The sequence below is a fragment of the Aciduricibacillus chroicocephali genome (genome assembly GCF_030762805.1).
Taxonomy (GTDB): Bacteria; Bacillota; Bacilli; order Bacillales; family Amphibacillaceae; genus Aciduricibacillus; species Aciduricibacillus chroicocephali.
Window position 1 is genome coordinate 1,797,827 of the sequence record NZ_CP129113.1, and the last position, 56,375, is coordinate 1,854,201.

The window sequence follows — 56,375 nt, forward strand, 5'->3', positions numbered from 1 at the left end:
GCAACAGTCCATTTAACTGATCACCGGCTATTCCTTGAAGTTCATCAAATGCTGCACCTTGATGTTCAAATAAATATTCCGTAACGAGTTCAAGGGGTGTTCCACACTTTTTCCGTTCCAGCATTGCGATTGTCTGCTCACCGAATTTATACCGTTCTCCCGCTGGATCAATAACGATACCTCCTCCGATTGTTTCTGCTGGTGAAGGGCGACGCAAAATAAAGCGGTCACCCTTTTGGACTGCAATCGGATTCTTTAGTCTGATCTGGCAAAGTGCTGCAGATCCTGGCTTTGCTTCATTACGGTCGAAAAATACGACCTGTCCATCCACAACTGCTGTTCCTATATAAATACGGATCGGAGAGCGCTGTTTGACCGACCGCTCTTGTGAGCTGATAAGATTCAATGCTACATCGATTACTTTACTAGGAGAAAAACGCTTCTCATTCACGACAAGAATATCTCCACGCTGAAGCTCATTCTTTTCGATCCCAGCAATGTTCAATGCTGCTCGCTGTCCGGCCTGAGCCTGATCAGCTCGCTCATAATGCACTTGCAACTGCCGAACTTTCACCTTTTTCCCGGATGGCAACACGGTCAATTCATCTTCTGTATGGACTGCTCCTCCCTGAACTGTCCCGCGTGCAATGACACCATGCCCTTTCATTGTAAAAACTTGATCAATTGGCATTCGGAAAGGTCCACTAATTTTACGAGCAGGCAATGTCGATACCATTTGAGCAATCTCTATTTTTAACTCATTAATGCCATCGCCAGTTATACTATCAACTCTTATGATTGGGCTCTTTTCAAAGACCTTACCTATTAAAAAACCTAGAATTTCCTCTTCTGCAAGGGCAAGAAGTTCTTCATCCAACTCCGCCGTTTTTGTTAGGACGATGATTCCATGCTGGATACCGAGCAATTCAATAATGTCCAGGTGTTCTTTTGTCTGGGGCATGATTCCTTCGTCTGCGGCAACAATAAGCAGAACGAGATCAATACCCGCTACACCTGCAATCATCTGGCGAATGAGCCGATTATGACCAGGAACATCAACAATTGAAACTGTCTTTCCACCAGGCAGATGCAATGCCGCAAAGCCGGGTTCAATAGAAAGGCCCCTCTCTTTTTCTTCCTTTAATCTATCCGTATCAATTCCTGTCAGTGCCTTTGTAAGAGTCGTTTTGCCATGATCAATATGTCCAGCCATTCCGATCGTATGGTGTTCCTCCAACTTGTTCACCAGCCTTGTTCAATCATTCTCTCTATATTATATACTTATTCTGTCCTGCTTACATTTCAAGACCACCTGTTTAAGCATCTATGGAACGCGCCCCTGCAATCATATATAATAGATTTATGGGGCTGGAAGGCAGACTGGTGTCTCCCCGAGTCTTCAAAACTCTGTGGGGCCTGCGTGTCAGGCTCGGTGGGTTCGATTCCCATACAGTCCCGCCAATACCATAATGACGGAATGAGACTACATATGAAGATCCTTCTAGCTGCACCTCATTTGCATGAACAGAGAGGCAATGCCGTTACCGTGAAAAGAATCGGTTCTGCGTTAACTAAAATTGGAGCGAATGTGGTGATATTGGATATCACTCTGCCGGAAACCTCCAGACTGCCTAACACTGATATAATCCACGCTTTTCACGCCAGACGCTTTCAAGAGTTTTGTGACAAAACAGGATTTGAGCCCGGAGCTTACATAATTACAATGACCGGTACAGACCTCAATCACGATCTTTTTGACCCACATGGACGTAAACTTGTAATTAAATGTCTCTCCAAGGCACGGCTAATCCATGTTTTCAATAAAGAGTCAGCCAGTATTCTCACTAATGCAGATAATGCTTTTGGGAAAAAGACTGTTGTCATTCATCAGGGTGCCGATGAGTTTCTGATGAAATTGAACATAAAAAAATCAGGTCCTTTCACTTTTTTTCTTCCTGCTGCAATCCGTAAGGTGAAAAACATCCCTGCAGCAATTGAAATGCTGGAACTTCTAAGAAAACAAGAATATACGTTCAGACTGCTTCTCGCCGGTCCAATACTCGAGAAAGTCGAGGGAGAAAAGGTAATGGCTCTAGTTGAAAAACATGCCGATTGGATTGATTATGCGGGTGTCGTTCCCCATGCGGAAATGGGTAAACTATATGAACAGGCAGATGCTGTATTGAATACTTCGATTACAGAAGGTCAACCAGCTGCCATTTTGGAAGCGATGCAAGCTCGGCTTCCAGTTCTTGTTTCTGGCAATAACGGCAACAGAAGCATCATCACGCATAATGACAACGGACTGATTTATGAAACTGATGAGCAGTTCGCAGCATATGCAGCACAGTTGCTTCTTGATGCTTCACTCAGACAGAGGCTTGGCGAAGCAGCACATGCGCATGTAGAAGCCGTTCATTCAAGTGAGTATGAAGCAAGGACACTGCTTGATTTATATAAAAAAATCTTGCAAGCTTAAATATGAGGGAGTGAGTAACTTGTCAAAGAAAGAAGAAATTTTCAAATTGACTTCTCTGTCGACAAAAGGCGGCTGAGGATGCAAAATCGGTCCCGAGGACCTGGCGCAGGTTCTGCGTCATTTACCAAAAACAACAAAAGATCCGAACCTTCTCGTCGGCCTTGAAACTGCTGATGATGCAGGTGTATACAAAATAAATGAAGAGACAGCTCTCGTCCAGACACTCGATTTCTTTACGCCGATTGTCGACGATCCGTACATGTTCGGCCAAATTGCTGCGGCAAATTCATTAAGTGATGTGTACGCTATGGGTGGACGGCCGATTACGGTAATGAACATTGTCGCATTCCCGATTAATACAATTGATGCTGATATACTTGCCAAGATTCTCGCTGGTGCGTCAGATAAAGTTACTGAATCAGGAGCCGTACTTGTCGGCGGCCATTCAATTGATGATCCGGAGCCAAAGTTTGGCCTTTCCGTAACAGGAACTGTCCATCCGGCAAAAATCAGGGCAAATGCTGGTGCAAAACCGGGTGACAAGCTGATTCTTACAAAACCGATTGGCGTCGGTATCCAGACAACAGCGCTCAAGCGTGATCTGCTTGCGGCCGATCAGATTGACCGCGTATCTGAAGTAATGGCGACATTGAATAAATATGCCGCTGAAGCGATGGAAGTATTTGATGTTCATGCATGTACAGACATTACCGGGTTTGGTCTGCTTGGACACGCTCTGGAAGTCGCTGAAGGCAGTGGCCATGGTCTTATAATCGACAGCAAGTCTGTACCAGTTCTCCCAGGAACGAAAGAGCTCGCTGAGCAAAATGTCATTCCTGGCGGGACAAGAAAAAATCATAAATGGATTGCAGATAGAATCGAATATGCTGACCATTTAAAAGATATTGACCAGCTTATTCTCTGTGATGCTGTCACTTCAGGTGGACTGCTTATTGCTGTTGATGGCGATGATGCTGATGGCTTGTATGCAGAACTGCATAAAAAAGGTGTTGAAGCGTCGGTCATTGGTGAAGTTGTCGAAGAGCACTCGGGTAAAATCATCGTAAAATAATTGTTTAAATTAAAATAACCATTCCTTCCAGATTATCAGGAAAGAATGGTTATTTTTCATATTTTCGACAAAAAGTATAACCGAAATGGGAATATACGTTCGCTTTCTGTTATAATAGGTTTTAGCAGCAGATTGGCTTTGCATGAGGGAAAGGGCATTCTTTCTCCTTCCAGGTTTCTCGCCTGAGAAGGGAGGTGATGCTTATGGATATGAAAGACGCTCTAATGTTAATGGTTTCATTTGGAACACTCGTTGCTGTCATCATGTCCGAAAACAATAAATAATCCCTCATGCGTTTGACTGGCCATTGAGGGATTATATTCCTATGGTGCCTCCCCCTCTTGCTGGGGTTGGTCTGTTGCAAACGTCCGATGTTGGAGCATCGGGCGTCTTCAATTTTATACAGTATATGTTCTTGTCTCTATTATACCATATCATTATGCCTACAACACGAGAAGCTGCCCTCTTTGAAAGAGAAAATCCGCCCTGCATATTATGTACAGGAACGGATTTTACCGATCAAGGGAAACGCGGGAACTGCTTGAAGTCCGGATCGCGTTTTTCTTTGAACGCATCGCGGCCTTCCTTCGCTTCGTCTGTAGTATAGTATAGCAATGTTGCGTCGCCGCCGAATTGCTGAAGACCAGCAAGACCATCTGTTGCAGCGTTGAATGATGCTTTTAGGAAGCGCAATGCTGTCGGTGACTTGGAAAGGATCTCACTGCACCACTGGATAGTTTCCGCTTCAAGCTCTTCAAGAGGTACAACTTTATTAACTAGACCCATCTCGTACGCTTCTTCAGCATTATACTGGCGGCACAAGTACCAGATTTCACGAGCACGCTTCTGGCCAACCATTTCAGCAAGTAGGCCTGCACCATAACCAGCATCAAAGCTTCCTACTTTCGGACCTGTCTGGCCGAAGATCGCGTTGTCAGCAGCAATTGTCAAGTCACAGACTACATGCAAGACATGACCGCCGCCGATTGCATAGCCAGAAACCATAGCGATAACTGGTTTTGGAATTGTACGGATCAAGCGCTGCAAGTCCAGGACGTTCAAGCGCGGAATCTGGTCTTCACCTACATAACCGCCATGACCGCGGACTTTCTGGTCGCCTCCGGAACAGAAAGCTTTATCGCCTGCACCAGCAAGAATGATAACGCCGATTTCTGAATCATCACGTGCATCTGCGAACGCATCGATCATTTCATTAACTGTAAGTGGTGTAAAGGCATTGTGGCGTTCAGGACGATTCATCGTCACCTTCGCAATACCATTGTATTTTTCATAAATAATTTCTTGATAATCTCTTACTTTTTCCCATTGGACCATCTTGTTGTTCCTCCTTAGATTCAGCTCTTATGTACAAGCTGTCACGAACTCCAATACTACTTTATCAAATTTTGACGGATTCTCCACGTGAATTGCATGGCCGACGTCCGGAATGATGATCATTTTACTGTTGAGGAGCCGTTTTTCCATCTGTTGCGCTATATGAACAAACTTCTCATCAAGCTCACCAGCAAGCAAAAGAACTGGCATAGGCAGCTTATTCAGTTCTTCCCATAACGACCTTTGAGTACCGGTACCCATACCACGCAGCGATGCGGCCAGCCCTTCTTTTGTTTGGTTTAACCGCTCATTTCGTATTGTTTCACGTATCTTTTCAGACAACATTTTCTGCGACTTAAACAACGGGATGTTCTCCCAATCGTCTACAAACGCTTTTACACCTCTTGTAAGTATACGTTCAGCAAGCTGTTCATCACTTGCAATCCGTGCTGCACGCTCTTTTTCAACAGCAATTCCTGGTGAAGACGATTCAAGTGTCAGTGACTGAATGGATTCGGGATGGGCGCAAGTATGGAAAAGCGCTGTCCGCCCTCCCATTGAATAACCGACCAAATGATAGAGATCAATACCTTGTTCATATAACAAAGATTGCAGATCATCGGAAAATTGCTCCATTGTTACAGCAGATTTACTGACCGTCTTTCCATGACCCGGCAAATCAATTGTAATTACCCTTCTATCAATTGCACTATTTATAAAATGTTCCCATGTCCCACTCGTTCCTGTAAACCCATGAAACAGGACAATTGGTAAGCCCTTGCCCTTGTTATCGTAATATTCATAATCTGCATATTTGCCCGAAAATCGCATCTCCATCACTCTCCAAACAACTTTTTGGAGATTCTTTCATTCACCTTGCTCCATTTATCTCTATGCCATTGTTCATTTTCTTGACGATCCGTCTGCACCTCGATAATTGAAAGCCCTTCTCTATCATAAGAAGATGCAAGTGCTTGTGAAAACTCTTCTCCATTCCGCGCCAATACATAGTCTGCTCCATATAATTCCGCAGCCTTCCCAAAATCCAAATCTACAGGCGTACCAAATAATGCCTCAAAATGTCTTTTGTCATTAGCTTGCGGAAGGAAAGAAAAGATTCCGCCACCACTATTGTTAACGAGTACAATCGTGAGAGGCAATTTATAATGCTTCGCTGCAAAGAGACCGTTCATATCATGGTAGAAGCTTAAATCACCAATGAGTAACGTAGTCCGCTTACCAGAAGCAGCCGCTCCGCATGCGGAAGAAATGACACCATCAATTCCGTTTGCTCCTCTATTCGCCATGACAGAGAGATCCCGTTTTGCCGCAAACATGAATGTATCCAAATCACGGATTGCCATACTGTTCCCGCTGAACAAGATAGAATTACTTGGCAACTGTTCAGCAAGTTCCAGCACCGCAGTCCCTTCCATGAATTCATTCGCACTTGAAGAAAGGACTTCTCTTGCTAATGAATTAACCTCGAACCACTTCTCTATCCATCCTGATTCTGCAACGAGATTTTTTAGTTTCCCTGCTTCTTCAGCAAATGTAATGCAGTCAGAATGGATAAAGCTTGTTCGGTTCCCGGTTGGCTCACGAAAATGGGTTTCATCCGATACGATGAACTGAGGGATGTCCGCATGCTGTTCCAAGTAAAAGCGATACGTTTTGGAAACTGGCATTGCCCCGAAACGAATCACATAATCCGGACGCAAGCTTGTCCGCACTTCCTCTGTTTTGAATAGAGCATCGTATGAGTCAATTATATATTTTCCTGATTCCTCGTCCCCTAGCTGCCTAAGTTGTGAAAGCGGATCGGCAAGGATAGGCATCGCCCAATTACGAGCAAGCTTCAACAGAGCTTTTGAAGCTTCCAAATCAATACCCAGCCCAGCAACGAGTAAGCCTTTTCTTTTGCCTTTCAGACAATCTTCCATAGCGAAAAATTGTCCAGGATTTAGAGTTCTATTTCCACTCATCAATGGATAAAAACCGTTACCAAGGCGTTCTCCCCAAACATTTTCAAGTGAAAAATCAAGAACGAGCGGCTCTCGGAACGGGAAATTAAGATGGACGGGACCGGATTGAATTTCTGCTTCATGCAAGGAACGAGCTGCCTTGCTTCTTGCGTAGGAAAGCATACGCGGTGAGCTTTCCGGCAAAGCCATTTCATGAAACCATTTAGCATATTGGCCATACAAATGAATTTGATCTATCGCTTGCGGGGCATCTACGTCACGCAGTTCATGCGGCCGATCTGCGGTAAGGACGACTAGCGGAACATGACTATAAAAAGCTTCCACAATTGCCGGGTAATAATTCGCAGCTGCCGTGCCTGATGTGCAGATAAGAACGACAGGCTTTCTAGACGCTTTTGCAATTCCAAGGGCAAAAAAAGCAGCAGATCGTTCATCTACAATGACCCATTCACGAATTTCCTTATGCTCAGCAAATGCTAGTGCAAGCGGAGTCGAGCGGGAACCGGGCGAGATGACTGCGTGTGCAAGTCCGCCGGCAGCCAGTTCATCTACAAAGTTACATACATATCTTGTCAAATCTTCTGTCCAGCTCACTTCTTCACCCCCAGAGCATTCAACATCGGACTAAATTTCATTTTCGTTTCTTCATACTCCATCTCAGGATCGGAATCTGCCACAATTCCGCAACCGGCAAAGAGCGAAACTTTTTCCTTGTTAATGAGTCCAGAGCGGATAGCAACTGCAAGTTCTCCATTTCCTCTGTCATCCAACCAGCCTACAGGGGCGCCATACCAGCCACGATCAAGCAATTCATTTTCACGGATGAACTCAACCGCTGCTTTCTTAGGTGTGCCTCCAAGTGCCGGCGTAGGATGCAGCTCACCTGCAATATCCAGAAGATGTCCATGCTCATTCAATCTTGCTGTGACCGGAGTATACAAATGCTGTAAATTTTTTAGCCGCTGCACAGCTGGTTCAGCAGGTATATCAATAAATGAGCAATATTTATCCAATACATCACGGATCATGTTCACAACGAATTGATGTTCACTGCGGTTTTTTGTATCTTCAAGAAGGTCCTTAGCTATAAGCTCGTCTTCTATTTTATTTTTACCACGTGGGGCAGTTCCAGCCAGACAAGTGGAAAGGACTTCTCCTTCCTTCACTTTTACAAGTCTTTCCGGTGTCGCACCTACAAAACATGAGCCTGCGATTTCGAAGGCAAAAATATAACTGTCACGCTGTTGTTCCTGCAACCTTCTCACAACTTGTCCAGTGTCTGCAGCTTTATCAAGACAAATTAAAAGCTCCCGGGCCAGAACGATTTTTTCAGCTTGACCATTCTGAATCTCCTGCTTAGCTTTACCAACTGTTTCAATCCATTGGGCAGTTTCCTGCTCTTCCATCGCCAAGATACTAATCCTACTGCCTTTACCGTCCAATTCGTATTCTTGCAAAAGCTTGTGAAGACTATTCCATTTATCTTGGATTGTTTCTCTGTCATCATTCTTTTTTACGAGAATATTCATTGTCGCATAGTAAGCTTCCCCATGGCGGGCAATCAGAAAAGCTGGCAGGACGAACATGCCAGCAGGGAAATGCTTCCACTTTTCAGTTGTTTTCTTCTCCGGGTCAAAAGCGAAGCCACCAAATGCTGCAAGTCCCGTTCCGGCTTCAGTAAATGGGTTATCAATCCATGCTTCTTCAGCCATTTTCGTCCAAGAGAATTTAATCGTCTCAAAACGATCGTCATCCGCAACGAGTTTCTTGCAACAGCCGAGGGCGGCAAATTCTGTCTCTTTGTCATGGTTCAGCCAATACGCCTTGTTTCCATTTTCTTCATGATGTCTTTCATATATGTTAAAAACATCTACGGTTTCAATTTCTCTAGTAATGCTAAGAATCTGTTCACGGTTTTGTGTCCGGGCAGCTTCAATTGCCTGCCTCGTTTTCTCACCAGCTGCAAGATCCTCCACCTTCGTACCAATCATAGCTCCTGACCTCCGTTGTTTTCCTTTCAAGAAAACATGCTATCCTTATTCTAACACATCAAAGCCCTCTACTACCCTTTCACTGCCTGCCATTTTGTGAAAAAATGAGCAGAACCTTTAAAGCCAGGCCTGGTCTGGGGAAAGAGCCATTGACAGTTGTCCCTGCTTTCCCTACTATTAATGAGGTAATATGATCAATCAGGGGGAACCTCAATGGAAACGACAACAAGTGTCAAAGACGCTTTGAAGGAAAGAGACGGCCTGCATATATGGTGGCGTATGTTGCGGCCACATACATTAACAGCCTCGTTCGTGCCTGTTTTTGTAGGATCCATGGCTGCATGGACAGAAGGCAAATTGCATGTTTTCCTATTCATCGCCATGCTGCTCGCATCCATACTTATACAAGCTGCTACAAATATGTTCAATGAGTATTATGATTTCGTTCGCGGACTGGATACAGACGAATCCGTCGGCATTAGCGGTACGATTGTCCGTGATGGACTCGCACCAAAAACCGTTCTTCGCACAGCACTTATTTTTTATAGCATTTCCATTCTGCTCGGTGTTTTCATCTGCGTCGAATCTAGCTGGTGGATTGCTGTTGTCGGTTTAGTATGCATGCTGTTCGGCTATTTATATACAGGTGGCCCATATCCAATCGCGTACACACCCTTCGGTGAATTGTTCGCGGGCTTCTTCATGGGTACGGTCATTATCGGAATCAGCTATTTCATACAGACTTCGGAAGTGAATGCCCGTATTGTGCTCATTTCCATTCCAGTCGCCTTCTTAATCGGTTCCATCTTGCTCGCGAATAATATACGTGATCTGGATGGTGATCGCGAGAACGGGAGGAAGACGATTGCTATTTTGCTCGGACGCAAAAATGCAATTGGATTCCTTGGCCTTCTGTTTGCTGCAGCTTACTTATGGACAATCGTCCTTGTCATTGTTCACATTTTGCCGCTCTGGTCGCTAATTGTAATTTTCAGCGCTCCCAAGGCATATAAAGCTTACAGCAATTTTCGCGGTAAAACGAAACCACTGGAAATGTTCCCTGCAATGATTGCTACTGGTAAAACGAATTCCATGTTCGGTATACTGCTAGGACTCTCATTGCTCATTGATCATTTCATCGGTTAAATTCGTACCTGTTAAAGGAGAACTAGATAATGGAATGGACTTTTGAAAACACGCTTATGGAAACACTTGGCATTGAAATGAAGACTTGCGAAAAAGATCTCGTCGTCATGACAATGCCTGTCGACGACCGGACTAGGCAACCAGCAGGATATTTGCACGGCGGTGCAAGTGTCGTCCTTGCTGAGACAGCAGCCAGCTTCGGAGCTCATGTAAATGTGGATACAGATAAATATGCCGTATTCGGTATGGAGATCAACGCCAACCATATCCGCTCCAAGCAAGACGGCATAGTGACAGCAACTGCGACCCCTTTCCACAAAGGAAGGACAACAATGGTTTGGGATATTCGCATAACAGATGAGGATGACCGGCTAATCTGTATTTCACGTTGCACAGTCGGCGTTGTAGAAAAGCGCACCGGGCAATAATCTTCCGAAGTTTTTCAGGAGGATGCCATATGACGAAACTGACAGAAGAACAGCTTAAACATTTTAAAGAAAAACTGCTTGATATGCGTAATACAATGGAAAGAGAAGATAAGGATTTCAATACACTGGATCATGATTTAGACCATGAGTTATTATCGCCTCATACGAATCACCCGGCAGATGCCGCGACTTCAGAGACTGAAAATGAATTCAATCTCGGCATGGAGCGCTTCAGCGAAGAGCAGCTTAGGGATATCGATGATGCACTTGCCAAAATAGAGGATGGTACTTATGGTCTTAGTGAAAAATCCGGCAAACCCATTCCATTAGAGCGGCTTGAAGCATTACCTACCGCCAGAAATCTTGTAGAAGAAGAGACAGAATAAAAAACTCCAGCTTAAAGCTGGGGTTTTTTATTCTTAGTGGGCTTCTGTTGTTTTTTGTCTTATACTTCTATATTCTGGATGTAAGGCATCTATTTATGATAGCGCAAGACAAGCTGAGTACTTGATAATTCATACGGGTCAGCGAGATGCTAATCTTAGCAGGGGGCTGAACTTATGGTACAAATGAGATTTAATGAATTTGATCTTATCCAAAAGAATGAATTCATTAGTAACGCAATAGATAGAGCTGGCGTAGGTGTAGTCATTACTGATCCATCACAAGATGATAACCCAATTATTTATGTGAATAAAGGTTTTGAAGAACTTACCGGATATGAGGCTTCTGAGATATTGGGACTGAATTGCCGCTTTCTTCAACATGGTGAGGAAACCTTTGATAAACGACGTAAAATTCGAGAAGCTATAAACTCGGAAAAACTAATCAATCTTCCATTAAAAAACTATAAAAAAGACGGAACACCGTTTTGGAATGATTTGAATATCTACCCGGTTCGTTTAAAAGAAATGGACAAACTTTACTTCATCGGCATTCAAAAAGATGTAACGAAGCAAGTTGAAGCAGAACATGAAGTGAAACGTAATCTTGCTTCGATTCGCAAACTTTCTACACCAATCATACCGATTTCCGTAGAGGTTGCTGTCCTCCCGCTCATTGGGGAAATGAGTGAACAACGGCAACAGCAACTGATGGAAGACATCGGAACATATACAGAGCAGGAACAGAAGGATTTTATTATCCTCGACCTCTCCGGTATCAGCAAATTCGATGAACGCATTCACTGGACCATCCATTCGATCAGGAGCATGCTTAATCTTATGGGATGTGAGCTTATTTTGACGGGGATTACACCAAATCTCGCAATCGCGGGCAAAGATGGATTGCATGACTTAGGCATCATCTCCTCATTTTCAACAGTAGAGCGTGCCATCAAATTCCTGAACAGCAAAAAATAGATAAAAAGAGGGTCATCTCAGAAATTGAGATGACCCTCTTTTGCTAATTAAGATGCGAAGCCAGAACGTTTCTTATCAATCCAACTGCGCATTTTCACATAGAGTGGGACAAATAGAATACCGACGACAATACCTTTAAGAATGTTAAATGGCAACACACCTTTAAGTGCGAACGCCATTTTTTCGCTAGTCCCCATATTCCCCCAGCCCATGAAAATGGAATAAAGCGGCAGCATGACGAAATAATTCAATACTGTCATGCCAATCGCCATAACAACTGTTCCAACTACAAGACCGGATACAATCGTTTTGACACCTTTTTTGTACTTATGATAAACGATGGCAACCGGAACAGTAAACATGACTCCAGCAAGGAAGTTGGCAGCAACACCAATCGGATCGCTCGCTCCGGAAACCGCGAAATAAAGCAAGTTTTTAATACCGACAACAATAACACCAGCTAAAGGTGAAAACATGAATGCCGCAAGAACTGCAGGCACATCACTGAAGTCGATTTTTAGAAATGGCGGAAGCATCGGCAGCGGGAAGTTCAAGAAGAACAACAGCAGCGACACAGTGCCAAGCAATGCAAGAATAATAAGTTTTACCAGTTTTGATGTTGATTGTGTTCTATTCACAATCAATCCCTCCTTCATCTACATATCGATTGCATCCGTGATGAAGGAAATTACGGCCTGTTCCATATAAAAAGCCCCTGAAACTAAAATAGTTCCGGGGCTGGAATATCCATAGGAAATAAAGGCGCAAAAACGCACCCAGGCTTTCACATCTTCTCCCATCCAGACTATACTGTCGGTCCTGGAATCTCACCAGGTCAGCCACATGACATAAGCCAATGCAGCTCACGGACTCAAGAGCCTAAACGCTCTTTTACCGTCGGTCGGGAATTACACCCTGCCCCGAAGATGAATCGATATGTTGTTGTTATACCCATTATACATCGTTTTCCGATAATTGCAAATGGGCTGTTTGACTAGGATGGAATTAATCTTCCAGAGGATTGAGGCTCTCTGTGCCGTCAAGCGATTCAATCATTTTCACAAGAAGTACAATCTCTTCCTCAATGTCTTTAAAACTTGCTGTCTCAACAGGAGCATGCATGTAACGAAGCGGCAGTGAAACGAGTGCAATCGGTACCCCGCGTCCAGTAAGACGCATCCGGTCCGCATCTGTACCTGTCATCCGTGGAGTCAGCTCATACTGCAATTGCATATCCAATTCTTTGGCAGCTTTCTCAAGTAACTTATTAATTTTGTAATTGATCGGTGCTCCTTTAGCAAGCACTGGACCACCTTCCAGCCGGACATCGCCATGCTTATTCCGATTGACACCTGGGTAATCCGTTGCAAACGTAACATCACAAGCGAGTGCACAGGTTGGTTCAATACCGGCAGCCGCAAAGTACGCGCCCCCCATGTTCGTTTCCTCATTAACTGTACTTGCAGCATAGACGCCAACCTTTACGTCCTTTTTAGCCAATTGCTTCAGTACTTCAGCGACGATGAAGCAGCCCGTACGATTATCAAGCCCACGTCCCGCAATATATCGGTCCTGCAATATTTCCGGCTTCCGATCATATACAGCTAGATCCCCGATTTGAATCTTTTGATCCACTTCTTCTTTAGACTTGAATCCACAGTCAATGAATAAGTCACTTAGGTCAAAATCATCTTTCAATCCACCATGATGCTGGGCGTTAACACCAATAACACCATTGACTTCCCCATTGTATCCAAGGACGTTTACACGCATGCCTACAGCCGCTTTTGGATTAATGCCGCCCATTTTATCAGTATAAAGAAAACCATCTGAATCAATACGATTGATCACTAGAGCAATTTCGTCACAATGGCCCGCAAGCAATATTTTAAATTCAGCCTCTGGATTGAGAATTCCGATAACATTTCCAGCGTTGTCCGTGCGAACTTCATGTGCGAATTCCTTAACATAGTTCATCCACTTTTTCTGTATTCCCATTTCCATACTTGAGGGTGAAGGTGTTTCAAGCAATTCATTCAAAAAATCTCTGTTCATATCCATGTTTTGTCCTGCTCCTTTTTTTCGAACTCATTTCCATAATAGCGGATTCTCGCAAATCTTTCCCATGTTATGTATGCAGATGAAGGAATGCGGCAAAACTTTTTCACATAGAAATGAGGTGCTTCAGATGAAAAAGCTGTTTTTGAAACATGCCTTTTTGCGTGTACCGCTTTTTCTGCGGCTAATCATAGCAATTCCACTTGCCATGACCTTGTTTGGAGTACTAATCCATTTTATTGAGCCAGAAACATTCCCTACCGTGTTCACCGGTATATGGTGGACATTTGTTACAGCATCAACGGTTGGTTATGGTGATTATGTACCCGAAACATTTATCGGGAAACTTGCTGGAATTGTTCTGATTCTTTCCGGTGGTGGTCTAATCACCTTTTATATTACGAGCGTTTCAGCCGCTGCTGTGAGACATGGGAATCAGCTCACAGAGGGTAAAATTGCTTTTAAAGGACAACAACACTATATTTTTATCGGTTGGAACGAGCAGACGAGAGAAATTTTTCAAAAGATCAAAAAGAAAGAGCCGGATAAAGCTGTTGTAGTTATTGACAGAACGATGCATCGTTTCCCACTTGAAAGATATCCAATCCACTTTATCAGGGGAGATGCGAGTTTGGACAGAACGCTGGAACTCGCTTCTATACATACGGCCTCTTCTGTAATCATAACAGCAGATCCGGGGATGCCCCCAAGACAGGCGGATAATCATACGATCCTTGTTTCAATTGCCGTTCGTGGGAATAATGACCGAATCAGCATCATAGCAGAACTGTTGACTGACCAGCAGCTTGAGAATGCCAAACGGGCAGGTGTTACCGCTCTTGTCAGAACCGACCGTGTAATCAGCTCTCTGCTTTTTCATGAGCTATATAGCTGCAGGCAATCCACACCGTTCCGTAATACAATGCACCTTCTTGATAGCCAGCAGTTTCATCATGAGGCCATAGAAAGAAAATATATTGGCAAATCATATGCACAATTGCTTCCTATTTGGAAAGATAAAGACTTACTGCTTCTTGGCTATATAAGAGAAAGTTCGTATCATATGAACCCGCCAGCTCAAATTAAATTTAAAGAAAGTGACATATTAATTTCTTTGATACCTTTAAAGAATTAGTCTCTCCACTTCTCTCAAATGCTGCTTCCCCATCTCTTCATATGCAGATGGAATGTCAGCATCTGGATCGACCGGTGTTTGGAATTGATTGAAAGCTCCCTGCACTGCACCACTTGCAATGTCATTGTCAAGTCCAGCTTCGTATTTATGACCTAGCATGAATGGCTTTCCTATTCTGACATGAACTCCTGGTGTATCCAGTTCTCCTCTTACAGCGTAGAAAGGAATTCTGAGGAAATAATAGGCACCTCCAGCATCTGCGATTTTCAAATCAAACGTTCCCTGGTCATAATCCCAATTGGAACTGATTACGAAACCAGCAGGCTTTAACTTCGTTTCCAACTCATGCAGCGAAGCAAAATGATGTTCAATAGTTGAATCAATCGACAGCATATGCAACATCCTTTCTCGAAATATGTACATATATGCTTTGCCGAAATTCGTTTTTTATGCTAATATATTTTACTGTGCATAAGATTCGAATACAGGTATAGGAGTTGTTCAGCATGGCAGAGAAGTTTGAAGCTGGTCAAGTATTGGAAGGTAAAGTAACAGGCATTCAGCCTTATGGTGCTTTTGTAGCACTTGATGATGAAGTTCAAGGTCTTGTTCATATCTCAGAAGTAACACATGGTTTCGTTCAAGACATCAATGAGCATCTTAAAGTTGGCGATACTGTCAAAGTTAAAGTTCTTAACGTTGACGAAGAAAAAGGAAAAGTTTCCCTTTCTATCCGTGCAACTGAAGAAGCTCCAAAAAAACAGCCTCGCAAACAGCAGGCTCCAAGACAGCAAGCTCAGAGCAGCAGCAATGACAACGCTGGTTTCAACACATTGAAAGATAAACTTCAAGGTTGGATTGAACAGTCCAAAGAACGTGAAAATACTTTCAAGAAGTAATATTTAAAAACGGGCATGCCTATGTGGCAAGCCCGTTTTTACTTTGTTTTTTAAGTGCGTGCTTCTTCTCGTCCATCCTCATATACTTCATTTGTACGGAAGAATAGAGAAATGAGAACAAGTCCACTAATTCCTACCAGGGCATAAATGACACGTGCGAACGCGCCTGCCTGTGACCCTCCGCCAAAGATGGCTGCAACAAGATCATATTGGAAGAAGCCTACAAGTCCCCAGTTGATCGCTCCGATAATTGCAAGCAAAAGCGCAATACGTTGAATCCAGCTCATTGGTCATGCCTCCTTTCCGGTTCGAAATTATCTTTTCCGGAAAAAAGTACAATATTCTTTAGAAAATGTGTTTAATAAATCTTTTCCGGGGAATACTCATTAGCGTAAGACTTTCTCGTATTCCCCCTGTATGCAAAGCACTCTACCCGGTGCTTTGCTATTTTTTTGTCTTTAAACCGTTTTTCATTTGTTCTTTTTTCTCTCCTGCTATAATTAAAAAGGAAACGAAAACTCAGGAGGCTTTAAAATGAACATATTCCAGGATATTCGTAATAGAAAAAATACAAAGTCCGCTAAGTGGGATGGACTTCAAGAAGTGTTCGGTACAGATGATCTCATCCCGCTCTGGGTTGCTGATATGGACTTCCCTGCTCCAGATGCAGTTGTGACAGCGTTAAAAGAACGTGCAGAGCATGGCATTTTTGGTTATACGCTCGTTGATGAAGAAGTGAAGCAAACGATTACGAAGTGGCTTAAAAGACGTCATAAATGGCTTGTACCAGAGCAATGGCTCTCTTTTAGCCCTGGAGTTGTCACAAGTATTGATATGGCAATCCAGGCACTGACAAGTCCTGGTGACGAAATAATCATTCAGACACCTGTCTATACACCATTCTTTAATTCAATTCGTAATCATGGACGACAGATTGTCGAGAATCCTCTCGTCTTAAAAGATGGTCGATATGAGATTGACTTCGAAAACCTGGATGAAAAATTAAAAAATGCAAAAGCATTATTGTTCTGTTCACCCCATAACCCTGTTGGTCGAGTTTGGACACAAGAGGAGCTGGAAAAGGTTGCATCACTTTGCCAGAAGCATAGTGTGACTCTATTAACCGATGAAATTCACTGCGATTTGATCTATGAAGGCAGCAGACATATCCCAATTGCATCTCTTCCAGGTGGTATTTCCAAACGAACTGTCACTTTCATGTCTCCATCCAAAACATTCAATCTCGCAGGATTGCAGGCTTCATTCATTGTTACAGAGAATGCCGCAATGAAGCGAAAAATCGACAATCAAATTCTTATTCAGGGACATAAGAACTTGAATACAATGGGCATTACTGCCATGCAGGCTGCATTTGAACATGGTGAAGAATGGCTTCATGAGTTGATGAACACAATCACAGCAAACCGTGACTATGCAATTAATGAACTAGAATCAAACCTGCCAGGTATTCATGTCATACGCCCAGAAGGCACATACCTCCTATGGGTTGACTGTACAACTCTTGGCCTCGAAAGTATGGATTTAAAGAAATTCATGATAGAAAAAGCGAGGGTTGGACTTAATGCAGGGACTTCATATGGTAGTGGCGGTGAACCATTCATGCGCATTAATCTAGCATGCCAGAGATCCACGCTCCAGGAAGGAATTGAGCGAATTATAAACGCGGTTAAAGAATCGGATTTACTCTCGTAAAAGCAAAAAAATACGCAAGGACCTGCTAATAAGGTTCTCTGCGTATTTTTTCTTTATAAGGGTCACTGGCTTCCAACTGCTTTTTCTGCTCGGATGAAAATTTCTCTTCAGAAAAATCTTGTGACATATATCTGGCTTCAAAAAGCTTTTCTTCTTTTTTGGATTTTTTATAGAAATACATCATTGCTGCAATCGCACCAATCATAAAAATGACGAGCATGATAAAAGCAGGGATGTATTCAGTTTTATCTTCTGGGAAATAAAGAAACTCCATCATGAGGCTGATCCCTTCTTTCTAAATATGATTATAGCAAATTCCCCAGAATACGGAACCTCCCCGGCCAATCGTTCGCTATTCTGTAAAATTTACTCCATATCCGGCATTTCACCTCATGTAGATTCTCGTTGTCAATATGGCATTTGTGTACTTTTGGCTTTTTTCACCGGCTGACCGTAAATAAGTCTTGTAATTTTTGGTGCGAAGTTAAAGAGAAGCATTCCAAGCGCAGCTGCTGCTACAATATAAATCCCGCTGAACACTTTAATCGAAGAGACAGCGAAAGCTGCTATAACGACCGAGAATTCTCCCCTTGAACATATGGAAAGTCCCGCTCTTAATGCGACTCTCTTCGGTAATCCGTACCAGCGGCCACCGATTGCACCTGTAAATATTTTGGCGAGCATCGACCATGCGAGAAGCGTAATGAGCAGCCAAACCATTGGCACACCCTCACCAATCTTGATGGTCGTTCCAAAATGTATGAAAAAGACCGGTAGAAGCAGGTCCCGAATTGGACTGACTGAATTCTGAATGCTCTCCGATTTGCCCGCCTCTGCAAGCATAACACCTGCAAGGAATGCGCCAAGAACTTCTGAAAGCCCCATGTAAATGGCAAATCCTGCAAACACAACTGCAAGTCCTACAAGCAATGCATATTTGAAATCTTCGTCTTCGACCTTCTCAAGGAACTTTTCAAAACTTCTGAACACTGTTTTTCCAAGTATGATGGCAATGGCAGCAAGAAGGACAATTTTGCCGACAAGGAATATGAATTCCTTGCCGCCGAAACTGCTCCCGCTATTTAAAGCCATAAGAATTGCAGCAACCATCGGTGCAACCAAATCTTCAAAAATGAGTACACCTAAAACGAACTCTGTCTCTGCATTCGCCATTCGTTCTTTATCAACGAGCAACTTAACAGTAATTGAAGAACTTGTTGCATATGCAATCCCGCCAATCAGGAAGGAAGTAGCCCAGTCCAAACCGAACCAATGGGCTACAAGCATACTAATACCAAGACTGAGTGCAATATCCAGAAGACCGCTTGACCATACCCTTTTGGCAATGCCAGCGAGGCGCTTGATGCTAAATTCAAGCCCCAGCATGAAGAAGAGTAAGACGATGGCAATTTCCCCTGTAAATTCAAGTATATGATTACCTGAGACGAGCTTGCCCATCCCGATCCCGAGTAGTATGAAAAGAATTACATTTGGAAAGTTTGTCTTGAGCGCAATGAAACCTAGAACGAAGATTCCTAATAATATAAGTCCCGCACTCAGCAGTTCAGGGAAATCATGCAGCAAAACGCATCAACTCCCACTTTCGCAAAGTTGTGACAGCATCGCTATCTGTTCATCTTTGCCAATTGCCATCAGCACATCTCCAGGCTTCAATTCCGTATCTGGTTCAGGTGCTGCGATTACATCTTCTCCATCAACAATGCCGATAATCATTGCGCCAGTTTCATTGCGAATGTCTGAGCTTTCGATTGTCTTGTAAGCTAGAGGAGACCCTTCTTTCACCTTAATATAGTCTACGATGAGCTGCTTTTTAAACATACGGACCTTCTCAATGTCAGCAGGCTGATAGGTCGACCCAAGAAGCTGTGCAGCGACTTCACGCGTTTCATTCGGACTCAGTTCAAAAGCATAATCCGCTTCATCACTATCCGCATCGTCAAAGAAATAAAGCTCCCGCTTGCCAGTATGATGCACAATGATGACAAGCATCTGATCTTCTTTTGTTTTCATAGATATCTTTTGCCCGATGCCGGGCAGCTGTGAAATCGATACATTCACTTAAACGCACCTCTTTAAATGGTTAATCAACTTGTCTAAACAAGTTTGGATTCTTTTTTATTACTACATTATAACCGGATGGGTGTAATATTGGCATTGTGAAATACCCAACAATGATGCAAGTTGTACAAATTGCCTTACCGATCCCACTATGTTACGTTATATGAAAAACTTGCGAGGTGCAAACGATGAGTATTCATATCGGAGCGAAAGATGGACAGATCGCCGATAAAATTCTATTGCCCGGAGATCCACTACGAGCAAAGCATATTGCCGAGAACTTTTTAGAAGGTGCTGAGCTTTATAATGAAGTTCGCGGTATGTATGGATATACAGGTACATATAAAGGAGAACGTATCTCGGTTCAGGGAACAGGGATGGGAATTCCCTCCATTTCAATCTATGCAAATGAACTTATGCAAAGTTATGGTGTTCAGAAGCTGATTCGAGTTGGAACTTGTGGTGCAATCCAGGAAGATGTTAAAGTCCGTGATATTATTCTTGCCCAAGGTGCAACGACAGATTCTCAAGTGAACAGAATGATTTTCGGAGGTATTGACTACGCTCCGCTTGCTGATTTTCAACTGCTGAAAAATGCTTATGAAGCGGCAGAGCGTCACGAGCTCCCTGTGCGTGTTGGAAATGTATTTACGAGTGATGCCTTCTACCGGGAGAACGCCCAACATGTTCATGAATTGCTTGCACGCTATAAGGTTCTTGCCATTGAAATGGAGACAACAGCCCTTTATACACTAGCTCAGAAGTTTGGCAGACAGGCACTTTCGATTCTCACAGTTTCAGATCATATCGTAACTGGTGAGGAAACAACAGCAGAAGAGAGACAGACAACCTTTAGTGAAATGATTGAAATTGCTCTTGAAACAGCGATTAGTGAATAACAAGCAGAAGCACCGTCCACAATAAATGGACGGTGCTTCCTTTATAATATATTCTTTCAGATCAGAACATCTGGTAGCCGCTCTTACGCAGCAAGCGGATTACGAACCCTGAGACAACTACTCCGACAAACCCTGACAATAAAATGGCGACATCAACCGGAGCGATACTGAATAGATTATCAAATGCTTGCTTAAACGCTTTTCCAGGCTGTTTGAAGTATTGAACAGTCGACATTTTGTCCACGATTATAAGAACAATAATCGGATAAAACCATGCCATCAGCCAAGTTTTTCTAAGCAGCATGTTCAGAATAAAAGCAATGCCAAAAAATATGACGAAAAACAATACGATCGATACTACAAGTTGAATCACAGTATTTCCCCCTGCCGCTCTGTTTCTCTTATGTAAATGAATGCCCTTTCATTTTAACCGATTCAAAAGAAAAAGCAAAGGCACCTAAGATGCCTCTGCTTTCAAATGATTATTATCCAAAAATATTAAATTTGCCTTTTTTGATCAGCAGTCCAATACCACCAAGCTTCAAAAGGTATCGGTTGTCGATGATCTTCTTCATAACAGTCGCCTTCCAGCCGAACAACTTGCGGCCATCAAGAACGATTCCTGTACCATCCTTATGTCCAAGAGAAGCAACTGTACCAAGAATATTCGGCTTGAATGCTTCCAACTCGCCGCCTTTTACAAGTGCGATGATGTTATGCGCAATCGTACCTGATTCTTGGATTGCAATTTGCGCAGTCGGAGGATAAGGGAATCCTGCCTTATGGTCCATTACAAGAGCACAGTCACCGATTACGAAGATATCATCATGTCCAGGAGCACGCATTTCCGGTGTTACATCAACTTTGCCGCGATTCGTGCCAAGACCGCTTTCCTCCACGATGACATTGGCACGTACACCTGCTGCCCATACAGCATTCATCGTTGGAATTTCTTTTGTTTCACCATCTTTTTCATAGATAACCTTGTCCGCTTTAATCTCAATAAGATGTGCATTGTTAATGAATTCGACACCACGAGACTCAAGTGAGCTCATTGCATACTCGACAAGCTGAGGGTCAAATCCTTTTAGGACAGTTGGAGAACCGTCGATGTTGAACACGCGCACAAGAGCCGGATCGATATCATATTCCTTACACAATTCAGGAACTTTGTTCACAATTTCACCAAGGTATTCAACACCAGTAAAACCGCCGCCTCCAACAACAATATTGAGACGAGCTGGATTCTTTTCTACTTCATTGTTATACATAGCGAAATTGTATTCAATATGTTCACGAAGAAGTCTGGAAGTATTGATTGTACTGATTGTAAAAGCATGCTCCTCAATACCAGGAATGCCGAAAGTGGCAGGCTGGAATCCAAGTGCTACGACTAGAATGTCATATTCAATTCGTCCAGTGTTCTGAAGCTTTACAGATTTGCTTTCTGTATCAATTGCAAGAACAGTGTCCTGTAAGAATTTCACCTTATTAAAATTGACAACATCTTTTATACGAATGCGAGCGCGATCCTGGTGGATTGTCCCTGCAGATACCTCATGCAACCAAGTTGCCTGGTAATGATAATCATGTTTGTTAACGAGTGTAATTTCCGCATCATTTGGGCTTAGCTTTTTCTGTAATTTGGTTGCCACCATCATGCCGCCATAGCCAGCACCAAGAATGACGATTTTCTTCTTGTTCATTCCATCACTTCCATCTAATTTATTATTAAATAATTCCGAAACGACTTTGTGATATTCTTCACTTACTTCTACAAAAAAAATCTCTCTCTATTAGAATGTGCAATCGGTTGCACAATCGTTTATCCAGCATTAATAGTAGACCTTTTGCCCTCATATTTCAAGCCTTTCACCTACTTTCAAAAAAGTAAGAATGTTTACCCTAACTGTTGGGCAATGTAGTGCTGTTGCAACCTGCTCTTATGATAGAATAGGCACAGACTATATTAAGAAGCAAATGCTTATCAGGAGGGAAAGCAATGACAGAAAAAGTATACGATATCACTATTATTGGAGCCGGACCAGCAGGACTTTTCACAGCGTTTTATGGCGGCATGCGCCAGGCAAGTGTCAAGGTCATTGAAAGCCTTCCACATGTCGGAGGTCAGCTAACAGCTCTCTATCCTGAGAAATATATTTATGACGTTGCCGGTTTTCCCAAGATCCGTGCACAGGAGCTCGTTGACCAGCTGGAAAAACAGCTTGAACTATTTAATCCTGAAATTGCACTTGGCGAGTCTGTGCAAACACTTGAAAAACTTGAAGACGGCACATTCAAACTGACAACAGATAAAGAAGTCCACCTTACAAGAACGCTCATCATTACTGCCGGAAACGGTGCATTCCAGCCGCGAAGACTGGATATCGATGACTGTGAGAAATTCGAGGATATTAATCTGCACTACTATGTGAAAGATATGAATGCTTTCTCTAATAAAGAAGTTGTTCTGTTTGGAGGCGGTGATTCCGCTGTTGACTGGGCACTCATGCTGAAAGATAACGCCAGCAAAGTTACACTCGTCCATCGTCGTCCGGAATTCCGCGCTCATGAGAGTTCCGTCGAGGAGCTCATGAATTCCAATGTCGAAATTCTGACGCCTTTCGTACCTAAGCATATTGAAGGAACCTATAAAATAGATAAAGTCATTTTAGAAGAAGTAAAAGGAGATCGTATCGTTGAGCTTTCTCCGGATGCTGTAATCTGCAACTATGGCTTCGTCTCCTCCCTCGGCCCAATTAAAGACTGGGGATTGGAAATCGAGAAAAACAGCATAGTCGTCAACTCCAAAATGGAAACAAATATCCCGGGTATTTATGCAGCAGGAGATATTACAACATATCCAGGCAAGATCAAACTTATCGCAACTGGATTTGGAGAAGGTCCGACTGCAGTGAGCAACGCCAAACATTACCTCGATCCAAAAGCTAGAGTACAGCCAAAACATTCGACGAGTATGTTTGAGTAAAAAAAAGCCATTGATGCTAGGAGCATCGATGGCTTTTTTTATTTTATCTAGTACCGAAAGCAACAATTGCCTGTGTATAGCCCTCTTCATTCGTTACTCCAACCACAACAGTAGATTTACCACTACGAGGCCAGGCCGTAAAAAGCTCTCTTTTTCCATCTGTTTCAAAATAACTTTTTTCCTTAAGTTTTTCATCTTTTTTTACTCGTTTAGCGATTGAATCATGCAATGCCTTCATTTCTTTGTATGTATGCTTTTCCTTAGAAAGTTCCAAGTCATATCCAACGTACTGAAGCTTTTTCTTTTCGAAAATATACATGAGTCCTGCATTATATCCGTATTTCTTTGTGTCGAAAAGAATCACATCTTGCATATCTGCAACCCATTTGGCTTTTTCAACTTTTTTGACGCGAGCTGGAGAGTCTCCGATATATGTACCTCTAGTCAGTTCAATATGTTTCTTTTTCATTTGATCGAGAATCTTCTGAGGTACAGCTTTATACTTCAATTCCTTTGCATTGATTTTTAAATACTGACCACTTCCTATTTCGTATAGCTTCTTTTTCTTGTCTACCTTAAAAACTCGATGAACATCTTTTGCCTTTGTTTTTTTGTAACTGACCAGTTTCTTATTTTTCATTTTATAGATGGTCGTTGTTTTTAGGACATCAACCTTGCCAACCTGGCCTTCCTTAACCTGCATCCCTTCCCATTGCACATTATGGTGCGCGCTTGCTGAACCGATTGGAAACAGTGTGAGCATGGCAAACGTAAGTATAAAAATGCTATACACCTTAATTTTTTTCAAATGGATTTCCCCCTTTTCATCTCACTAATAATTCGACATTCCTATGAAAACTCCTTCACAATCAAAAAATACCGCCTCGCAATAAGCGAGACGGTACCCAATCAGCAATCTCCCGGAGTACCTGCATTTTCCTTCGTTCTGAAGGAAGAACCGCAGCCACAGGCCATGACAGCGTTGGGATTATCAATTGCAAACCCGCCGCCCATCATGTTCTGTTTGAAATCAATCGTTGTATCCTGAATGACGGGAATGTCAACGACAGAAATAATAACCGGAATCTCGTTAATCTCGTATATTTTATCCAGATCCTCGTTCACATCATAATCAAAGCCGAGTGAATAAGACAAACCGCTGCAGCCGCCGCCTTTTGCGCCAAAACGCAGACGGACACCTTCAGACTCTTCCTTCATCATGTCTTTGATCTGGTCTCTTGCACTATCGGTAATATTAATTGCCATTTCCATGCTCTCCTCCCAATTGACTTGGATGCCTGTTTCATTGTCCAAAGGAATGCATGTTGTGATGTATACTCGAATTATGACTCTTGAAGCTGAGTAAGCCCTCTTTCATCAAGTTCTTTGTATACATTTTTAAGCTTTGGCATTCCTTCAGCGACCATTTCATCGTCAACAAACACAATCGGATAAAACAAGTCTTCCTCGAAAATGCGTTCTACAAACGCTTTGTGCTTCTCGTCTTCTTGTGATGCATTAATATCGATATATTGATAGCTGATGCCATTTGTGTCATACTTTCTTGCAATGGCAGCCTGCAGCCATTCATATGTGTCTTTTGAGCTTGGTGCGCCAACACAGCTGGCACAGATCTGTTCAGCGCCATATACTGTCAATGTAATATTCGCCATTCCATTCGCCTCCCCCGAGCATGTTAAAATATATTTGTAATATGTCCATCCCATCATACAACAGATCAGCCCAAATGAAAAACCAAACTAACCGAAACTTCCGAAAAAGAGAGAAACGAATAGATTTTTCTGCCCAAACATTTTATAATAATTATATATTGAAAGGGGAAGATGACCATGGAAGAGCAAGTCCGCGAAGTATTGATGAAGCTGCGTCCATTTTTGCTACGTGATGGCGGTGACGTGGAATTGATCGATGTGGATGAAGATGGAGTTGTTCTGCTTCGCCTAATGGGTGCTTGCGGCAACTGCCCAAGTTCTGCCATTACATTGAAGGCCGGCATTGAGCGCGCGCTCATGGCTGAAGTTCCCGGCGTAACAGAAATTGAACAAGTCTTTTAAATCGGCGACGATTATGAACAGGCACCCGGATTCCGGGTGCCTGTTTTTGATTCAGCAACTAACAAGCCGTTTCATTCATGTCGCCAGCCATTCCGGCCTTGGAATCTGCCATGCGTGAACATCGACTTCCATGATTTCAAAGAAACTTTTCAACCGTTGTTCATAAATCTTTTGTTTACGGCAGAGCACGCTCATTTTTTCCATGAAACGAATCTCGTCTTCCTCACTCTGCAGTCCCGGCAGTTCTTCAAGCAAATCAAAGAAATGAGCTGGAAACATCAATCTCGCATACAGTAGACGCCAGCCAAATACAGAGAGCGGACTGACCGTTTGATAGTCCCTTAAAAATTCCACCACTTCGATTTCGGCACCCTCGTTTTGTTCAAGCAACTTTCCTCTAACCCACTCGGCTACATCCCGTACCGGATGGTCATACAATAATTCATCTGGCCAGATGACAGGCTGCAGCAACTGGTTCTGATAACGTTCAAATACGATTGTAGCCTGATCCGTTTCACCGAACCGCTGCTCCTCCTCAGACTCGCGCACATATTGGATCGCATTCTCACCAAGTCCAATCAAATATGAGAAAACGTCCATCAGGCGGCTTGCACAATAGTCCCCGCTTCTCGCAAGGTTTGCCAGCTCGCTTTCAAAATGCCCCAGTTTATTCTCCCATAACATCCTCCATTCCCCATAGCATGAGATGTTCTGTGGCTCATAAGGATAATGGCTAAATTGTTTGTGAAAATGGGCCAGTAATTCCCCTTCACTGTAATCATCTGAAAAATACTCAATTTCTGCACAGCAGACAAAATACCTTTTGCCTTTGTATACGCTGTACCACTCACCCTCAACATTACGGATTGGCCAAGCCGTCCCGCGGCAGCCATTTTCTTTAAGGAAGCTGGCGAGAATTGCCTGTTCAGCAAAGATTGCTTCCTTGTTCTCAATGCAAATGGTAAAATATGCGTATTGTTCATCGCAGAAACAATGACGTCCGGTAATAGAAGTTGTATCCCGGATATCAAGTGCATAGTCTGTTACGAGCAGTTCATACATCGAAGACCCTCCTCACGTAATGGATGCCCTGATGAAATGATATGCAGCCCAGATTGATTTTTGCAAAAACTTTCAAGAGGAAGCAAGGTGATTTCGTTGACTGACAAACGCAGTAAGGATGAGATGAAGAAAAATACAAGCCAAAGCGAATTGGAAATAAAGGCACGTCAATGGCTTATTGAACGTGGAGTTACATTGGAGGACATAGCTGAACTTGTCTATTATCTCCAGTCCAAATACCATGACAATCTTACGATGGAGGAATGCATCTTCAACGTTGATCGAGTACTGAGCAAGCGTGAAGTACAGCACTCTATCCTAACCGGTATTCAGCTTGATGTTCTCGCTGAACAAGGTAAGTTGAACGAACCCCTCCAGACAACAGTAGCTCGAGATGAGAGTCTTTACGGTATCGATGAAGTCATTGCCCTTTCAATCGTCAATGTTTACGGATCGATCGGCTTTACGAATTATGGATATGTCGATAAAGTAAAGCCTGGCATTCTAGAACGTCTAAATGATAAAACAACTGGAGAAGTCCATACATTCCTTGATGATATTGTCGGAGCCATCGCAGCAGCAGCATCGAGCCGTCTCGCCCACGGACAAGCGGATGACAGGCTGATTGATTTATAAAGTAAAAAGAAGCAGCGGACATTAACAGTCCACTGCTTCTTTTTACTTACATTTTCTTAATCCAGTCATCCAGTGTATCGACATGATAGGTCGGCATATCCGGCAAGTTCCCAATATCTTCACGTTTCGAAATACCTGTGAAAACCATTAGTGTATCAAGCCCAGCTCGAATCCCTGCCTGAATATCCGTTTTATAGTTATCCCCAACCATGATTGTCCTTGATTTATCCGTACCGATAATCCTTAATGCTTCATTCATAATAATGGACTCCGGTTTGCCAACAAAGACTGGCTCAACACCGGTACTTGCCGATACAGCTGCCGTAATTGCTCCATTGCCGGGATAAAGACCGTCTTCCCGGGGAATGGCTAAATCACTATTTGTTGAAATAAATTTAGCCCCCGCCCTTATTTCTAGACAAGCAGCTGCAAGCTTATCGTATGTGAGGTGCCTGTCTAACCCAATTACGACATAGTCTGCATTATTTTGTACGATTTCCAGGCCTTCCTTTTGAAAAGCATTATGAAGGCCTTCCTCGCCGATAACAAAACAGCGTGCTCCCTTTTTTTTACGGCCTAAGAAAGTCGCCGTTGCAATTGCCGTACTAAATACGTCTTCCGCTCTCGCCGGTATATCGAACCCATTTAATTTCTCTGTAATTTGTTTTTGAGTAAGCGAAGCATTATTTGTAAGAAACAGATAAGGAATGTCTTTTTCTTGCAATGTTCTTATAAAGCGCGGAGCCGCGTCAATTTTTTCATTGCCTCTGTACATTGTCCCATCAAGATCAATCAGATAACCTTCGTAATGCTTCATCTTAAGCAAATCCTTTCCCTAATCTGACTTTTTGCCAAAAGCATGGGCGACGTTTGCTTCTTTCTTTAAATATGTACGAATGTGGAGTGGAAATCGCTGCAAGGATTCCTTAGCAGAAAGTAAGGCCTTAAGGACTTCCTCCGCGTCCAGAACGTCGTATGATCGCATAAGCATCGCTCTCATGGATATAAATCCAATTAAAGCAGATCTCTCTGCTTCCGGAATAACTTGCTCATCTACAAGTATGCAAATGATATCTTCGTAACTTCCTGCATCTCGCATCATGAAACCATCAATAAGCAAATGACCGACATCAAGAATTGAAGCGATCAGAACTTCTGCGTATCGTTCACGTGCAAGGTCCCCTATGTTTCCTTGACATGTGATCACTTCATCAAATTGGGACTGCCGCTTCTCAATGAAATTAAGCAAATCAGTAATTTTGTCCTTGTCGATCAAATACATTGCCATCTCTCCCGCAAAGTTTTTCAATACAGTCTTGCTGGCACAATGCAATACCTATTCACCCATGCGCTTCAATACAAAATAAGCACAACCAAAATTACAGAACTCATACAAATAATCATCAAGCGTAGATATTCTTGAATCGAATCCAGCTTTTTCATTCGTATCTTCGTAAAAGCCGCGAAGCCTTAATTGTTCATATCCCCAATCACCGACAATGTAATCATATTTCTTAAGTATCTCCGAATTGCGCGCTTGCAACGCTTCTTCATCGAAACCATCTTTTTCATTTCGGATCACCTTGTATTGAATACCATTCAGTTCAACCACGCTTTCAGTCCCCCGCTTCCGCACATTTTTTATTTATTCATTTTACCACAGTCACAGGAACCCGCAAATGAGCATGTCCCCTGACCTGTTTTGCCAATAACGAACAGGCATGGATGGCTTATTTAACACCACACTAAGAAAGATTAGAAATATATATGAAGGAGGACCTTGTATGTTGAAGAAAAGAATCGGTTTTCTGCTCGCTTTTTCCCTCCTTGCCGGCTGCAGCAACAACAATGCTGGTAAAAATCAAATGGAAAACGCTGCTGAATTGGATGCTATTCCGCATCATGATGAAGCAAGAAATGCAGAGTTTAACCGTGACAACCGGAATACAGGATTTGTTCGATACAAAGAAGAAGACTTGCGACGAATAAACAAACCGTCTGGAATTAATCGTGAAGAGGCAGCCCAATCTGTTTCGTCGCTAATTTTGCAAAATGGCGGATACGACGAGGTAGCCGTTCTTGTTACAGATCGTGAAGTGCTTATCGGCTACAAAAAACAAGACAAACTGTCACAAGAAAGAGCAGCAGATATGGCAATCAAGACAGCTCGTTCTGCCGTTCCAGCTTTCTACCGCATTTATGCCACGGACGATCCAACGATGATGAATGATATTGAAAGTCTTCACAATTCAAAAACGAACCATAACATTCGCTCATCAGTTGACCGAATCATCGATGAAATGGAACATGGCGGGACAAACAAATGAGGAAGCGAATTTTCACCATCGTTGTTTTGACAGCAGTTGCACTATTGATGAACATAGATACTGTTAATGCGCAATCTGCTCAGGAAGAATTGTACGAAAAGCGGTTTTCTCTTTATAGGAAGACAGAAGCTGTCACCCAAGTTCCCTGGTATATGCTCGCTGCAATCGACCAATATGAGCGAAACACACAGAAAGACAGCGATGGTAATATCGTCTCTATCGCTGTCCCCGACGAATTATGGTACGGTGCTGGGAATCTTATGAAACTGAACGAAAACGAAGCCATCTCTCTCTTCCAAGGTAAAGGAAAGGACGGGAATGGTGATGGCAAGGCCAACCCTGGATGTCCAGAGGATGTGTTATTTACTGTCGCTAATATGTTGCTTGAAGAGGGCCATTCAGAGGAAGATTTCAAAATTGCCCTTTGGAAATATTATAGACGTGATCTTTCCGTCCAGACAATTTCCAATACAGCACGCGTATTCAAGAAATTCCAAAGGCTTGACTTAAATGACCGAGCTTTTCCTGTATCAACGAAATATAACTACAGTTACAGAAGCACCTGGGGAGATAAACGGGGCTTCGGAGGAAGACGTATTCATGAAGGTACCGACATCTTTGCTGGTTACGGCGTTCCTGTCATATCATCTACGTATGGAGTCGTGGAACTTAAAGGCTGGAATCGCTTCGGTGGCTGGCGCGTCGGCATACGCGATATCCATAATATTTATCATTACTATGCTCACCTTCAAAGCTTCACAGATATAAAAATCGGACAAATTGTAAAGCCCGGTGACATACTTGGAACAGTTGGTTCGACTGGTTACGGACCGCCTGGAACATCAGGCAAGTTCCCGCCACATCTTCATTATGGTATGTATAAAGACAACGGTACACGTGAATGGTCTTTTGATCCGTATCCGTTTTTGCGCAAATGGGAAAGGATGGAGAAAAGCAATTAAAAAGGAAGAGTCGCTACAAACGACTCTTCCTTTTAAAATTCAAGCTCTTTTTCGTGCCTGTTTTGATTTATGGACAGCATAAGCGATACTTGCTCCAAGTCCGCCCCAAATAACCAAAATCCCAAGAATCATGACAAAGATAGCACTGCCAGTCATTATACTTCCTCCTCTTCATCCAAATCAGGCGCCGTAAGCTCACGGTTATGTTTCCATTGCATAAAGGATAGGATGATTGCAACAACTAATACCCCAATAGCAATGCTCCAACCAGATGAAAGGATAAACCCGTCTGAATATCCACCATAGTTTCCTGTTTCAGTAGGGAATTTTTTAAGCAAGTTGTTTTTCAACAAATCATACATCATATAGCCAAGTACGACTGGTGTAATAACGACTAGACTAAACGTCCACCACCAACGAACGCGAATATCTGAGATTTCATTTGCATGATTTTTGAACATGCCTAGCTTGCGAAGAATCCAAGCAACAAGAATTACTTCGACAAGACCTAGTACAGCAACACCGAACTGGTTAATGAAGTAATCAACGTTGTCCAGGAAGAACAAGCCACCCTTTGTTGCATACAGCAATGAAATAATCGCAGAAAGACCGCCACCGAACAATACTGCACGTATACGAGAAATATTGAACTTGTCAACTAGCCCAGCAACATATGTTTCTGTAATCGACATAAGTGATGTCAATCCTGCAAGTACAAGTGACACGAAGAACAAAACACCGAATAACTGCGGCAAAGCCGGGAACTGGTTAATGATCTGCGGGAATACAACAAAAGCAAGACCAACACCGTCAGAAACGACCTTATCAACCGGAACACCCTGCTGCTGTGCAAGGAAACCCAGAACTGAGAAAACTCCAATTCCTGCAAGCAATTCGAAACTTGAGTTACCGAATCCAGTAATAAAGGCATTATTTGTAATATCGGATTTCTTCGGCAAATAGCTTGAGTATGTGATCATTATTGCAAAGGCGATTGAAAGACTGAAGAATATCTGCCCATATGCAGCCACCCATACTTTTGAATCGAGTATTTTGCTAAAGTCTGGTGCAAAGAATGCTTGCAAACCATCACTAGCTCCTGGAAGTGTAATAGCACGGATTACAATAAGAATGAAGATAAATACAAGCAATGGAATGAAAATTCGGTTTGCCGCTTCAATTCCCTTCTTGACACCTTTCGACAAAATCCCTAGTACGATTGCCCACACGATAATCAATGGAATGACAACCTGTGGTACAAGCCCGCCAAAGTGACCTGGCGTGCCAAGATGCAAGTAGTCGTTATAAAGAAAAGCTTCTGTATCTTTTCCCCAGCTCAACTTGAATGAGAAGAAAGTGTAAGATATTGCCCAGGCAATAATGACTGAATAATATGTTGAGATGACAAAAGATACAAGTACACCCCACCAGCCGATGAATTCAGTTTTGCGATTCATTCTGCGGAAAGTAAGAGGTGCAGATCCCCGGTACTTATGGCCCATCGTAAATTCCATAATTAGAATTGGTATGCCAGCCGTTAGAAGTGCGAACAGATAAGGAATGAAAAATGCTCCCCCACCATTCTGATAAGCTACAGCCGGGAAACGCCAAATATTACCTAGACCTATTGCTGAACCGACAGCAGCCATAATGAACCCGGCTCTTGTTCCCCATTGTGAACGTTGTTCCATGATGATTATCCCCCTAAAAAATTACAGAACAACAAACATATTGATAAAAATGTTTTTTGTTTTCTGATTATTTCATTCGTTATTATAACTGCTCTCAAAAACAATGTCAAAGCATTCTTAAAGTACTATAATGGTAATATTAAACATTACTTAAGTAACAAAAAACTCTACAGAATAATCTGCAGAGCTTAAAATTAGACAGTATGTTCAACTTTCTTTCTGTTCTTGGCTTTAGCTATAAGCAAAGCAATAATAGGAATGATCAAGACTGCTGGTAAAGCAAGCCAAAGCTGCTCAGTCATACCTATGATCAAATAACCGAAAGCTGATGCAATTGCAGCAAGCAATGCATAAGGGAACTGGGTCATAACGTGATCGATATGGTTCGCTCCTGCTCCAGTCGATGAAAGAATCGTTGAATCTGATATTGGCGAACAATGATCTCCAAAGACTGATCCTGCAAGTATTGCCGACAACGTCGGAAGCAACAAGTTGATGTCGACCTTGAGTACAACTTCAGCACCGATTGCTAGCATAATTCCAAAAGTGCCCCAAGATGTACCAGTCGCGAGCGCCATGATACCCGATATTACGAAGAAAACAAGTGGCAGCATCGTTGGCTTAAGAGTGGACTGTTGTACATAATTGGCAAGAATTTCGCCAGTCTTCAGATCAGAAATAATGGAACCTACAATCCAAGCAAGCAACAGGATATATATTGCTGGGAGCATCGTCTTAATGCCTTCCCACAATATTTTCCCACCATTTGCTCGCGGAGCCTTTTGAGTGAAATGAAGGGCGAAGCCGACGATTACAGCGACAACTCCTCCTGAAAACAGACTTAGGTTTACATTCGTTTCAGCAAAAATCGTTAGAACAGTCGGGTTTGAACCGCTAGCTTTGAACCCTGTATAAATCATCATGATTACGGTAACAGCGATCAGTGTGATGATCGGCACAAGCAGATGACGAACCCGTCCTTCTTCATGAGGTTCAAATGTTGAACTGAGATCTCCGGCAACTTTAGCTTTTTTCGGATCCGGATCAATAAGCTGACCGGTTTCCATAGCACGCTTTTCATGTTTACGCATTGGACCGAGATCCATTGAAAAAAGAGCTGTAAGAAAAACGAGCAGTAATGCAGTCAAAGCATAGAAATTGTAAGGAATCATTTCTACAAAAGATGTAAGGGGTTTCATATCTCTGATTCCATTGGCTGCGAAAATACTGCCAAGAATCCCGATGATAAAAGCTCCCCAACTCGAAATTGGTGAAATAACAGTGACCGGTGCAGCTGTCGAGTCTATGTAATATGCAAGTTTCGCCCTTGACACTCGATGTCTGTCTGTAAGCGGGCGGGCAACTTGTCCAACGGCGAGTGCATTGAAATAATCATCGATAAAAATGATAATTCCAAGAAGTACAGTCATCAACTGGGCACCAGCACGGGTTTTTACTCGTCTGATCATCCACTCACCAAAAGCAAGGCTGCCACCTGAAGCAGCGAGCAATGCTGTCATTATACCGAGCAATAGCAGGAACGCAAGCAACAGAAGATTGCCGCTGTTGACCGCTCCTTCCGTATAGAAAATATTAGCAAAGTCCTTCCATATTTCTTTCAAGGTTCCTAAGATTGAGAAATCATTAAGAATAAGTGCACCAGCGATAATCCCGGTCCCAAGCGAGAGCAGGACCTTTCTTGTGGCCAAAACGAGCACAAGCATGATCACAGCGGGAAGCAAGGAAAGAATTTCTTGTGTATCCATATAAACTAAAGCCTCCAAATAATTTTTGCAGGTAAGACTGTCCAGTCAGATTAGACAACATGATGGCAAAATAAAAAGCAATGATAGAAAATAACCTATCATTGCTTTATCAATATACGTTATCCTCCACCGATCAATAGTCCTCCATGCAGAATATGCATGACAGTACATTCCCTGTTCGAAAACATACCAGAATCATGAACGCGACTTCCATGAAACTTCGGCGGCAGATCCTTTCACTGGCAATCATTGGTGTCATCCTCCTGCCGGCTACTTATATATGCCGCGCCTCTACCTCACCGATTATAAGGTTGGCTATGAATTTGTATATATAGTCTATCAAACTATCAATCCTTCTTCAAGCTGTCTTTTGGCAGTGAAATGGAAGGTCCTTCCCCATTTCCACTATAAAATTCAGGAACCTTTCCATTTACAATTCCAGAAGTGATGAATATCTTTGTCTCAACTTCAGAGACTGAAGAAGAAAATGGCATTACGATTTGGACATTGACATTCACACTAATATAAAGCTTATACAGCGCAGAGTTGATACCGAACTCCTCTACCTCATGAATGACATCGGTTTTAATATTACCGACAATCTCAAAATGTACAGGAATCTTAGGCCCGAGATTAGCCAACACTGAGTTGCCTGTCGCCTGACCGATAGGTATTTCTACTACAGTAGGATCCCGCTGTGCAAGATCCGAAGCCGTATTTCCGTAATCTTCTGGTTTCAGATTCGGATCCTCTGTATCAATTGTCGCTCCCTTATTCATATTATGAAGGTAGTATTCAACCCTGTCTGTCGAGGTCCGCAAGATTCTGTTAATTGCAGCCGAGTTCCAGGATGTACTTGTCACTTCCCCATTATGGTCGTACTTTTCCTCTATCAAATTATCGAACTCAACATCTTCTGTAAACTCGACAGCTGCATTGATCGCTCTTGTAGCAAATTCATCTGTCTTGATTTCAGCAATATCTATCAATGTCGGCTTAATGCCGCGATCTACGAGCCAAAAACTGAGCAAAACAAGGATTATAAAACAAATAAAAGTGCATGCAAAAATGGCCTTTGGCGCAGGAGGTGTCCTCTTTTTGCGGAATCTTTTCCGAAATGCCACGCAACATACCCCCTTGCAGCCAGTTTATGCTGGCCACAAGGGGGTTAGAATGGATAAATTTCTAGTATTAGACTTGCTTTGGCGCAGACTGTTCAGTCAAGCGGAGCAGAGCATCCTTCCCTTTCATACCGGGTTCCCAGCCGAATTGCTGACGTGAAGCTTCCGTAACAAGTTCCAAAGGCGCTTCCAGTAAATCATCAATGGAGCGCACTCCTCGGGCCCTTCCGGCGATTACTTCACGATCCCGAAGCGCTGTATCAAGAATGCCTACATCTAATGCCGCACACATAATATATCCTGTCTCGTTTGTTACGACTAACAAGTTCGTCTTTGGCAAAGCGACACGAACAGAAGTAAAAGTCTTACCTTCAATTTCAATTGGGTTCACATGAATCATGATGTAATTCTCCTCCTCTGCAATCAGCCTATGCAGAGGCAACACGTCCAGTTACCCTTTTTATGGCAATCTTTGCAAAGCAAGCAGCAACAAGTCTCGAAGGAACTCAGGCAGGAAATACTTCTTCTCCCTCGCCTTTGCTATCTCGGGGAACAATCTTCCAAAAGTGAAACTGTCTGCTGTTGCGAGCTTGTAATTGCCTTTTAGATCTATCTCTTCCCCATGAATTTTAGCCGATTTAATGAATGACAGGTCGGCTTTCTCTTCTCTAATTGGTTCAATCCCGGAAAGAACCATCTTGCCAATCACTTTGCCGCGAAAGCCGAACCCCTTCAATTCATAATGAGTCAATTCTTCTGTTTCACCGGCTCGGATGATCTCAAGCAATTCATCACCGTCTACCTCTACAACACATGGATTAATTGGATGCGGACATATACGATGCAAATCACCGCGTGTCACTTTGCCTGCGGTAAGATCCCCAAGAATGACACCTGAATTCAGCATGGCACAATCCGCCCCTGTCCACTCCTCCATCGTTTCCGTAAGAGCTTGCATGAGTGGAGTCTTTTTAAACCAGTCCTTTTTTAAATCATAATTCAATTCAGCAACTGTAACAGAAAGCTTCCGTTCTGCATCCTTTTCCAATTTCTTTAGACTGTCTGCAGTTTGCCCGTCTTCAGGATAGGTTTCCAGGTTTTCTGCATGTCCTGATTTTTCTGTAACCCTATTAAGTATAAGATCCCATTCTATATGAACAGCACCTGCATAATGGCATCCTTTTCCTGCAGCCGTAAGCAGTACACCGTTTACATATTTGCCGTTCTTGAGAAGATGATGAGTATGGCCTCCCATAATAATATCAATCTCCGGCCAAGCTTGCGCAATCTTTTCATCCTCTGACAGTCCAAGATGCGATAATAAAATAAGTATATCGTGCTCAGCTTTCAAGCTGGCAATCTCATCACCAAGAAAACGTTCTGGATCACTAATTTCCCAGCCAAGTTTTTTATAAAAAGCTGCAAAAGGTGCCGTCAGTCCGATGATTCCAATTTTCGTGCCATGTCTTGTCCTGATTGTCTTGCGATCAAGCAGCCAAAATGGCTTTGTACCAGTGGCTGTTTGCAAGTTACTGCAGATGACTGTGAACTTCGAATGATCATACAAATGTTGCAAATCCTCATGTGGCAATGTGATGCCTTCATTGTTGCCCAGTGTAACAGCATCATAGCCAATATCATTCATCAGCCCAACATTTGCTTTCCCAAGCGTCGCTTCTGTAATGGCAGCTACCCGGTCAATATGGTCACCAATATCAAAGAGATAAACATCCCGATTGCGTGACTGCCACTTCGCTCTTTCATTTTTTAAATAAGCCGCAACCCGTGGCCATTGCTGAAAATTGCTATGAAAATCATTTGTAAAATAAAAATACAGCTGTTCTTGCATCATGAAAAACCCCTTATAGCATGCTGTCAACAATCAAATATAAACCGATTAGCACAAGGCAGATCTGTAAACTGCGGATGAGAGTCTTTCCATTCAAAATTTGATTTACATGGGCACCAAGCCATCCACCGATAATTGCACCTGGCACAACGTACAAAGTATAATGCCATGGAATATGGCCAAGAGCAATATGAGTGATTGCTCCTACTCCGCTGCTAAAGATGATCATGAATAAAGATGTGGCGATTGCAATATGAGCCGGGACACCAAAAAGTAAAATGAGTGAAGGCACTATCATCGATCCACCGCCAATACCAAATAAGCCTGATAACGTACCTACAAAAAAAGCAATGAAGAACGGCTTCAACCAAGAAATTCTATAACGATATTCCGTGCCATTTACAACAAGTATGCGCAGAATTCCTTTTCCATGATCGATCTTCTCCTCCCCAGACTTCATCTCAATGAGAAACAGTAAAGAAATAAGGAGAAGTAGAACACCAAAATATAAAGGGAAATTTTCCATTTGAATATAGCGGCTTAGCCAAGAACCAAAGATACCACCTGGAACACTCCCAGAAATAAGATAAAAACCAAGTCTGAAATCAACAAGTCCATTCCTAGAGTTAGAAATGGTTGATGTAATAGTAGTAAAAATCATTGCAATTAGCGAGACTCCTACGATAGATTGAGGATTGACCCACTCAAAACCAGTAAGAAAATTTGTAAAGAGTAACATAATTGGTACAAAAAGAACCCCACCGCCCAATCCAAGCAGCGCACCAGCAAAAGAGGTCGCAATTGCAGTGACAATACAAATAATATAGACCATTTTTATTCCCTATCCTATTCTTTTTAATCAAGTATAGCCGATTTACCTAGATAAGTCGCTATCCGATTATATTAATTGGAATTAAAAAGCCAGCAATGTCCGTAAACGAACATTGCTGGCTTTTTAACTTTTCTTATTCCTTAACTTCTTGTTCTTCAGCAGCCTTGCGCTCTTCTTTTAATTTCTTTTCAGCTGCTTTTTTATTTTCTTTCTCTTCCTTTTTAGCTGCTTTCTCTTTTTCTTTTTCTAGCTTCTCCTGCTGCTTCTTTTCAGATTCAGCTTTTTTTAGTTCTTCTTTCTTTTGCTTTTCTACTGCTTTTTCATCTTCTTTTTTCTGCTTTTCCGCTGCTTTTTCTTTTTCCTTTTCTAGTTTCTCCTGCTGTTTCTTTTCAGATTCAGCTTTTTTTAGTTCTTCTTTCTTTTGCTTTTCTGCTGCCTTCTCGTCTTCCTTTTTAGCTTTTTGCTGTTTCTTTATTTCATTCTCATTCTTTTTTCTTTCAGCTTTTTCTTCTTTCTTTTTTTCTTTTGCCTCAGCTTCTGCTTTTCGTTTATCAGCTTTAGCTTGCTTGTCTAACTTCTTTGTTTCTTTCTTTGATTCTTTTTCCGCTTTCTTTTTTTCTTTCTTCTCTTTTATAATAGCTTTCTTTGCTTTCTTTTTTTCCTGTATAGCTTCTTTTTTCTTTTTAACTGCTTCTTTCTTTTCCGTATTGGCCTCATTATTAGTGGTAGGATTTGTAGTCTGTTCGCTCTCATTGCTGGAAACAGATGAAGCAGCTGCCATAGATATACTTGGAGCGGAAAGGACTAGAAGACTTAATAAAGTAATAAAAACCTTTTTCACAATAATCTCTCCTTTGATGTATCATCTTGTATAACAGTTTTAGTATACTTCTATTTAAAGTTCTTGGGAAGATAAGGAAACACAATTTTTAAATTAATATAAAAAAACTCCCTGTTAGAGATAACAGGGAGTTTTCTATATAAATTAACCAATTGAACCTTCCATTTCGTGTCTGATTAGACGGTTCATTTCAACTGCATATTCCATTGGAAGTTCTTTCGTGAATGGCTCAAGGAAGCCCATTACGATCATTTCACTAGCTTCTTGTTCTCCAATACCACGGCTCATCAAGTAGAAGAGCTGTTCTTCAGAGATTTTGGAAACCTTAGCTTCATGCTCAAGTGAAACGTTATCGTTGAAGATTTCGTTGTATGGAATTGTATCAGATGTGGATTCATTATCAAGAATCAATGTATCACACTCAATTGTAGCCTTAGCGCCATCTGCTTTACGGCCGAAGTGTACAACTCCGCGGTAAGATACTTTACCACCGAACTTGGACATAGACTTCGATACGATAGAAGAAGATGTGCGTGGTGCCAAGTGGTACATCTTAGCACCTGCATCCTGGTGTTGTCCTCTACCAGCGTAAGCAATAGAAGTTGTAAGACCTCTAGCACCTTCACCTTTAAGAAGAACTGCAGGATACTTCATTGTCAACTTAGAACCAATGTTACCGTCAATCCATTCCATTGTTGCATTAGCATCACATGTCGCGCGCTTAGTAACAAGGTTGTAAACGTTGTTTGACCAGTTCTGAATTGTTGTATAACGGCAATAGCCATCTTTTTTAACAAAGATTTCTACAACAGCACTATGCAGTGAGTTCGTTGTATAAGTAGGAGCTGTACAACCTTCTACATAATGTACAGAACCGCCTTCATCAACGATGATCAGCGTACGCTCGAACTGACCCATGTTTTCAGAGTTGATGCGGAAGTAAGCCTGAAGCGGTGAAGTTGTTTCAACGCCTTTTGGAATATAGATGAATGATCCACCAGACCAAACAGCAGTATTCAAAGCAGCAAACTTGTTGTCCGCAGCAGGGATTACTTTACCGAAGTACTGTTTGAACAATTCTTCATGTTCTTTAAGAGCTGTATCTGTATCTGTGAAAATGATACCTTTCTCAGAAAGTTCTTTTTCAAGACTCTGGTAAACTACTTCAGATTCATACTGTGCAGATACACCAGCGAGATACTTTTGCTCAGCTTCAGGAATACCAAGCTTATCAAATGTCTGCTTAATTTCGTCAGGAACTTCATCCCATGTCCGTCCCTGTTTCTCAGACGGCTTAACATAGTAGACAATTTCGTCAAAGTTCAATTCGGAAAGATCGCCACCCCACTGAGGCATTGGCTTGCTATAGAAGATTTCCAATGCTTTAAGACGCTCATCAAGCATCCACTGTGGCTCGTTCTTCTGACGTGAAATTTCTTCAACAACTTCACGAGTAAGACCGCGGCCTGTGCGGAAAACAGAAACGTCCTTGTCATGGAAACCATATTTATACTCTTCTACGATTTCAGTTTCTTTCTTCGCCATTTTTACACCCTCCTATAGATGTTCAGTCTATTGTCAAAGCAGTTCGCTTAATTTTCTTGAACACCTTTCTCCATTGCCTTCCATGCAAGTGTCGCACATTTAATGCGCGCCGGGAATTTAGATACCCCTTGCAAGGCTTCAATGTCGCCCAAGTCCAAACCACCTGCATCCAGTTCTTTCCCAAGCATCATATCGGAAAAAATCTGGGACATACGCAGCGCATCGTCCAACTTCTGTCCTTTGATTGCTTGAGTCATCATCGATGCAGAGGCAAGACTGATTGAACAGCCTTCCCCATCAAACTTGGCATCTTTAACAACGCCGTCTTCAATTTTGAGCTGGATACGGATACGGTCGCCGCATGTTGGGTTGTTCATATCAACAGTCATAGAACTGTCTTCGAGAGCCCCTTTGTTACGCGGGGTTTTGTAATGATCCATGATGACTTGTCTGTACAACGTATCCAGATTATCAAAAGACATCGCCGAAATACTCCTTCGTTTTCAAGAGTCCTTCTACAAGACGGTCGATCTCCTCTTCCGTATTGTACAAGTAGAAGCTCGCACGTGCCGTTGCTGTTACATCAAGCCATTTCATGAGTGGCTGGGCACAGTGGTGTCCTGCTCTCACTGCAATGCCTTCTGCGTCCAATACAGTAGCTGTATCATGCGGATGTACATCACCAAGATTGAATGTAACAAGCCCTGCGCGTTCTTCTGGACCGTAAATTTCCAATCCTTCAATTGTGCGCAATTGCTTTAATGCATAGGCAGCAAGCTTTTCTTCATATTCATGAATCTCTTCCATGCCAACTTCATTCAAGAAATCGATTGCTGCACCAAGTCCGATTGCCCCAGCAATAATTGGTGTGCCACCTTCGAATTTCCACGGAAGCTCTTTCCATGTAGAATCTTGTAAACCGACGAAATCAATCATTTCACCGCCAAATTCCACTGGTTCCATTGCTTCCAGAAGTGCGCGCTTTCCGTACAAAACACCGATGCCTGTAGGTCCGCACATCTTATGGGCAGAAAAAGCATAAAAATCACAATCCAGATCTTGAACGTCCACTTTTAAGTGAGGGACGCCCTGAGCACCATCAACTACAATAACCGCGCCATTTTCATGAGCAATTTTCGCTGCTTCTTTGACAGGGTTGATCGTTCCGAGCACATTGGATACGTGGGCCATGGCGACAATCTTTGTTCTCTTTGTCACAGTTGCCCGGATATCTTCAAGTGTCACAGTTCCATCCGGCTGAAGTGGAATGTACTTCAGTACTGCTCCAGTCGCCTTTGCTGCCTGCTGCCATGGAATAATGTTTGAATGATGCTCCATGTAAGTAATGACAATTTCATCACCTTCAGAGAGATTGCTTCTTGCATAACTCCAAGCAACAGTATTCAGCGCTGTTGTAGTACCACGGTTGAAAATGATCTCGCTTGTGCTCTCCGCATTGATGAAGCGGCGCACTTTTTCACGCGCCCCTTCATATTTGTCTGTAGCTCTCGTACCCAATGTATGAACTCCGCGGTGAACGTTTGAATTGTAAAGACGGTAGTACTCATCCAAAGCTTCAATGACGGATACCGGTTTCTGGGAGGTCGCTGATGAATCGAGATAGACCAATGGGTGACCATTTACTTCCTGGTCAAGAATTGGAAACTGCTCCCTAATGGCGCGTACATCCATTAGTTGATTTTCCTCTCGATGATGTTAGTCAGCTGCTTTTTAACAGACTCAATTGGCAGCACTCCAACAACCGGCTCAAGGAAGCCATGAATGACAAGGCGTTCTGATTCCCGTTTTGTCAGACCGCGGCTCATCAAGTAGTAAAGGTTCAGCTCATCCACACGGCCTACAGAAGCTGCGTGTCCAGCTGTTACATCATCTTCATCAATAAGAAGAATCGGGTTCGCATCACCGCGTGCATTTTCAGAAAGCATCAGTACACGAGATTCCTGAACAGCGTCAGAGCGTGTAGCACCATGCTCGATCTTACCGATACCGTTAAAGATTGAGGAAGCTGCTTCCGTCATAACACCATGCTGCAAAATGTGGCCAACGGAATCTTTTCCGAAGTGTACAGTTTTTGATGTAATGTTGGAAATCTGTTTGCCGCGTCCAACTGTTACAGCCTTCATTTCTGTAGAAGAACCGTCGCCGATCAGATGCGTAATGTTTTCAGAAACAGTATTGCCATCGTTCATCAGGCCAAGCGCCCAGTCAACTGTCGCATCGCGGTATACGGCAGAACGACGATTGATGTAAGTAGTCGTACCTGCCGCAAAGTGATCAACACCGCCGAAGTCGATTTTAGCATTGTCCAAAGCAATAACTTCAGTAACGATATTTGCAACTGTCTGCTCGTTATCATTGTTGGAGATGTAGTTCTCAACATATGTGAGTTCACTGCCCTGGTCAGCAACAACAAGTACGTGGTTGAATAGTGCCGCTTCAGGATCTTCTTGCCAGAAGATTGTCTGAATTGGTGTTTCAACTTGGACGTTTTTAGGAATATAAACGAAAACGCCGCCGTTCATGAGTGCTGCATGCAAAGCAGTAAGGCGATGCTCGTCCACTTGTACAGCATCCTTCATATAATACTTCTCAACAAGCTCGCTGTGATCGCGCATTGCTGTGAAGATATCTGTTAGAATAACGCCTTTATCCGCAAGATCCTTGCTCAAAGAAACGTAAGCAGCTGTCTGATTGCGCTGAATCAACAGGTTCTCAGGCTTGCTGTCGCCGTCAATGAAAACCTTCAGCTCTTCAGGAAGAGCATCAAGGGAGTCAATTTTCGCACCTTCAGCAGCATGTTTGAACTGTGAGAAATTCCACTTAGAGATATTTGTTTTATCCGGCTTTGGCATATCAAGCGCTTCAGCCTGGTCATATGCTTTAAGGCGAAGTGAAGACATCCATTCCGGTTCATTTTTATCAGAAGAAAACTGTGAAATATAATCTTTATCGTATGGCAGCTTTGTCACTACAGTCATGTTGCCCCTCCTATCCTTCAAAAAGTTATTATGCTTCCTGTTCTACTTCGTCCTTAATTCCGAGTTCTTCTTTAATCCACTCATAACCTTCTGCTTCAAGACGCTTAGCAAGTTCTGGTCCGCCAGACTTTACAACGCGGCCTTTCATCATGATGTGAACGAAGTCAGGAGTGATGTAGTTCAATAGGCGCTGATAGTGAGTAATGATCAGTGTGCCGAAGTTATCATCGCGCATTTTGTTAATGCCTTTGGAAACAACTTTAAGTGCATCAATATCAAGACCTGAGTCGATTTCATCAAGAATTGCGATTTCAGGCTTAAGAAGCAAAAGCTGAAGAATTTCGTTACGCTTCTTCTCACCACCGGAGAAACCTTCGTTCAAGTAGCGCTGCGCCATATTCTTATCGATTTCAAGGAAGTCGAGTGCTTCGTCCATTTCCTTGATGAACTTCATCAATGAAATTTCATCACCCTCTTCACGACGTGCATTCATGGCAGAGCGAAGGAATTCAGAAGTTGTAACACCGCTGATTTCACTTGGATACTGCATAGCTAGGAACAAACCTGCGCGAGCACGTTCGTCAACTTCCATTTCAAGTACATCTTCGCCGTCAAGCGTAATGCTTCCTTCTGTAATTTCATAGCTTGGATGACCCATGATAGCTGAAGCCAATGTGGATTTACCAGTACCGTTTGGTCCCATTACCGCGTGGAACTCTCCGCCTTTTATAGTAAGGTCTACACCTTTTAAGATCTCCTTGTCCTCGATTGATACATGAAGATTCTTGATTTCCAAAACTGATCCTGCCATGAATGATACCTCCAGATTCTATTATGAAAATTTGTTGTATGGACTTTATTATATCCATTCTAATTTGATTCTCATTCTCATCTTATAGCATTTCATTTCTTTTATCAACACTTTTGGAGCGCTTCCTCAGCAATTGTCTGGAAAAGTCGGAAAACATTGTCCATTCGACTTTTCTTTCAAAAAAGTGCGCCCACCTAGTATTATAACAGAAAAATGCTGGCGTCTCCAATTCAGGAGATGCCAGCATTTTACCAGTTATCCAGAGTCATCTATGAATCTTACTGTCGAATTCAGCAATAAGATGTTTGCACGCAGCGTACTCTCGCTCGCGTTCCTTTTCAACATCCATTCTTGTGTCGAGCTTCCTGCAATATTCCGCGTATCCCACTTTGTGACAACGCTGCATTGCCTTTTCCATTTCCGCAGTATAGGTCATGCTTAAACCAGATTGGATAATGAATCGCCCTTTCGTCTTAAGTCTTAATTACTCGTGTTAAATCTTGTTTAATTATAACACAGTATATTTAACCGGAACAATGGACGTTCAAACGAAAAAACGCAAAATCCCGTAAGATTTTGCGCTTTTTAAAATCAATTATTTGCCATCAACTGGTACTACTGCACCGTTGTACTTCTCTTTGATGAAGTCCTGAATTTCTTTTGAATGCAATACATTCACAAGTTCTTTCAAGTCCTTGTTGTCCTTATCCTTCTTCTGGACAGCAATCACATTTACATATGGTGATTCGCTTCCTTCAATGAAGAGTGCATCTTTAGTTGGCTTTAGGCCAGCCTGGATAGCATAGTTCGTGTTGATTGCAACAAGTGTGTCGCCTTCTTTTTCATACACTTCAGGAAGAGACGCAGCATCTACGTCAGCAGAGAATTTGAGCTTTTTCTTGTTTTCAACGATGTCTTTAACAGTTGCTTTTTGCTTCTTGACACCGTCTTTAAGCTTAATCAAACCTTGTGATTCGAACAAACCAAGAACACGTCCGTGGTCTGCAACACTGCGACTCAAGACAACTTCTGTACCATCTTTAATATCTTTGACAGACTTGATGTTCTTGGAATAGACACCCATTGGTTCAATGTGGATGCCGCCGATGCTTGTAATGTCATAACCTGTCTTCTCAACTGTATCTTCAAGATACGGGATATGCTGGAAGAAGTTTGCATCTAGCTTGCCATCTGCAAGATCGTCATTCGGGAATACGTAGTCCTGATATTCTTTAATATCAAGTTTAATGCCTTTTTTCTCAAGTAGCGGTTCAGCTTTTTTCAAGATTTCGGCATGAGGTGTGCTTGACGCACCAATCTTAATAACTTTATCCTTCTTTTCGTCTTTCTTGTCACTATCTCCTGATGTGCCACAAGCTGCAAGCGTAAGCACAAGAAGAGCTGCAAGCAAAGCATACAATTTTTTCATTTTTTGTTTCCCCCTTGTTTGATTACTTGATCTATAGAATTGAATCATCAGATCCTTGTTCAGCGTTTGTCAATTCTGCGGGACAGGAAGTCGCCGATGAATTGGAAGATGAATACTATAATGACAATCAGAATTGTACATACAAGTACAACATCGAATTCGCGTCTTTGGAAGCCATAGAAATACGCATAGTCTCCAAGACCCCCGGCCCCAATGACACCGGCCATCGCAGTATAGCCAATCAATGAAATAGCTGTTACGGTCAACCCTGAAATAAGCGCAGGCATCGACTCCGGAAGCAATACGCGGAAAATGATTCTTCCAGTGCTCGCTCCCATAGCTTGAGCTGCTTCGATAACACCTCTGTCCACTTCTTTCAATGCGATTTCAACAAGTCTCGCATAGAATGGTGCCGCTCCTAAAATAAGAGCCGGCAACGCTGCGTTCGGACCACGGATTGTACCAAGTAAAAAGTCCGTAAACGGGAACAGCAGGAGTATGAGAACGATAAATGGAATCGCTCGGAAAATGTTCACAAGAGCCGCTATAATGATATTAACCGGTTTGTTTTGCCAAACATTCCCTCTACTAGTGAGATAGAGCAGAAGTCCGAGAATGAGACCAAGTATTAGTGTCCCGACCAGGGCAAGCAAAGTCATATAAAATGTTTCTTCTGTCGCCTGAATAAGGTCATTTACATCAATTGCCGGAAATAATTCATTCAGCATTACGGAGCACCTCCACTTTGGCAGCTTTAGTTTCCTTAATATAGGAAAGTGCGCGCTCTTCTTCAGATTGTTCTCCATTCATATGGATTACAAGTGTGCCATAAGCACCGCGCTGTGTCTGGGAGATTTTGCCTTGAATAATGCTGATTTCGACATTGAAATCTTTCGCAATCCGACTAATCAATGCGTCATTTGCCATTTCACCTACAAAATGCAAGCGCAATACTTTGCCAGTCTTGTAGGAGTCCACAATGCTGCTCAATCCATCTTCCTCATCTTCAAAGCCGAGAGCTTGTTCGATGAATTTCTTCGTGATGGGCTGCTTCGGATGTGAAAATACGTCAAGCACGTCACCGAGTTCAACGACTCTTCCAGCCTCCATGACAGCTACCCGATTACAGATCTTTTGAATAACTTGCATTTCGTGGGTAATCAGTACGATTGTCAGTCCAAGTTCCTTGTTAATCCGAACGAGAAGATCAAGAATCGAATTCGTTGTTTCCGGATCAAGAGCGGAAGTCGCTTCATCACAGAGAAGGACTTTCGGATTATTGGCGAGAGCACGGGCTATGCCGACTCGCTGTTTTTGTCCCCCTGAAAGCTCGGACGGATAGGCATCTTCCCTTCCTGCCAGTCCAACAAGTCCGATTAACTCTTCAACTCGACGTTTGCGTTCCTCAGCTTTTACCCCAGCAACCTCAAGCGGAAACGCTATATTCTCTCTTACTGTACGCGACCAGAGCAAATTGAAATGCTGGAATACCATTCCAATATCCTGCCTGGCAATGCGGAGTTCCTTGCTCGAAAGTTTAGTAATCTCCTTTTCTCCAATGGAGATACTGCCGCCAGATGGTTCTTCCAACCGGTTAAGCAAACGGATAAATGTACTCTTTCCGGCACCGCTATATCCAATCACGCCGAATATTTCACCTTCAGCAATGGATAGATTAATATTGTCTACTGCTGTGATCTGTTTCTTCTTTGTTCGAAACACTTTGGTCAAGCTGTCGATGACGATCATCTAGCTGTCCACCTTCCTTGCCTACATTCCTAATACACAATTAATGCGCCTTTCTGCAGAGAACAGAAAGACGCATGAACGATCGGGCTTGTCTTTATGTCCTCTCATCTGGCAAAGCTTCTGCTTCACTGGACTTGGCACCTTTTCAACCATGTTGAAGGTTGCCGCGGCTTCAAAGGGCCTTTCCCTCCACCGCTCTTGATAAGAGATAGATAATTTGAAATATGCAAATTGATTAAGAAAAATATTATCATGCTACTGCTTGCTCGTCAAGACATTCTGTCGAACAATTCCGGTTTTTGCTCGAGAAGGATACTGAGAATATTGGCAATGGAGTGAAAGGCATACACCTTCTTCCTAGTTTCTCCATTTTCCCTTATAAAGAGACAAGGAACGCTCTCAATTTTATGCTCATACATGAAGCTTTCATGGAGAGAAGCATTCATATGGAAAAAGATATCTTTGTCCAATGTTGTTTCAATTTGTCTAAGCATTCCTTCTGCTACATGGCATGTACCACAGAATGGTGAATGGATGAACAGCAGCAAGTCTTTGTCATTTAATTCATTTTGTATGATTTCTCGCAATGGATTCACCTTTTATCGGTTTTTTATAGGAGAAAGAGCGGATTGACTGCTATCCTTTTGGCGGCTAGAGCTGTAGCCAGCGCATAGTCTGGTGTCGCAGCTACTTCTCTGAATTCACTCGTTGTATGAATATGTTGTGCATGCGGAAGCTCTCTTGCAAGCATTTTGCGTAAGCGCTGTCCCGACTTATCTTCATCAACCATAATGTAAACGTCGCGATGATCAAGGTTGTATTCATCGAGCAATTCATCCAGCTTCGATACCCCGAGCGTGCCATTCGTACAGATCACCTCAATCTCTTCCAGGATGATCTTCTCGATTTGCCGTTTATCAGACAAACCTTCAACAATAATGACTTTGCTCAGGTCTATATGCATCTTACAGCACCTCCAGCAATAACTTCACCTTATATATATTAATGATAGCATGCCAATTATGTGTTTGCCCAATGTAATGAAAAGGTTCAAAGCACAAAAAAACCGGCAAGCAGCTCATAAGCCGCTTGCCGGTTTGCATGAATTGATTAACCTTCGATGAAAGCTTTGTACTGCTCAGCAGTCATAAGCTTGTCAAGTTCTGAATCATCAGAAAGTTCAACAACAAGCATCCATGCATTTTCGTATGGAGATTCGTTAACTGCTTCTGGAGTGTCATCAAGATCTTCATTCACTTCAACAACAGTTCCGCTTACTGGTGAATACAATTCAGAAACTGTCTTTACAGACTCAACGCTTCCGAAAGAGTCACCTACAGCTACTTCGTCATCTTCTTCAGGAAGTTCAACGAATACGATGTCACCAAGTTCAGACTGTGCGAAGTCAGTGATACCGATGCGAACTTTATCTCCTTCTTTTTTAACCCATTCGTGTTCTTCAGAATATAGAAGTTCTTCAGGCAAGTTGCTCATCATAATCCCTCCGTAATAGCAAGTATCATTGCAAAGTTTGTCTTCTAGCCGAGGCTAACAACTATTATTCTACTATGCTTGCTTATTTTTGCAACCATTTTTCGATAAATTCATTTTCTTTGAAACCTACTGTCACTTCATTGCCGTTATAAACGAGTGGACGCTTAATGAGCATGCCATCTTCCGACAACACTTGCGCCTTCTGATTTCTGTCCATTTCCGGGAGCTTCTCTTTCATGTTCAACTCGCGATATTTCATGCCGCTTGTATTGAAAAATTTCTTCTCTTCCAGACCACTCTGTTCCATCATTTCAAGCAATTCTTCTTTTGAAGGAGGCTCTTTGACAATGTCAATCGCTTCATATGTAACATCGTTCTCTTCCAACCATTTTTTAGCATTTCTGCATGTGCTGCATTTAGGATACCAGTAAAACTTTACTGCCATTCCATCTACCTCCACATCTTTTTTATATATTGTAACATGAAGATACATATGAGGCGACAAATGAAAGAGCGGCCAAACTTGGCCGCTCCTTCTATCTATTTTTTCATAATTCCCTTCAAGACAAACAGCACGTTTGCTGGTCGCTCTGCCAGACGGCGCATGTTATATCCATACCAGTCCTGGCCATATGGAATATAGACTCTGACTCGATATCCTTCATCAGCAAGCTGTTTCTGAAAATCATTGCGAATCCCGTAAAGCATTTGGAATTCAAACTGTTTGCGGTCCAGATTATGCTCTTTTTCCAGCTTCTTCACATAGCGAATCATCGAGTCATCATGAGTTGCGATTGCTGTATAATTGCCATATAGCAGGTTTAGTTTAATTAAATGACGGTAGTTCTCATCAACATCTTCTTTATCAGCGAAAGCGACTTCATCCGATTCTTTGTAAGCTCCTTTTACGAGGCGTAAATAAGGATTATATTCATTTAAAATTTGCAGGTCCCCAAGAGTCCGGTATAGATAAGCTTGCAGCACTGTTCCGACATTGTCATACTCTTTTCTCAATGTCTTAAAAATCTCAAGTGTTTTCTCACATCTGCTCTCATCTTCCATATCAATTGTGATTGTTACATCGTGCTTTTTACCTGCGTCTAGTATACGCCTCATATTGGCAAAGACAACGTCATCTGAAATATCAAGTCCCAATGAAGTCATCTTGACCGACAGTTCAGAATCAAGTCCGTTTTTGGCAATTGTTTCAATGGCATGTACCGACTCATCGGTTGCTGCTTTCGCTTCTTTTTCACAATTTACAAATTCACCTAAAAAATCTACAGTTGCACAAAGTCCTTCATCATTCAAACGGGCTATTTTTTTTGAAGCTTCTTCAATTGTCGTACCTGCTACAAATCGGCTGGCACCAAATTTCAGCCCATGCTCTTTCGCCATTTTTGTCATCGTTTTGTTTTTGGAAAGAAACAGAAAAAGATTCCGCATAACCGTTTCCATCGTATGCATCTCCTTTGTCTTCCTTACTATATTATACTCGGAAAGACTCATTACGCTTTAATCTTAACATGAAAGTCTCGAAGTTTCCCGACAATATAAGTGTCTTAAAATATAGTCTTTTTCGAGGCAAAAATTCCCTCTCAAAATAATCGTAACCATTCTTATTTACAAATCGTAAAGGTTCCGATATAATTCGATTAGAACATTTTTCGGATTAGAAATTTCAGGAGGAAACTTAGATGAAGAAGGTATTATACATGATTGCTGCACTCATGCTGCCAATTATAATTACGGCCGGATGCTCTGGCAGTAAAGAAAATAATAAGAAGAGTTCTGATCAGATGGATATTTATACTTCCATTTATCCTTTGGAGTACTTAGCTAAACAAATCGGTGGTGACCATGTCTCTGTCCATTCGGTCTATCCACCTGGCACAGATGCTCATACATTTGAACCGACATCCAAAACGGTTACAGACATTGCAAAATCAGATGGCTTCATATATATGGGAGCAGGAATGGAAGGCTTTGCTGAAACAACAGCAGATGCTTTGAAGAATCAAGATGTCCATATGCTTGAAATAGGAAAGAAAGCATCCTTGTTTAAAAAGGCTTCTGCTGAGGAAGAAAATGAGCACGAACATAAGGAACATGATGGACATGATCATGGCGACAAAGATCCGCATATCTGGCTTGATCCACTTAAAATGATAGAAATAGGTGAAATGGTTGAAAACAATTTCGCAAAGTGGGATCCATCTCATAAAAAAGAATATGCAGCAAACATGAACAAATTGCAAAAAGAACTTACTTCTCTTAACGCGGACTTCTCTGCGGAATTAAAAAATAGCAATCAGCAGCACATTCTTGTTTCACATGCTGCCTACAGTTACTGGGAACGTTACGGAATTGAGCAGATTTCAATACGTGGCCTTTCCTCCAGTGATGAACCTTCTCAAAAAGAGCTTGCAAAGATTACCCGTCTTGCTAAAGAAGAGAAACTTCATTATGTCATTTACGAAAAATATAAAAAAGACAAGCTTGGACAACTTATACAGAAGCAGATCGGTGCCAAGGCACTGAACATTCACAACCTTGAAGTATTGACCCAAAATGACATGGACAATCATGAAGACTATATGAGTCTGATGAGAGACAATTTGTCCGTTTTGAAAAAAGCGACTCAATAATAAGGAGGCCAACCTATGGAAACGCAGCCCATTCTCAGCATGAGAAATGTCAGCACCTCCTATGATGGAAAAATAGCTTTGGAACATATTAACCTCGATATTCTTCCCGGTTCCTTCATTGGACTCGTCGGCCCGAATGGTGGGGGAAAGACAACACTTGTAAAAATCATCTTGAACTTGCTGAAGCCAGACAGCGGTGAGGTCTTGCTGTTTGGCAAGCCAATCCGCCAGTTTCATGAATGGAATCGGATTGGCTATGTATCGCAAAAATCAAACGCTTTTAACCGTGGATTTCCTGCTACAGTAGAAGAAGTTGTCGCAATGGGGCTTGCTGCTAAAGTCGGCTACTTCCGTTTTCTCGGCAGAAAGCATAAGAAAAAAATTTCCGAAGCACTGGAGCAGGTTCATATGCTCGAATTTGCCAAGAGAAACATAGGCGATCTCTCCGGCGGCCAGCAGCAACGCGTATTCATCGCCCGTGCTCTTGTCGCTGACCCGGAATTCTTGATACTGGATGAACCTACTGTTGGGGTCGACAGCTCTAATGTCCAGCATTTTTATAAACTGCTTCATGAATTGAACAAAAAAGGCATTACATTGCTTATGATTACTCATGACACTGGGACGATGACTCAGTATGCAACAGATATCATCTGTTTAAATAAAAAGCTCCATTTCCATGGCGGCAAAGATCAGTATGATTCGCTAAATGATGAAGCATTATCGGCAATGTACGGCCACCCTGTTCATGGTATGACACATAATCATTAGAAGAAGGAGGCGACTTGTATGATTGCCGATTTGCTCGCATTTGATTTTCTCCGCAATACATTTATTACAGGTCTTCTGATCGGCATTGTCGCTCCGCTCCTTGGCACATTCATTGTCGTTCGAAGACTTTCACTCATTGCTGACGCACTATCTCATGTAACTTTGGCAGGGATTGCATTCGGACTGCTACTGGAGAAAAACTTTACAAATGTATGGCTAAGCCCTTTTTACGGCGGCATTGGTTTTTCCGTAATCGGCTCTGTTCTCATTGAGAAATTGCGTAATGTTTATAAGGCTTACCAGGAAATCGGCATTCCGATTATCCTTTCCGGAGGCGTTGGTCTGAGTGTCATTTTCATTTCTCTAGCCAATGGCTTCAACACTGACTTGTTCAATTATCTATTTGGCTCCGTTTCAGCGGTCAGTCATTCTGACTTGCTGACGATTACCGGAATTACCATTTTCATCTTGATTGTCATTGCAATCTTTTATAAAGAATTGACAGCACTCTCTTTTGATGAAGAACATGCAACTGTATCCGGTATTCATTCAAAAAGGATCCACTTAATCTTTATTATATTGACTGCTCTTGTAATCGGTACTTCCATCCGGATTGTCGGTGTGCTTCTCGTTTCGGCTTTGATGACATTGCCTGTCGCAAGCGCAATGCGGCTTGCAAAAGGCTTTAAACAAATGATGCTGCTATCTGTAATATTCGGTGAGCTTGCAGTCATTCTAGGCCTTATCTCCGGATACTATTTCAGCATTCCTCCCGGCGGAACGATCGTAATCATATCTATCGCGATTCTGCTTTGCTCAATTATCGGTAAGAAATTCACCATGCGCACGGCGAGAAAGAAGGTCGTATCATGAATTTTGAAAAGGCGATAAACAGATTAAAAGAAAATGGCTACAAAATGACTGATAAACGTAAAGATATGCTTAACTTCTTCCTATCTGCAGGCGGTTATCGTACAGCAAAGGAACTGAATGAGTATATGGAAGAGCGATATGAAGGAATCAGCTTTGACACGGTCTATCGCAATCTGAATACATTTGCTGAACTCGATATTCTCGAAATGACTGAGTTAGATGGTGAAAAGCATTTCCAAATATCTTGTTCTGACAGCCACCATCATCATTTCATATGCAGAAAATGTGGTAGGACAAAGGAAATCAATATTTGTCCAATGGACCGTATTTGCAGTAATTTGCTCAATGGTTATGAAATTGAGTCACATAAATTTGAAGTCTATGGCATTTGCCCAGAATGCCGTTGTGCATAACAAACAGGGGCCCTTCCTTTTGGAGGGGCCCCTGTTCTTATGGACTTAGCCAAATAATTCGTCAAGTACACGATGTTCGTCCTGATCAAGCATATTTTTCTGAAGCACACCGTCAACTGGTTTATTCATGAGGTCTGTTACAGTCTGGGCTGCATCCGGTTCTCCCATGACAAAGATTTTCTCCCAGTTACCGCTCTTTGCATGCATATCGAGCTTGGGTGCAATAGATTTGAACCAGCGGTAACGGTTGGCATCTGCCCGGCTATTAAAATTATCCACTTGGAGATTATGCGCACCTGGCTGCATATCGCCTTTCGCCTGCTGCGGCCCTAGCTTCTGCTTCCAATCTTCTGTATCAAGATCCAATTCATAATGAACGGTACCTTCCACTTCATTCATATTGGATTCAATGATTTTCACCTGTCCTGATTGAACGAGGATGATGCCCGCTCTTGGATAGTCCTGTTTCAATTCAATTAGCTGATCAAGAACTGGTGTCTCCTGCCAATAGAAGTCCGAGCGCAGACGCACTTGTACTTTTGCAGTGAACCAGACCCTGTCATCCGCAGTTGCGAAAATGATTAAGCCTTTCTTTAAATCCAATTCATTATTATTAATATAGTTCGTCACTTTTTCTTTCACACGTTGAAATTCTTTCATTTCCTGTTCATCATTTGATTCCTGTATATACTTCTCAAAGTTTCGCAGACCGTTCTTCAGCGTAATTCTCCACTTTCCACCTTGCTGATCCGGATCCGCGGGGTCTGTATTCAAATACATGGTAAGAATTTTCCCCTTGCTTCCATCGCCATGAATCTGTTCAAGTTCTTGAAGCTGTTTTGCCAAATCCATTCGCTGAACACACTCCTTTAACTTTGAAATGTGCTTATCTGTTCCTCTTTACAACTACTCTCAAACTGTTTGGTTTAGCTTAAAGAACAAAAAAGGCCGATTTAGCAGTAAATTGCCAAATCGGTCTTTTGATCTGTTAAAGCCGAGTAACCTTTACTCGTTTAATCTGATAGCCATCTATCTCTTCAACAATGAATGCATAACCATCTGCTTCAACAGTCGTACCTTGCTCTGCATCCAAATGATTAGCTAGAATCCAGCCACCTACAGTATCTATATCTACATCTTCTTCACCTAATAGATCGATATGATACTTTTCATTTAATTCTGTCAAAAGTAAACGTCCAGATACAATCATCGTATTGCTGTCGATCTCCTCGATCAGCTCTTCCTCATTCGCATCAAATTCATCACGAATGTCACCGACTATCTCTTCAAGAATATCCTCTACTGTGACAAGGCCCGCTGTACCGCCGTATTCATCCATGACAATTGCCATATGGATGCGTTCCTTTTGCATCTTCAACAGAACCTGCTTGATTGGTGTCGCTTCCGAAACATGGATGATCGGACGGATGAACTGCTCAAGCGAAATCGGTTCCTCTGCAAAATGACCAGTAAAGATCTCTTTCAGATTGACAAGTCCAACAATATGGTCCTTATCTTCTTCAGCTACAGGATAGCGTGTGAACTGTCCCTCACGAATCATCTCAATGTTCTCTTCATAACTATCTTCCTTATACAAACAGAACATCTCTGTACGCGGCACCATGATCTCTTTTGCAAGCCGCTCATCAAAATCGAAAATATTGTTTACATACATCATTTCCGACTGGTTGATTTCACCGCTTTTATAGCTTTCCGATAAAATCAGGCGAAGCTCTTCCTCTGTCATCGCTACTTCAGACTCTTTAACCGAATGGAAACCAAAAATGCGGACGAGCTGGTTTGCAGAGCCATTCAAGAGCCAAATGAACGGGTACATGATCTTAGTGAAGAACAATAGAGGTTTTGCCAAATTGAGCACGATTGTTTCTGCTTTTTGTATTGCCATTGTTTTAGGTGCAAGTTCCCCGACCACAACATGAAGAAATGTAATGGCGAAGAAAGCAATCAGGAATGAAAGCAGAGATGTAAGCGAACTGCTCAACTCAAGTTCCGTGAACACTGGTTTTAATAAAGCCTGGATAGTAGGCTCCCCGAGCCAACCGAGTCCGAGAGATGTGATTGTGATACCAAGCTGACATGCTGATAATGAGTTATCAAGATTATCAATCAGCTTCTTGGCATCAAGCGCCTTCTTGTCCCCCTCCTCGACAAGATGCTCAATCTGTGTTGATCTAACTTTGACTACAGCGAATTCGGTTGCTACAAAGAATGCAGTAAGCATGATCAATATAGCAACCATTAATAAATTGACTATGTCCAACGATTCCTCCCTCACACACTACATGCTCGGGAGCCCACCTCCATATATGTTCAGAATGTATTTTCTCTATTGTATAGGAAAACAGTATGATATTCCATTCATTTTATTCAAGTTGGACAAAAGCCCCACCGTTTTTTTCCAAAAACAAGTGGGGAAATTGAACACTGAAACACACTTAGCCAAGAAGTTTTTCTGCCTGGTTCAACTGTGCTTTCACTTGATCATGTCCAGTGCCGCCTTCACTGGTACGGGCACGAACTACCTGCTCAGGATCCAATTTTTTATAAATATCTTCTTCAAACAAATCACTGAATTCCTGATATTCATCAAATTTCAGATCAAGAAGGAATTTATTGTTCTGGATTGCATAAAGAACGATCTTGCCAATCACTTCATGTGCTTCTCGGAATGGAAGGCCTTTATTGGCTAAATAATCAGCAATATCGGTAGCGTTTGAATAGTCATTTGCGACTGCTTTATACATATTCTCCTTGCGAACCTGCATTGTAGCAAGCATTGGCGCAAGCAGACGAAGCGCTCCATCCAATGTCTTAACCGTATCAAAGACGCCTTCCTTATCTTCTTGCATGTCTTTATTATAGGCAAGCGGAAGACCTTTTAAAACAGTCAG

General features: G+C 42.4%; 66 protein-coding genes, 1 tRNA gene and 3 riboswitches (2 of these 70 running past the window's edge). Of the genes, 21 read left to right on the top strand and 46 right to left on the bottom strand.

Annotated elements, in window-relative coordinates; genetic code table 11:
• Positions 1-1,246, bottom strand: the 5' portion of a protein-coding gene (selB, locus tag QR721_RS09415; RefSeq protein ID WP_348026288.1) for a selenocysteine-specific translation elongation factor. 662 nt of this gene lie to the left of the window's left edge; only the first 1,246 of its 1,908 coding nucleotides appear in the window; the start codon lies at positions 1,244-1,246; its stop codon lies beyond the left edge, outside the window.
• 118 nt (positions 1,247-1,364) lie between these two features.
• On the opposite strand from selB, the gene QR721_RS09420 reads away from it, so the two are divergent.
• From QR721_RS09420 to QR721_RS13915, 4 genes are all read left to right on the top strand, one after another.
• Positions 1,365-1,461 (top strand) — tRNA-Sec (locus QR721_RS09420).
• Positions 1,462-1,489: 28 nt separating this feature from the next.
• Complete coding sequence (locus QR721_RS09425; RefSeq protein ID WP_348026290.1) at positions 1,490-2,479, top strand: glycosyltransferase; 990 nt, start codon at positions 1,490-1,492, stop codon at positions 2,477-2,479.
• Between the two features lie 37 nt (positions 2,480-2,516).
• Entirely contained in the window at positions 2,517-3,551 is a 1,035-nt protein-coding gene (gene selD, locus QR721_RS09430) for a selenide, water dikinase SelD (RefSeq protein WP_431189542.1), read from the top strand.
• Between the two features lie 230 nt (positions 3,552-3,781).
• Entirely contained in the window at positions 3,782-3,835 is a 54-nt protein-coding gene (locus QR721_RS13915) for a hypothetical protein (RefSeq protein ID WP_431189543.1), read from the top strand.
• Positions 3,836-4,070: 235 nt separating this feature from the next.
• Here the strand turns inward: QR721_RS13915 and menB are convergent, their stop codons facing one another.
• Genes menB through QR721_RS09450 form a run of 4 tightly spaced genes read right to left on the bottom strand, consistent with a single transcriptional unit; the run spans position 4,071 to position 8,862 of the window.
• A complete protein-coding gene (gene menB, locus QR721_RS09435) occupies positions 4,071-4,886 on the bottom strand; it encodes a 1,4-dihydroxy-2-naphthoyl-CoA synthase (protein ID WP_348026294.1) in 816 nt (271 codons plus the stop codon).
• Between the two features lie 27 nt (positions 4,887-4,913).
• Positions 4,914-5,717 carry a 2-succinyl-6-hydroxy-2,4-cyclohexadiene-1-carboxylate synthase gene (menH, locus tag QR721_RS09440; RefSeq protein ID WP_348026296.1) on the bottom strand — a complete coding sequence of 268 codons (804 nt, stop codon included), beginning with the start codon at positions 5,715-5,717 and terminating at the stop codon, positions 4,914-4,916.
• Positions 5,718-5,722: 5 nt separating this feature from the next.
• Positions 5,723-7,465: a 2-succinyl-5-enolpyruvyl-6-hydroxy-3-cyclohexene-1-carboxylic-acid synthase gene (menD, locus tag QR721_RS09445; protein WP_348026298.1), complete on the bottom strand. Its 1,743-nt coding sequence runs from the start codon at positions 7,463-7,465 to the stop codon at positions 5,723-5,725.
• Positions 7,462-8,862, bottom strand: coding sequence for an isochorismate synthase (locus QR721_RS09450; RefSeq protein ID WP_348026300.1), 1,401 nt, complete (start codon positions 8,860-8,862; stop codon positions 7,462-7,464). Before QR721_RS09450 ends, menD begins: the two co-directional genes overlap by 4 nt.
• A 213-nt stretch (positions 8,863-9,075) precedes the next feature.
• On the opposite strand from QR721_RS09450, the gene QR721_RS09455 reads away from it, so the two are divergent.
• The 4 genes from QR721_RS09455 to ytvA all read left to right on the top strand — a co-directional run bounded on the left by QR721_RS09455 (position 9,076) and on the right by ytvA (position 11,797).
• Entirely contained in the window at positions 9,076-10,008 is a 933-nt protein-coding gene (locus QR721_RS09455; protein ID WP_348026302.1) for a 1,4-dihydroxy-2-naphthoate polyprenyltransferase, read from the top strand.
• Between the two features lie 29 nt (positions 10,009-10,037).
• Positions 10,038-10,436: a PaaI family thioesterase gene (locus tag QR721_RS09460; protein WP_348026304.1), complete on the top strand. Its 399-nt coding sequence runs from the start codon at positions 10,038-10,040 to the stop codon at positions 10,434-10,436.
• Positions 10,437-10,465: 29 nt separating this feature from the next.
• Positions 10,466-10,822 carry a TraR/DksA family transcriptional regulator gene (locus QR721_RS09465; RefSeq protein ID WP_348026306.1) on the top strand — a complete coding sequence of 119 codons (357 nt, stop codon included), beginning with the start codon at positions 10,466-10,468 and terminating at the stop codon, positions 10,820-10,822.
• 174 nt (positions 10,823-10,996) lie between these two features.
• On the top strand, positions 10,997-11,797 hold the full coding sequence (gene ytvA / locus QR721_RS09470) for a YtvA family blue-light photoreceptor (RefSeq protein WP_348026308.1): 801 nt from the start codon (positions 10,997-10,999) through the stop codon (positions 11,795-11,797).
• 47 nt (positions 11,798-11,844) lie between these two features.
• Here ytvA and QR721_RS09475 read toward each other — a convergent pair whose 3' ends face one another.
• Complete coding sequence (locus QR721_RS09475) at positions 11,845-12,438, bottom strand: ECF transporter S component (protein ID WP_348029823.1); 594 nt, start codon at positions 12,436-12,438, stop codon at positions 11,845-11,847.
• Between the two features lie 143 nt (positions 12,439-12,581).
• Positions 12,582-12,729, bottom strand: a riboswitch (FMN riboswitch).
• 73 nt (positions 12,730-12,802) lie between these two features.
• Positions 12,803-13,858 (bottom strand): M20/M25/M40 family metallo-hydrolase, encoded by a 1,056-nt coding sequence (locus QR721_RS09480; protein ID WP_348026310.1) that lies wholly within the window; start codon positions 13,856-13,858, stop codon positions 12,803-12,805.
• A 127-nt stretch (positions 13,859-13,985) separates the two neighbouring features.
• Between QR721_RS09480 and QR721_RS09485 the strand changes: the two genes are divergently transcribed.
• A complete protein-coding gene (locus tag QR721_RS09485) occupies positions 13,986-14,990 on the top strand; it encodes a potassium channel family protein (RefSeq protein WP_348026312.1) in 1,005 nt (334 codons plus the stop codon).
• Here QR721_RS09485 and QR721_RS09490 read toward each other — a convergent pair.
• Positions 14,979-15,383: a YugN family protein gene (locus QR721_RS09490; RefSeq protein ID WP_348026314.1), complete on the bottom strand. Its 405-nt coding sequence runs from the start codon at positions 15,381-15,383 to the stop codon at positions 14,979-14,981. The two genes, QR721_RS09485 and QR721_RS09490, sit on opposite strands and share 12 nt — an antisense overlap.
• A 113-nt stretch (positions 15,384-15,496) precedes the next feature.
• Here QR721_RS09490 and yugI point away from each other — a divergent pair, with 113 nt between their 5' ends.
• A complete protein-coding gene (yugI, locus tag QR721_RS09495) occupies positions 15,497-15,889 on the top strand; it encodes a S1 domain-containing post-transcriptional regulator GSP13 (protein ID WP_348026316.1) in 393 nt (130 codons plus the stop codon).
• Positions 15,890-15,939: 50 nt separating this feature from the next.
• Here the strand turns inward: yugI and QR721_RS09500 are convergent, their stop codons facing one another.
• Positions 15,940-16,176 carry a DUF378 domain-containing protein gene (locus QR721_RS09500; protein WP_348026318.1) on the bottom strand — a complete coding sequence of 79 codons (237 nt, stop codon included), beginning with the start codon at positions 16,174-16,176 and terminating at the stop codon, positions 15,940-15,942.
• A gap of 247 nt (positions 16,177-16,423) precedes the next feature.
• Here QR721_RS09500 and QR721_RS09505 point away from each other — a divergent pair, with 247 nt between their 5' ends.
• Positions 16,424-17,602, top strand: a complete 1,179-nt coding sequence (locus QR721_RS09505) for a MalY/PatB family protein (RefSeq protein ID WP_348026320.1) — start codon at positions 16,424-16,426, stop codon at positions 17,600-17,602.
• 25 nt (positions 17,603-17,627) lie between these two features.
• Here the strand turns inward: QR721_RS09505 and QR721_RS09510 are convergent, their stop codons facing one another.
• The 3 genes from QR721_RS09510 to QR721_RS09520 all read right to left on the bottom strand — a co-directional run bounded on the left by QR721_RS09510 (position 17,628) and on the right by QR721_RS09520 (position 19,681).
• Positions 17,628-17,879: a hypothetical protein gene (locus QR721_RS09510; RefSeq protein WP_348026322.1), complete on the bottom strand. Its 252-nt coding sequence runs from the start codon at positions 17,877-17,879 to the stop codon at positions 17,628-17,630.
• A 131-nt stretch (positions 17,880-18,010) separates the two neighbouring features.
• Complete coding sequence (locus QR721_RS09515) at positions 18,011-19,186, bottom strand: cation:proton antiporter (protein WP_348026324.1); 1,176 nt, start codon at positions 19,184-19,186, stop codon at positions 18,011-18,013.
• A 6-nt stretch (positions 19,187-19,192) separates the two neighbouring features.
• Positions 19,193-19,681, bottom strand: a complete 489-nt coding sequence (locus QR721_RS09520; protein WP_348026326.1) for a cation:proton antiporter regulatory subunit — start codon at positions 19,679-19,681, stop codon at positions 19,193-19,195.
• 188 nt (positions 19,682-19,869) lie between these two features.
• Between QR721_RS09520 and deoD the strand changes: the two genes are divergently transcribed.
• Positions 19,870-20,580, top strand: a complete 711-nt coding sequence (gene deoD / locus QR721_RS09525; RefSeq protein WP_348026328.1) for a purine-nucleoside phosphorylase — start codon at positions 19,870-19,872, stop codon at positions 20,578-20,580.
• Positions 20,581-20,641: 61 nt separating this feature from the next.
• On the opposite strand, the gene QR721_RS09530 is transcribed toward deoD, so the two are convergent.
• Positions 20,642-20,953: a YuiB family protein gene (locus QR721_RS09530; RefSeq protein WP_348026330.1), complete on the bottom strand. Its 312-nt coding sequence runs from the start codon at positions 20,951-20,953 to the stop codon at positions 20,642-20,644.
• A gap of 112 nt (positions 20,954-21,065) precedes the next feature.
• Positions 21,066-22,286 carry an NAD(P)/FAD-dependent oxidoreductase gene (locus QR721_RS09535; RefSeq protein ID WP_348026332.1) on the bottom strand — a complete coding sequence of 407 codons (1,221 nt, stop codon included), beginning with the start codon at positions 22,284-22,286 and terminating at the stop codon, positions 21,066-21,068.
• A gap of 296 nt (positions 22,287-22,582) precedes the next feature.
• Here QR721_RS09535 and QR721_RS09540 point away from each other — a divergent pair, with 296 nt between their 5' ends.
• Complete coding sequence (locus QR721_RS09540; protein WP_348026334.1) at positions 22,583-23,569, top strand: NAD(P)/FAD-dependent oxidoreductase; 987 nt, start codon at positions 22,583-22,585, stop codon at positions 23,567-23,569.
• Positions 23,570-23,612: 43 nt separating this feature from the next.
• On the opposite strand, the gene QR721_RS09545 is transcribed toward QR721_RS09540, so the two are convergent.
• The 3 genes from QR721_RS09545 to QR721_RS09555 all read right to left on the bottom strand — a co-directional run bounded on the left by QR721_RS09545 (position 23,613) and on the right by QR721_RS09555 (position 25,242).
• Positions 23,613-24,377, bottom strand: a complete 765-nt coding sequence (locus QR721_RS09545; RefSeq protein WP_348026336.1) for a hypothetical protein — start codon at positions 24,375-24,377, stop codon at positions 23,613-23,615.
• Positions 24,378-24,478: 101 nt separating this feature from the next.
• Positions 24,479-24,835: a HesB/IscA family protein gene (locus QR721_RS09550; RefSeq protein WP_348029824.1), complete on the bottom strand. Its 357-nt coding sequence runs from the start codon at positions 24,833-24,835 to the stop codon at positions 24,479-24,481.
• Between the two features lie 77 nt (positions 24,836-24,912).
• Entirely contained in the window at positions 24,913-25,242 is a 330-nt protein-coding gene (locus tag QR721_RS09555; protein WP_348026338.1) for a YuzD family protein, read from the bottom strand.
• Between the two features lie 177 nt (positions 25,243-25,419).
• Here QR721_RS09555 and QR721_RS09560 point away from each other — a divergent pair, with 177 nt between their 5' ends.
• Complete coding sequence (locus tag QR721_RS09560) at positions 25,420-25,644, top strand: NifU family protein (protein ID WP_348026340.1); 225 nt, start codon at positions 25,420-25,422, stop codon at positions 25,642-25,644.
• 75 nt (positions 25,645-25,719) lie between these two features.
• Here the strand turns inward: QR721_RS09560 and QR721_RS09565 are convergent, their stop codons facing one another.
• Positions 25,720-26,706: a protein kinase family protein gene (locus QR721_RS09565; protein WP_348026342.1), complete on the bottom strand. Its 987-nt coding sequence runs from the start codon at positions 26,704-26,706 to the stop codon at positions 25,720-25,722.
• A gap of 123 nt (positions 26,707-26,829) precedes the next feature.
• On the opposite strand from QR721_RS09565, the gene QR721_RS09570 reads away from it, so the two are divergent.
• Positions 26,830-27,342, top strand: a complete 513-nt coding sequence (locus QR721_RS09570) for a phosphatidylglycerophosphatase A family protein (RefSeq protein ID WP_348029825.1) — start codon at positions 26,830-26,832, stop codon at positions 27,340-27,342.
• Positions 27,343-27,388: 46 nt separating this feature from the next.
• On the opposite strand, the gene QR721_RS09575 is transcribed toward QR721_RS09570, so the two are convergent.
• From QR721_RS09575 to QR721_RS09585, 3 genes are read right to left on the bottom strand one after another with little or no spacing between them, the layout of a single operon-like run.
• Positions 27,389-28,159 (bottom strand): TIGR01457 family HAD-type hydrolase, encoded by a 771-nt coding sequence (locus tag QR721_RS09575; RefSeq protein ID WP_348026344.1) that lies wholly within the window; start codon positions 28,157-28,159, stop codon positions 27,389-27,391.
• 18 nt (positions 28,160-28,177) lie between these two features.
• Positions 28,178-28,624, bottom strand: a complete 447-nt coding sequence (locus QR721_RS09580) for a DUF86 domain-containing protein (RefSeq protein ID WP_348026346.1) — start codon at positions 28,622-28,624, stop codon at positions 28,178-28,180.
• A gap of 54 nt (positions 28,625-28,678) precedes the next feature.
• A complete protein-coding gene (locus tag QR721_RS09585) occupies positions 28,679-28,987 on the bottom strand; it encodes a YutD family protein (protein WP_348029826.1) in 309 nt (102 codons plus the stop codon).
• 139 nt (positions 28,988-29,126) lie between these two features.
• Here QR721_RS09585 and QR721_RS09590 point away from each other — a divergent pair, with 139 nt between their 5' ends.
• Together QR721_RS09590 and QR721_RS09595 are read left to right on the top strand one after the other, a co-directional pair.
• Positions 29,127-29,669, top strand: coding sequence for a YhcN/YlaJ family sporulation lipoprotein (locus QR721_RS09590; RefSeq protein WP_348026348.1), 543 nt, complete (start codon positions 29,127-29,129; stop codon positions 29,667-29,669).
• On the top strand, positions 29,666-30,631 hold the full coding sequence (locus QR721_RS09595; protein WP_348026350.1) for a M23 family metallopeptidase: 966 nt from the start codon (positions 29,666-29,668) through the stop codon (positions 30,629-30,631). The genes QR721_RS09590 and QR721_RS09595 overlap by 4 nt, the downstream gene beginning before the upstream one ends.
• Positions 30,632-30,670: 39 nt before the next feature.
• On the opposite strand, the gene QR721_RS09600 is transcribed toward QR721_RS09595, so the two are convergent.
• The 22 genes from QR721_RS09600 to QR721_RS09700 form a co-directional block, all read right to left on the bottom strand.
• Positions 30,671-30,787, bottom strand: coding sequence for a methionine/alanine import family NSS transporter small subunit (locus QR721_RS09600; protein ID WP_348026352.1), 117 nt, complete (start codon positions 30,785-30,787; stop codon positions 30,671-30,673).
• Positions 30,787-32,322, bottom strand: a complete 1,536-nt coding sequence (locus QR721_RS09605; protein ID WP_348026354.1) for a sodium-dependent transporter — start codon at positions 32,320-32,322, stop codon at positions 30,787-30,789. Before QR721_RS09605 ends, QR721_RS09600 begins: the two co-directional genes overlap by 1 nt.
• 194 nt (positions 32,323-32,516) lie before the next feature.
• Positions 32,517-34,088 (bottom strand): Na+/H+ antiporter NhaC family protein, encoded by a 1,572-nt coding sequence (locus QR721_RS09610; RefSeq protein WP_348026356.1) that lies wholly within the window; start codon positions 34,086-34,088, stop codon positions 32,517-32,519.
• A gap of 129 nt (positions 34,089-34,217) precedes the next feature.
• A riboswitch (Lysine riboswitch) is annotated at positions 34,218-34,390 on the bottom strand.
• A 45-nt stretch (positions 34,391-34,435) separates the two neighbouring features.
• Positions 34,436-35,212 carry a sporulation protein YunB gene (gene yunB, locus QR721_RS09615; protein ID WP_348026358.1) on the bottom strand — a complete coding sequence of 259 codons (777 nt, stop codon included), beginning with the start codon at positions 35,210-35,212 and terminating at the stop codon, positions 34,436-34,438.
• 67 nt (positions 35,213-35,279) lie between these two features.
• Complete coding sequence (locus tag QR721_RS09620) at positions 35,280-35,609, bottom strand: YunC family protein (RefSeq protein ID WP_348026360.1); 330 nt, start codon at positions 35,607-35,609, stop codon at positions 35,280-35,282.
• Positions 35,610-35,669: 60 nt separating this feature from the next.
• On the bottom strand, positions 35,670-37,061 hold the full coding sequence (locus QR721_RS09625; RefSeq protein WP_348026362.1) for a bifunctional metallophosphatase/5'-nucleotidase: 1,392 nt from the start codon (positions 37,059-37,061) through the stop codon (positions 35,670-35,672).
• 10 nt (positions 37,062-37,071) lie between these two features.
• The gene (locus tag QR721_RS09630) at positions 37,072-37,890 is read right to left on the bottom strand and encodes a sulfite exporter TauE/SafE family protein (RefSeq protein WP_348026364.1); all 819 of its coding nucleotides are present in this window, start codon (positions 37,888-37,890) and stop codon (positions 37,072-37,074) included.
• A 133-nt stretch (positions 37,891-38,023) separates the two neighbouring features.
• Positions 38,024-38,731, bottom strand: a complete 708-nt coding sequence (locus QR721_RS09635) for a hypothetical protein (protein WP_348026366.1) — start codon at positions 38,729-38,731, stop codon at positions 38,024-38,026.
• Positions 38,732-38,875: 144 nt separating this feature from the next.
• Positions 38,876-40,276 (bottom strand): Fe-S cluster assembly protein SufB, encoded by a 1,401-nt coding sequence (gene sufB / locus QR721_RS09640; RefSeq protein WP_348026368.1) that lies wholly within the window; start codon positions 40,274-40,276, stop codon positions 38,876-38,878.
• A 47-nt stretch (positions 40,277-40,323) separates the two neighbouring features.
• Positions 40,324-40,758, bottom strand: a complete 435-nt coding sequence (gene sufU, locus QR721_RS09645) for a Fe-S cluster assembly sulfur transfer protein SufU (protein WP_348026370.1) — start codon at positions 40,756-40,758, stop codon at positions 40,324-40,326.
• Positions 40,748-41,968: a cysteine desulfurase gene (locus tag QR721_RS09650; protein WP_348026372.1), complete on the bottom strand. Its 1,221-nt coding sequence runs from the start codon at positions 41,966-41,968 to the stop codon at positions 40,748-40,750. Before QR721_RS09650 ends, sufU begins: the two co-directional genes overlap by 11 nt.
• Positions 41,968-43,275 (bottom strand): Fe-S cluster assembly protein SufD, encoded by a 1,308-nt coding sequence (gene sufD / locus QR721_RS09655; protein WP_348026374.1) that lies wholly within the window; start codon positions 43,273-43,275, stop codon positions 41,968-41,970. The genes QR721_RS09650 and sufD overlap by 1 nt, the downstream gene beginning before the upstream one ends.
• 28 nt (positions 43,276-43,303) lie before the next feature.
• Positions 43,304-44,086 carry a Fe-S cluster assembly ATPase SufC gene (gene sufC / locus QR721_RS09660; protein WP_348026376.1) on the bottom strand — a complete coding sequence of 261 codons (783 nt, stop codon included), beginning with the start codon at positions 44,084-44,086 and terminating at the stop codon, positions 43,304-43,306.
• A gap of 265 nt (positions 44,087-44,351) precedes the next feature.
• Positions 44,352-44,522 carry a YuzK family famiily protein gene (locus QR721_RS13940; RefSeq protein ID WP_488656351.1) on the bottom strand — a complete coding sequence of 57 codons (171 nt, stop codon included), beginning with the start codon at positions 44,520-44,522 and terminating at the stop codon, positions 44,352-44,354.
• Between the two features lie 159 nt (positions 44,523-44,681).
• Positions 44,682-45,515, bottom strand: coding sequence for a MetQ/NlpA family ABC transporter substrate-binding protein (locus QR721_RS09665; protein ID WP_348026378.1), 834 nt, complete (start codon positions 45,513-45,515; stop codon positions 44,682-44,684).
• 59 nt (positions 45,516-45,574) lie between these two features.
• Entirely contained in the window at positions 45,575-46,243 is a 669-nt protein-coding gene (locus tag QR721_RS09670) for a methionine ABC transporter permease (protein ID WP_348026380.1), read from the bottom strand.
• Positions 46,233-47,264 carry a methionine ABC transporter ATP-binding protein gene (locus QR721_RS09675; RefSeq protein ID WP_348026382.1) on the bottom strand — a complete coding sequence of 344 codons (1,032 nt, stop codon included), beginning with the start codon at positions 47,262-47,264 and terminating at the stop codon, positions 46,233-46,235. Before QR721_RS09675 ends, QR721_RS09670 begins: the two co-directional genes overlap by 11 nt.
• A 101-nt stretch (positions 47,265-47,365) precedes the next feature.
• Positions 47,366-47,472: riboswitch (SAM riboswitch) on the bottom strand.
• A 61-nt stretch (positions 47,473-47,533) separates the two neighbouring features.
• Positions 47,534-47,851, bottom strand: coding sequence for a thioredoxin family protein (locus tag QR721_RS09680; RefSeq protein WP_348026384.1), 318 nt, complete (start codon positions 47,849-47,851; stop codon positions 47,534-47,536).
• Positions 47,852-47,874: 23 nt separating this feature from the next.
• Positions 47,875-48,228, bottom strand: coding sequence for a toprim domain-containing protein (locus tag QR721_RS09685; protein ID WP_348026386.1), 354 nt, complete (start codon positions 48,226-48,228; stop codon positions 47,875-47,877).
• Between the two features lie 146 nt (positions 48,229-48,374).
• Complete coding sequence (gene gcvH, locus QR721_RS09690; RefSeq protein ID WP_348026388.1) at positions 48,375-48,758, bottom strand: glycine cleavage system protein GcvH; 384 nt, start codon at positions 48,756-48,758, stop codon at positions 48,375-48,377.
• Between the two features lie 82 nt (positions 48,759-48,840).
• Positions 48,841-49,203, bottom strand: a complete 363-nt coding sequence (locus QR721_RS09695; RefSeq protein ID WP_348026390.1) for an arsenate reductase family protein — start codon at positions 49,201-49,203, stop codon at positions 48,841-48,843.
• A gap of 95 nt (positions 49,204-49,298) precedes the next feature.
• Entirely contained in the window at positions 49,299-50,216 is a 918-nt protein-coding gene (locus tag QR721_RS09700; RefSeq protein ID WP_348026392.1) for a proline dehydrogenase family protein, read from the bottom strand.
• 239 nt (positions 50,217-50,455) lie between these two features.
• Between QR721_RS09700 and QR721_RS09705 the strand changes: the two genes are divergently transcribed.
• From QR721_RS09705 to QR721_RS09720, 4 genes are read left to right on the top strand one after another with little or no spacing between them, the layout of a single operon-like run.
• Positions 50,456-51,406 (top strand): metal ABC transporter solute-binding protein, Zn/Mn family, encoded by a 951-nt coding sequence (locus QR721_RS09705; protein ID WP_348026394.1) that lies wholly within the window; start codon positions 50,456-50,458, stop codon positions 51,404-51,406.
• Between the two features lie 15 nt (positions 51,407-51,421).
• Positions 51,422-52,177: a metal ABC transporter ATP-binding protein gene (locus QR721_RS09710; RefSeq protein ID WP_348026396.1), complete on the top strand. Its 756-nt coding sequence runs from the start codon at positions 51,422-51,424 to the stop codon at positions 52,175-52,177.
• Positions 52,178-52,195: 18 nt separating this feature from the next.
• A complete protein-coding gene (locus tag QR721_RS09715; RefSeq protein ID WP_348026398.1) occupies positions 52,196-53,050 on the top strand; it encodes a metal ABC transporter permease in 855 nt (284 codons plus the stop codon).
• Entirely contained in the window at positions 53,047-53,463 is a 417-nt protein-coding gene (locus tag QR721_RS09720; protein ID WP_348026400.1) for a Fur family transcriptional regulator, read from the top strand. The genes QR721_RS09715 and QR721_RS09720 overlap by 4 nt, the downstream gene beginning before the upstream one ends.
• Before the next feature lie 45 nt (positions 53,464-53,508).
• Here QR721_RS09720 and QR721_RS09725 read toward each other — a convergent pair whose 3' ends face one another.
• From QR721_RS09725 to argH, 3 genes are all read right to left on the bottom strand, one after another.
• Complete coding sequence (locus QR721_RS09725) at positions 53,509-54,315, bottom strand: VLRF1 family aeRF1-type release factor (protein ID WP_348026402.1); 807 nt, start codon at positions 54,313-54,315, stop codon at positions 53,509-53,511.
• Positions 54,316-54,451: 136 nt separating this feature from the next.
• Positions 54,452-55,744: a hemolysin family protein gene (locus tag QR721_RS09730; RefSeq protein ID WP_348026404.1), complete on the bottom strand. Its 1,293-nt coding sequence runs from the start codon at positions 55,742-55,744 to the stop codon at positions 54,452-54,454.
• A 175-nt stretch (positions 55,745-55,919) separates the two neighbouring features.
• A protein-coding gene (argH, locus tag QR721_RS09735; protein WP_348026406.1) for an argininosuccinate lyase crosses the window boundary here: on the bottom strand, positions 55,920-56,375 show its 3' portion. 918 nt of this gene lie beyond the right edge of the window; the window shows 456 of its 1,374 coding nt (coding positions 919-1,374); its start codon lies beyond the right edge, outside the window; it ends in the stop codon at positions 55,920-55,922.

Excerpts from the sequence above, each read along its gene's own strand:
- QR721_RS09425 (WP_348026290.1), top strand. The coding sequence starts at position 1,490 with ATGAAGATCCTTCTAGCTGCACCTCATTTGCATGAACAGAGAGGCAAT.
- menB (WP_348026294.1), bottom strand. The coding sequence starts at position 4,886 with ATGGTCCAATGGGAAAAAGTAAGAGATTATCAAGAAATTATTTATGAA.
- menH (WP_348026296.1), bottom strand. The coding sequence starts at position 5,717 with ATGCGATTTTCGGGCAAATATGCAGATTATGAATATTACGATAACAAG.
- QR721_RS09450 (WP_348026300.1), bottom strand. The coding sequence starts at position 8,862 with ATGATTGGTACGAAGGTGGAGGATCTTGCAGCTGGTGAGAAAACGAGG.
- QR721_RS09455 (WP_348026302.1), top strand. The coding sequence starts at position 9,076 with ATGGAAACGACAACAAGTGTCAAAGACGCTTTGAAGGAAAGAGACGGC.
- QR721_RS09460 (WP_348026304.1), top strand. The coding sequence starts at position 10,038 with ATGGAATGGACTTTTGAAAACACGCTTATGGAAACACTTGGCATTGAA.
- QR721_RS09465 (WP_348026306.1), top strand. The coding sequence starts at position 10,466 with ATGACGAAACTGACAGAAGAACAGCTTAAACATTTTAAAGAAAAACTG.
- ytvA (WP_348026308.1), top strand. The coding sequence starts at position 10,997 with ATGGTACAAATGAGATTTAATGAATTTGATCTTATCCAAAAGAATGAA.
- QR721_RS09480 (WP_348026310.1), bottom strand. The coding sequence starts at position 13,858 with ATGGATATGAACAGAGATTTTTTGAATGAATTGCTTGAAACACCTTCA.
- QR721_RS09485 (WP_348026312.1), top strand. The coding sequence starts at position 13,986 with ATGAAAAAGCTGTTTTTGAAACATGCCTTTTTGCGTGTACCGCTTTTT.
- QR721_RS09490 (WP_348026314.1), bottom strand. The coding sequence starts at position 15,383 with ATGCTGTCGATTGATTCAACTATTGAACATCATTTTGCTTCGCTGCAT.
- yugI (WP_348026316.1), top strand. The coding sequence starts at position 15,497 with ATGGCAGAGAAGTTTGAAGCTGGTCAAGTATTGGAAGGTAAAGTAACA.
- QR721_RS09500 (WP_348026318.1), bottom strand. The coding sequence starts at position 16,176 with ATGAGCTGGATTCAACGTATTGCGCTTTTGCTTGCAATTATCGGAGCG.
- QR721_RS09505 (WP_348026320.1), top strand. The coding sequence starts at position 16,424 with ATGAACATATTCCAGGATATTCGTAATAGAAAAAATACAAAGTCCGCT.
- QR721_RS09510 (WP_348026322.1), bottom strand. The coding sequence starts at position 17,879 with ATGATGGAGTTTCTTTATTTCCCAGAAGATAAAACTGAATACATCCCT.
- deoD (WP_348026328.1), top strand. The coding sequence starts at position 19,870 with ATGAGTATTCATATCGGAGCGAAAGATGGACAGATCGCCGATAAAATT.
- QR721_RS09535 (WP_348026332.1), bottom strand. The coding sequence starts at position 22,286 with ATGAACAAGAAGAAAATCGTCATTCTTGGTGCTGGCTATGGCGGCATG.
- QR721_RS09540 (WP_348026334.1), top strand. The coding sequence starts at position 22,583 with ATGACAGAAAAAGTATACGATATCACTATTATTGGAGCCGGACCAGCA.
- QR721_RS09550 (WP_348029824.1), bottom strand. The coding sequence starts at position 24,835 with ATGGCAATTAATATTACCGATAGTGCAAGAGACCAGATCAAAGACATG.
- QR721_RS09555 (WP_348026338.1), bottom strand. The coding sequence starts at position 25,242 with ATGGCGAATATTACATTGACAGTATATGGCGCTGAACAGATCTGTGCC.
- QR721_RS09560 (WP_348026340.1), top strand. The coding sequence starts at position 25,420 with ATGGAAGAGCAAGTCCGCGAAGTATTGATGAAGCTGCGTCCATTTTTG.
- QR721_RS09565 (WP_348026342.1), bottom strand. The coding sequence starts at position 26,706 with ATGTATGAACTGCTCGTAACAGACTATGCACTTGATATCCGGGATACA.
- QR721_RS09570 (WP_348029825.1), top strand. The coding sequence starts at position 26,830 with ATGAAGAAAAATACAAGCCAAAGCGAATTGGAAATAAAGGCACGTCAA.
- QR721_RS09575 (WP_348026344.1), bottom strand. The coding sequence starts at position 28,159 with ATGAAGCATTACGAAGGTTATCTGATTGATCTTGATGGGACAATGTAC.
- QR721_RS09580 (WP_348026346.1), bottom strand. The coding sequence starts at position 28,624 with ATGTATTTGATCGACAAGGACAAAATTACTGATTTGCTTAATTTCATT.
- QR721_RS09590 (WP_348026348.1), top strand. The coding sequence starts at position 29,127 with ATGTTGAAGAAAAGAATCGGTTTTCTGCTCGCTTTTTCCCTCCTTGCC.
- QR721_RS09595 (WP_348026350.1), top strand. The coding sequence starts at position 29,666 with ATGAGGAAGCGAATTTTCACCATCGTTGTTTTGACAGCAGTTGCACTA.
- QR721_RS09600 (WP_348026352.1), bottom strand. The coding sequence starts at position 30,787 with ATGACTGGCAGTGCTATCTTTGTCATGATTCTTGGGATTTTGGTTATT.
- QR721_RS09605 (WP_348026354.1), bottom strand. The coding sequence starts at position 32,322 with ATGGAACAACGTTCACAATGGGGAACAAGAGCCGGGTTCATTATGGCT.
- QR721_RS09610 (WP_348026356.1), bottom strand. The coding sequence starts at position 34,088 with ATGGATACACAAGAAATTCTTTCCTTGCTTCCCGCTGTGATCATGCTT.
- QR721_RS09620 (WP_348026360.1), bottom strand. The coding sequence starts at position 35,609 with ATGATTCATGTGAACCCAATTGAAATTGAAGGTAAGACTTTTACTTCT.
- QR721_RS09625 (WP_348026362.1), bottom strand. The coding sequence starts at position 37,061 with ATGATGCAAGAACAGCTGTATTTTTATTTTACAAATGATTTTCATAGC.
- QR721_RS09630 (WP_348026364.1), bottom strand. The coding sequence starts at position 37,890 with ATGGTCTATATTATTTGTATTGTCACTGCAATTGCGACCTCTTTTGCT.
- sufB (WP_348026368.1), bottom strand. The coding sequence starts at position 40,276 with ATGGCGAAGAAAGAAACTGAAATCGTAGAAGAGTATAAATATGGTTTC.
- sufU (WP_348026370.1), bottom strand. The coding sequence starts at position 40,758 with ATGTCTTTTGATAATCTGGATACGTTGTACAGACAAGTCATCATGGAT.
- QR721_RS09650 (WP_348026372.1), bottom strand. The coding sequence starts at position 41,968 with ATGGATGTACGCGCCATTAGGGAGCAGTTTCCAATTCTTGACCAGGAA.
- sufD (WP_348026374.1), bottom strand. The coding sequence starts at position 43,275 with ATGACTGTAGTGACAAAGCTGCCATACGATAAAGATTATATTTCACAG.
- sufC (WP_348026376.1), bottom strand. The coding sequence starts at position 44,086 with ATGGCAGGATCAGTTTTGGAAATCAAGAATCTTCATGTATCAATCGAG.
- QR721_RS13940 (WP_488656351.1), bottom strand. The coding sequence starts at position 44,522 with ATGACCTATACTGCGGAAATGGAAAAGGCAATGCAGCGTTGTCACAAA.
- QR721_RS09665 (WP_348026378.1), bottom strand. The coding sequence starts at position 45,515 with ATGAAAAAATTGTATGCTTTGCTTGCAGCTCTTCTTGTGCTTACGCTT.
- QR721_RS09670 (WP_348026380.1), bottom strand. The coding sequence starts at position 46,243 with ATGCTGAATGAATTATTTCCGGCAATTGATGTAAATGACCTTATTCAG.
- QR721_RS09675 (WP_348026382.1), bottom strand. The coding sequence starts at position 47,264 with ATGATCGTCATCGACAGCTTGACCAAAGTGTTTCGAACAAAGAAGAAA.
- QR721_RS09685 (WP_348026386.1), bottom strand. The coding sequence starts at position 48,228 with ATGCATATAGACCTGAGCAAAGTCATTATTGTTGAAGGTTTGTCTGAT.
- gcvH (WP_348026388.1), bottom strand. The coding sequence starts at position 48,758 with ATGAGCAACTTGCCTGAAGAACTTCTATATTCTGAAGAACACGAATGG.
- QR721_RS09695 (WP_348026390.1), bottom strand. The coding sequence starts at position 49,203 with ATGGCAGTAAAGTTTTACTGGTATCCTAAATGCAGCACATGCAGAAAT.
- QR721_RS09700 (WP_348026392.1), bottom strand. The coding sequence starts at position 50,216 with ATGGAAACGGTTATGCGGAATCTTTTTCTGTTTCTTTCCAAAAACAAA.
- QR721_RS09705 (WP_348026394.1), top strand. The coding sequence starts at position 50,456 with ATGAAGAAGGTATTATACATGATTGCTGCACTCATGCTGCCAATTATA.
- QR721_RS09710 (WP_348026396.1), top strand. The coding sequence starts at position 51,422 with ATGGAAACGCAGCCCATTCTCAGCATGAGAAATGTCAGCACCTCCTAT.
- QR721_RS09715 (WP_348026398.1), top strand. The coding sequence starts at position 52,196 with ATGATTGCCGATTTGCTCGCATTTGATTTTCTCCGCAATACATTTATT.
- QR721_RS09720 (WP_348026400.1), top strand. The coding sequence starts at position 53,047 with ATGAATTTTGAAAAGGCGATAAACAGATTAAAAGAAAATGGCTACAAA.
- QR721_RS09725 (WP_348026402.1), bottom strand. The coding sequence starts at position 54,315 with ATGGATTTGGCAAAACAGCTTCAAGAACTTGAACAGATTCATGGCGAT.